Genomic DNA, 57,671 nt, shown 5'->3' with positions numbered 1-57,671 from the left:
CATACCGCGCGCCACCACCGCCGCGTGCGAGGTCTTGCCGCCGCGCGAGGTCAAGATGCCCTCGGAGGCAAAAAAGCCGTGGATGTCCTCCGGCTTGGTTTCCTCGCGGACCAAAATGACCTTGTGGCCCTGCTGCGTGCCGAGCTGCTCGGCGCGATCGGCATCGAAAACGGCGATGCCGGAGGCCGCACCAGGCGAGGCGGGCAGCCCCTGAGCCACGGGTTCGACCTTGACGCTCGGATCCAGGCGGGGAAAGAGCATCTGCTCCAGCAACTCGGGCGCGATCCGCAGCAAGGCCTGCTCCTTGGAGATCAGACCCTCGCGCTCCATCTCGACCGAGGTGCGCACCATGGCGACGGTGTTCATCTTGCCGTTGCGGGTCTGCAGACAATAGAGCTGACCGCGCTCGATGGTGAACTCGAAGTCCTGGACCTCGCGATAGTGTCCCTCCAGCTTGTCGCGCAGCCTATCGAGCTGCTCGGCCAGATCGGGCATCTCGACCTTGAGCCGGTCGATCGGCTTGGGCGTGCGGATGCCGGCCACCACGTCCTCGCCCTGGGCGTTGATCAGATACTCGCCATAGAGCCTGTTCTCGCCCGTCGCCGGGTTGCGGGTGAAACCCACGCCTGTCGCCGAATCGTCGCCTCGATTGCCGAAGACCATGGTGACCACGTTGACCGCCGTGCCATTGGCCATGTCCGGCGTGATATGGAACTGCTTGCGGTAGTCGACCGCGCGCCGGCCCGACCAGGAACCGAACACCGCCTTGATGGCGATCTCCAGTTGGCGGTAAGGATCCGAGGGGAACGGATGCCCGGTCGCCTGCTCGACCACGACGAGGAAGCGCTCGCTGACCTCCTTGAGGTCGGCGGCGGAGAGGTCGACATCCTGCTTGGCATGGGCCGCAGCCTTGATCGCCTCGAACTCCGTGTCGAACGCCTCGTCCGGCACGCCCAGCGCAACCTTGCCGAAGAGTTGGATGAAACGCCGATAGGCGTCGTAGCCGAAACGCGCATCGCCGGTGGCGGCGATCACGCCCTGCAGGGTTTCGGCATTCAGCCCCAGGTTCAGAATGGTGTCCATCATCCCGGGCATCGACATGGCGGAGCCCGAGCGCACCGAGACCAGCAAGGGGTTTTCGGGATCGCCAAAGCCCTTGCCGGTCTTCTCCTCCAGCACACGCATGTGCGCCTGAACCTCATCGATCAGACCCGCCGGCAACGCGTGGTCGCTGGCGTCCAAATACTCCAGACAGGCCTCGGTGGAAATCACGAACCCGGGAGGCACATTCAAGCCGATCTGCGTCATCTCGCACAGATTGGCACCCTTGCCGCCCAGCAGCTTCTTGTTCTTTCCATCCCCTTCATCGAAGGCGAAGACGTATTTTTTGGTGCTGTCCATGGTTCGAAGTCAGCCTCTCTCATCGTTGTGATTGACGGGAAGATCGAACATTGGCTTATTCTGGCAAACCGCAGGCCGGACCGTACCCTTGGTATTCAACCTCCTGATTGCGGCCCCTCATGGTGAGGCGTCCCTACGCGACGAACGCCATTCCAAAATCAATCATCGATACCATCGGAAGCGCTCCGCGAAGCGGGCGCAGCGATGCGCGCCAGCAGATAACGGATCATTCCACGGGCCAGTTCGTGCTCGCCCATGAAGACCCCCTGGAGACCTTCCCGCCGCAGCAGCTCGGCCTCCTCTTCGCTGTGGGTGCGCACCATGATCTCCAGGGGCGGATTGAGCAGACGGGCGATCTCGATGATCTTCCGCACCTTGACGATATCCGGAGTGGCGACGATCAATATCCCGGCGCGAGCGACATGGGCCTGGACCAGAACGAGGGGATCGGCGGCATCGCCGACGACCGACGGAACCTCGGTCGCACGCAGCTCCTCGACCAGCTGGCGGTTCTGCTCGACGACCACGTAGGGGATGCCCCGTGCATCGAGCGCCTCGGAGATCCTTCGTCCCACCCGGCCGTATCCGATCAAAACCACCTGCCCGGTCAGCTGCGACTGGTCCACCGACATGGGCAGCGCAGCGAGCGGATCGTCGCTCCGCTCCAGTCTGCGGGCCAGATGGGAGCGCTCGCTGACCCAGGACCGAACCGGCTCGATGGCGGCGAACAGCAGCGAGTTGAGCGCAATCGAGACGAGCGCCCCGGCCATGATCAGACTCTGGGCCTCGGGCATCAGGAAGCCGAGCGACACGCCGAGCCCGGCGAGGATGAAGGAGAACTCGCCGATCTGAGCGAGACTGGCCCCGACCGTGAGCGCCGTGCTGAGAGGGTAGCGAAAGGCCAGGACCAGGAGCATCGCCGCCAGGGTCTTGCCGACCATGATGATGGCGACCACTGCGGCCAGCTTGCCCGGTTCCGTGACGATCACGGCCGGATCGAACAGCATTCCGACCGAGACGAAGAAGAGCACCGAGAAGGCGTCTCTCAAGGGCAGCGACTCGCTCGCGGCGCGATGACCGAGTGGCGATTCGCGCATCATGGCCCCGGCGAAGAAGGCGCCCAACGCGAAGGACACCTCGAACAGCTCGGCCGCGCCGAAGGCGATTCCGACCGCGCAGGCGATCACCGCCAGCGTGAAGAGTTCGCGCGACCCGGTACTCGCCACCCACCACAGCAGACGCGGCAACAGACGTTTGCCCACCACCAGCATCAGGACGACGAAGGCGGCGACCTTGAGGGAAGTGAGGAGCATCTCGGACCAGACCGAGCCGCCCGCTTCGAGATGCATGTCGGCGTCCAGCAGACCGCCCAGAGCGGGCAGAAGAACCAGCACCAGCACCATGGCGAGATCCTCGACGATCAGCCAGCCGACCGCGATGCGACCGTCGAGCGAGCCCAGCACGCCGCGCGCCTCCAGCGCGCGCAGGAGCACCACGGTGCTGGCGACCGACAGCGAGAGGCCGAAGATGACCGCCGCCACGGGCGGCCAGCCCCAGAAGAGCGCGGTCGCGGCGCCCATCAGGCTGGCCACGGCGATCTGGACCAAGGCGCCGGGAAGCGCGATGCGCCGCACCGACCACAGCTCCGAGATGGAGAAATGCAGACCGACCCCGAACATCAGCAGCATGACGCCGATTTCAGCGAGCTGGTGCGACAGGTGCAGATCGCCGACGAAGCCCGGCGTGGCGGGTCCGATCAGGATGCCGGCCACCAGATAGCCGACCAGAGGGGGCATGCCAAGACGAGCGGCGACGAATCCGAGGACCAACGCGGTTCCAAATGCGGCAGCCAGGGTACTGATGAGGCTGAGATCATGCGGCATCGAAGGCCCTCGATTGAAGATTGGACCGGAGATTTGGATTCCTCTCTATCATACCGCCAGGCAAGGCTGACCGAACACGCATGCCGACCCTGCGGAACCCCGCAATCGGCGCACGGACCAAGCATTGGCTGGCACGAAGAGAGAACAAGCCGACGATGAACACCTTCAACCACATCCTCTACGTCATGGACCCGGAGTCGAACGACGCCTGGGCCATCAGGCGTGTCCGTACCTTTGCCGAGGAGAGCCAAGCCGCACTGACCTTCCTCCTCGTCCTCGATCTTGCTCCGGCATCGGCATCGGCGGCGAACGAAAGCGATCCTGAACCCCTGATCCAGGAAATCCGCCGTCAATGCGCGGCACGGACGCAAGAGGTCCTCGCCGACTCGGGCGGATCCGCAGGAATTCGCTTCGAGGTGCGCTTCGGCCGTCTCCATGTCGAGGTGATCCGCCAGGCCATGAGCGGCGGCCATGACCTGGTCGTCAAGGCATCTGAGGATCCCGATCCCAAAGGGCGCCCGCTGGGCAGCCGGGACATGCACCTGCTGCGCAAATGCCCCCAACCCGTCTGGCTCCTGAGGAAGGACGGACCCGAGCGCTACCGAACCCTGCTGGTGGCGATCGACCCGGTTCCGGCCGACGAGGATCCGGAGGGGCATGCGCTCAACCGCGAGATCCTGAGCCGAGCCAGCGCGCTGGCGCTCGCCGATCTCGCCGAGCTGCACCTGGTGCATGCCTGGGACGCGCCCGCAGCCGGCTTGCTGCGGCACTGGAATGCGAGCGCCTGGGCGCTGAACCCGATCGCCGACGAAGTGCGCTACATCGAGGACCTCCGCAGCCAGCACCAACTCCGACTGTCGGGGGTACTGGGCGATCTGCGCGAGATACTCGGCCCGGAGACCTTCGAGTATCTGGCCGTGCGCTCGCACCTCGCGCGCGGCGCGGCAGCCCAGATCATTCCGGCCCTCGCTACCGAACTGGGAGCCGACATCATCGTCATGGGCACCCTGGGACGGAGCGGCATCCCGGGACTGCTGATCGGCAACACCGCCGAAACCATCGCCAACCGCTGCGATTGCGCCCTGATGGCGATCAAGCCGCCGGGGTTCGAGCCTCCCGCCGGCCTCCTCCCCTGAAACCGGCTCGGGTCGACCTCGGACGTCCCATGCGATCGAAGGGACCAAGTATACTTCGACGCTTTGACCGGACGACCGAAACCGACCCGCCATGCTAGACAAGAACTACGATCCGCAATCGCTGGAAGCACACTGGTACCGCACCTGGGAAGAAGGGGGCCATTTCGCCCCCGCAGAGACGGGAACCGATGCCTACTGCATCATGATCCCGCCGCCGAACGTCACCGGCAGCCTGCACATGGGGCATGCTTTCCAGGACACCATCATGGACGCCCTCACCCGCTACCACCGGATGAAGGGCAAGCGCACGCTGTGGCAGGCCGGATCGGACCATGCCGGCATCGCCACCCAGATGGTCGTGGAGCGCCTGATCGACGCCGAGGGCAAGACGCGCCACGATTACGGCCGCGAGAAGTTCGTCGAGCGCATCTGGGACTGGAAGGCGGAATCCGGCGGCACCATCACCCGCCAGCTCCGACGCATGGGTTCCTCGCTCGACTGGGAACACGAGCGCTTCACCATGGACGAGGGACTCTCGGAGGCCGTGCGCGAGGTGTTCGTCCGACTCCATGAAGAAGGGCTCATCTACCGTGGCAAACGGCTGGTGAACTGGGATCCCGTTCTGCACACCGCCGTCTCCGACCTGGAGGTGCTCTCCGAGGAAGAGAGCGGCCATATGTGGGATCTGCGCTACCCGGTGGTCCAGCCGGAAGGCGCCGAACCCTTCTACATGGTCGTCTCCACCACCCGTCCCGAGACCATGCTCGGCGATTGCGCCGTGGCCGTGAACCCGGAGGATGAGCGCTACAAACACCTCATCGGCGAGTTCGTCGAGCTGCCGCTGAGCGGCCGGCGCATCCCCATCATCGCCGACGAGCACGCCGATCCCGAGTTCGGCACCGGCTGCGTCAAGATCACCCCGGCGCACGACTTCAACGACAACCAGGTCTGGCATCGTCACCGCGACGAGACGGCCATCGCCGAGCAGCCGCACGGCGGGCTCATCAACATCTTCACGCCGAACGCCGCCATCCGCGCCAACGAACCGGAAGAGGGGCAGCTCATCCCAGCCGCCTATATCGGCCTGGACCGCTACGCCGCGCGCAAGCGTATCGTCGCCGACCTGGAGGCACAGGGACTGCTCGCCAACATCAAGGATCACAAGCTCCAGCAGCCGCGCGGCGACCGCTCCGGCGCCGTGATCGAGCCCTATCTGACCGATCAGTGGTACGTGCGCGTACAGCCGCTGGCCGATCCGGCCATCGAGGCGGTCGAGAAGGGCGACATTCGCTTCGTCCCCGACAACTGGAAGAACACCTATTTCGAATGGATGCGCAACATCCAGGACTGGTGCATCAGTCGTCAGATCTGGTGGGGGCACCGCATCCCGGCCTGGTACGACAGCGAGGGCAACGTCTACGTCGGTCGCTCCGAGGATGAAGTCCGCGAGAAGCACGGCTTTGGCCCCGAGGTCGCGCTGGAACAGGATCCCGACGTGCTCGACACCTGGTTCAGCTCCGCACTCTGGCCCTTCAGCACCCTCGGCTGGCCCGAGGAGACCGAGCGTCTCAAGACCTTCTATCCGACCTCGGTCCTGGTCACCGGATTCGACATCATCTTCTTCTGGGTCGCCCGCATGATCATGATGGGCCTCAAGTTCACGGGCGAGGTCCCCTTCCGCGAGGTCTACATCCACGGCCTGGTGCGCGACGCCCACGGCGACAAGATGTCCAAGTCCAAGGGCAACGTCCTCGACCCCATCGATCTGATCGACGGCATCGCACTGGAGCCCCTGGTCGAGAAACGCATCCAGGGCATGATGCAGCCGCACCTGGCCGACAAGATCGCCCGGGCGACGCGTAGGGACTTCCCCGACGGCATCCCTGGCTTCGGCACCGACGCCGTGCGCTTCACCTTCGCCGCGCTCGCCACCAACGGCCGCGACATCAAGTTCGATCTCGGCCGCACCGAAGGCTACCGCAACTTCTGCAACAAGCTGTGGAACGCCTCGCGCTACGTGCTCATGAACACCGAGGACCAGGATTGCGGCCTAGGGTCGGAGCCGATCGAACTGAGCGCGGCCGACCGCTGGATCCGCTCGCGTCTCGACGCGACGACAGCGACCGTGACCGAATCCATCGACGCCTATCGCTTCGACCTCGCGGCTCAGGCCATCTACGATTTCACCTGGAACGAGTTCTGCGACTGGTATCTGGAACTGTCCAAGCCGGTCCTCACCGGCGACAGCGCCAGCGACGCGGCCAAGCGCGGCACCCGCCAGACACTGGTGCGAACGCTGGAGACCCTGCTGCGGTTGGCGCACCCCATCATGCCCTTCATCACCGAGGAGATCTGGCAGAAGATCAAACCGCTCGCCGGTGTCGATGGGGACACCATCATGCTCGCACCCTTCCCGACGACCGACCCCGCCGCAGCGGATCCGAAGGCCGTCGCCGAGATCGACTGGGTCAAGCAGTGCATCCTCGGCATCCGCCGCATCAAGGGCGAGATGAACATCGCACCCGGCAAGCCCCTGCCCGTCCTGGTGGCCAACGCCTCCGATCAGGACCGGGTCTGGCTGGAGACCGCGCGCCCCTATCTCGACTTCCTGGCCCGCACCGAGTCGATCAGCGTGTTGAACGATGAATCCGAGGCCCCCGAATCGGCCATCGCCCTGGTCGGCGGCATGAAGCTGCTCATCCCCATGGCCGGACTCATCGACAAGGACGCCGAACTCAAGCGGCTCGACAAGGAAATCACGCGACTGACCGACGACATCGCCCGCACCGAAAAGAAGCTGGAAAACCCCAGCTTCGTCGACAAGGCGCCCGAGGCGGTCGTGCAGAAGGAACGCACCAAACTGGCCGACCATGCGGCGGCGATCGCCAATCTGCAGGCCCAGAGGGAGAAGATCGCGGCGCTCTGAGGAACACGGCCCCTCCGCGAACGCCCGTTCGCGGAGGGAACCTCAGAGCTCGGACGGAGCGGCGGGTTTCGGTAGCACCTCCACCGTCGCCGTCCGTCCGACCACCAGGTCCGTAATCGGATCCGGGAGCTGATCCAGGCGGATGCGCACCGGAACCCGCTGAGCCAGACGCACCCAACTGAAGGTCGGATTGACGTTGGGAAGCAGATTGTCGCTGGCGGCGCGGTCCCGATCCTCGATACCGGTGGCGATGCTCTGGACATGGCCCTTCAGGACGCGACTATCCCCCATCAGCCGGACCCGAGCCGGCTGACCGACCGAGATGCGGTGCAGCTTGGTCTCCTCGAAATAGCCCTCGACCCGATAGGAATGGGCGTCGATCAGCGCCATCACCGGCGTACCGGCAGTGACATAGTTGCCGACCCGAAGCCCCAAGTCGGACAGCGCGCCGTCAACCGGCGCCTTCACCAGTGTGCGCTCCACATCCAATGCCGCCAGGTCGCGCGCGACCTGCGCCTTGGTCAGCGCGGCCTCGGCCTGAGTCTGCTGCGAATGGCTCTCCTCGCGATCCTCTCTGGACACCATCTCGCCGAGCGCTGTGGCACGTGACGCATCGCGCCTCGCCTGCTCCAGGGCCGCCTTTCGCGCCAGGATCTCGGCCGCCGCCTGACGCAAGGCGAGCACGTAGCGATCCGGGTCGATCTGGAAGAGCGGCTGGCCGGCATGGACCATCTGATCGTTGGTGACCAAAACCTTAGTCACCAGCCCCGAAACGTCGGGGGCGATCTTGACGATATCGGCGCGCACGCGCCCGTCGGGCGTCCAGGGCTCGACCTGATAGTGGATCCAGAGCCGATAGCCGGCGACCAGCGCCAGTCCTACGACCGACAGGGTCAGCAGGATTCGTCTTAACTTGATAAAGGACTGCATCGAGAACACAGAGAATCTCCGCCGTTTCACACGAACCACAAAGAGGAAAGCTGCACCACCACCGCCCAGACGATCACGAAGAGCGCCACCTCGGCCAAGGCCTGATGCCAAAAATAGCGATAGAGGCCGAGCCGGATGAGGAGCCGATTGACTCCAAAGGTCAGGACCAATGCGACGCCGCTGGTCACCAGTTCGGAGCGGAGAAAGACACCGAAGATATCGACCTCGCCGATCATGCCGCACCTCCCACGGCAAGCGGACCGCGATTGAGCGCATCGGAGTCAACCGGCGTATCGGAACGATTCAGGGCATCCGGAAAGAGGTTGCGTCTCAGACCGACCAGTGCGCCGATCCCGCGCACACCGAGCGCGCCGCCGGATGCGCTACTCTGAGCCGACCGCTCCAGCAACCGGTCGAACTGAACCAACAGCCCAGTGTCGTCGGGCGCCCGACCGTCGAGCGACAAACGCTGATAGCGCTCTCCGACGCCATCGAGCAGGCGATCCAGCGCCGCGCCAACCGACGCAGGAAGCCCGGAGCGCAGATCGCGCAAGGCCACCAGATCCAAGCCGACCCGTAAATCCTTGAGGACATCGACACCATTGAGATCGCTGTTTTTGAGACGCGCGAGCTTGGGGCTCAAGAGCCCAAGACGGTCCAGTGACCGGGAGGCGAAATCCACTGCCGTGTTTTCTTCGCGTCCATTGGCGAGACGGGACAGATGACTCCATATCTGGCGCAGCAGACGCCGGGCACTGACCTCGGCGCTCATGGAGCGCAACGAGCGGGTCACGAAGACCGCGACGAAGACGCCGAAGAACTGCGACAGACTGATATTGAGAAACCGTGCGAAATCGGCGGATGCATGGTCTTGAATCACGAGTGTGTTGACGACGTTGAGAATGGTCGAGAGCGCGGGAAAGGCCAGGCGCGGATCCGGGATCATGATCCCGATGCCAAAGAGCATCGGCGTGAGTGCCAAGGCCAGCATGGGGAAGCTGCCGATGGACGGCATCACCACGAAGATATAGAGCCCGGCCACCACCATGGAGACCACCAGATAGACGCCGAAACTGCGAATCGCGGGCACCGGATCATCCATCGCGGCGAACAGTGAGCAGGTGATGGCAGCCGTCATCGCGGACCACTTGCCGTCGTCCCACCCGGAACCGATCCAGACCAGACAGACGATCATGATCGTGATCGTCGCGGCCAGACCGGAGAGCAAGGCCAGCTCTGGATCCCGGTGCAACGGACGATCGGCGGTACTCGCAACCTCTTCGCCGAGCAGCCGAGGCAGCGGTCCGTCCGGGGCATGCAGATGGGCCAGCAGGGCATGCCCCTCGCCCAACGCCGTCACCAGATCGCGCAGACGCGAGATGAGCGCGACGCGCGTCGCCTGGTGCCAATCCCCAACGGCCGTCTCCGAGGCCAACGCATCGAGACGCTCGATCAGCGATCGGCTGGAGGCGAGCGACGCGCCCTCCTCGACCCAATCGGCCACCTCGCGAAGCATGACGGCGATTTCCGGATCGAGATCCGGAGTGGCCCGGCGCATCGCTGCGATCCGGTCGGACAGGCTCGACAGGATGGGAATCAGGAGCAGGAGCCGATCGCGCAACAGACGCACCACGGCGGTGGTCTCGCGCAGATTGGACGTATCGAATGGCAGGTGGACCAGCATGAGCTGGATCTCGCTGGCCGCACCGGCCAGCCGACCGCGATTGCGGTCGATATCCGAACCGTCGAGCCCCGATTCCAATCCTTGACGCAGCAGATCGAGTGCCCAGTCATCCGCCTCGCCGAGCCAGTTGCCGATGCGCGAGCGCAGTGCCTCACCGACCGGGCGCGGGAAAAACAGGCTGTGGACCAGGGTCGCACAGACGATGCCGAGCAGGATCTCCTGGACGCGATAGATGGCGACGTCGAAGATCTGGGTTGGCTCCGTCACCGCCGGGAAGCCGATCAAGGCAATGGTGTATCCGGCCAGCATGAGGATGTAGGCGCGCGGAGAACGGTCCAGCACCGAGATCGCCAGACAGCCACCCACCCAGAGCGACATGGCCAGCGAGAGCAGCACGGGCGCCTGTACGAATCGCGGAATGAGCAGCACGGCGCCGGCCGCCCCGAGCAGGGTGCCCAGAAATCGGTAGATGGCCTTCGAGCGCACCGCAGCGGCCAGCGGATGGCTGACGACATAAACCGTCATCATCGCCCAGTAGGGACGCGGCAAATCGATGCTCATGGCGAGATAGAGCGCAAGCATCCCCGCCAACAGAGTATTGATGGCGAACTGCAGGCTCGCCCGGTTGATCACTGGCATGGCACGTGTCAGCGATCGCTCTTGGAGGCATCCGCTCGTGCCGCCAATCCCGCTTCCAGCGCTCCCAGCACGCGCAAAGCCGCCTCCAGGTCCGCATCGCTGACCGAAGCCAACAGGGCGCCGCGCACCTGACTCAATGCCTCCTCGATGCGCGCTGCCAAAGCGTTCCCGGCCGAGGTCAGATGCAGCGTCTTGGCGCGCCGGTCGCAGGCATCGTCTCGACGCTCCACCAACCCGTGGGCGCAGAGCTGATCGAGCAAACGCACCAGAGACGGCCCCTCGATCCCAATCTCCTCGGCAAGCACGTTCTGGCGCATCCCACCGCCGCAGCGGGCGATGTGCAGCACAGGCAGCGCCTGCGCATCCGAAATCCCGCAGCCGTCGAGCCCTCGATTGGCCTCTTTGCGGTAGACCCGCGATAGCCGCACGACCTGGCTGGTGAACAACCGCTCCTGCTCTTGCCTTGATCCGCTCACAGAGTAATGTTTCGCCAAAATATAGATAGGTTGCTAAATATTAGTTAGCATACTAACAATATGTCAATCGCACCGCTTCATTGAATGCCGAACTTGGCAGGCATTGCGCCCACTCGGCGCCGGTCATCTCAAGCGCCGAACGTCCAAACCAAGCGCCCGCGCAGACACCTGAAGACCGAGCGTCACAGGTGGCGCTTACGCTATCGCGGCTCTGTGCTAGCATCCGCTTCCGATTCGAATTCTTTCGTCCCCGACGCCCGAGCGGCGTCGCCCTATCCGTTTTTCTGTTTGAGGACATTAGGTTGAACCTGCGTCTATTCGCCACAGTCTGTTGCATGGCACTCACCACCGGGCTCTTGCAGGGATGTGCCGGCACCCCGACGGCTGCGGATCAGCCGGCAGATCCAACGCTGGAGGTTGGCAATCTCCCGCAGAAGCTCATGTCCGGCGCGCAGCGCGCCGATCTGAAGTCGCTCGCGATGGGGGCCGCCCGAAGCAAGGGCTGGACCATCATCGAGTCCGACCCGGATCGACTCATCCTGCGCCGCCCTGCGGAAAACCAGAGCCTGCCGTCGAGCACGCCCGTCCCGCCGGGATCGAACCTGGAGATCACCTCCTATTTCATCGAACAACCCGGCGGAGTGAACGTCGCAACCAAGGCCGAGCTGGTCTCGCCGGTCGCCGGAGCGGCCCAACCGCTTCGAACCGACTACACCGACTATTTCCGCGATACCCTGAATCAATCGCTCGATACGCTCGCCGCCAATTGGATGGAAAACCAGAATCGACTCGCCCGCGCCGCGCCGCCGGCCTCGGGCTGGAAGGGCGCCTGGGAAGAAAGCCATCCCAAGGAAAACGCGGAAGGTGGCGCGCAAAACGCACCGCCCTCCCCTGCACCGGCGGCCACGACGGCATCCACGCAAGACAGCAACTCCGCCCCGGCGGCAGCGACGACAGCCGCGACGGTTGCCCTACCGCCTCGCACGCCCCCCGCACCCGAGCCTCGCCGCACACCATCGGGCGCGGCTCCGGTCGTGGACGCGACCGCCGCGATGGCTTCCGGGCGAACCTCGACGCCCCCCAATTACAGCTATCAACCACGCCAGAACGACATGATGACCCTGCCGCCGAGCAGTCGCGCGCCCAGCCGACTGACCATGACCGCCAATGCCGAGCAATTCGCCCGTCAGCATGGCTGTCAAGTCGATGGAGGCTCCCAGCTGATCGAGTCGCGCCAGGACGGCGAGGTCCACAAGGTCTCCTGCGTCGGTAGCGACAGCGTCCTGGTCAAGTGTCAGAACGGCGTCTGCAAGAGCCTGCTATGAGCGGCGCGGCGAAACGGTTGCATCGCCGTTGTCGCCGCCCCCGGATCGCCCGACCGACCCGGCCCCTCATCCTCTGCGCCCTGCTCGGCCTGATGCTCGGTGCCCATGTCGAACGCGCGCCGGCCCAATCCGCTCCGGGCGTCCTGCTCTTCGGCGCCGATCTCGGCGAGGCGCGCAACTTCACTGTGGAGAGCGCGACCAGTCGAGGCTGGAGCGTTCGCGCGGTCGCACCGACCCAGGCCGTCTTCGAGCAGACACTGGTGGGCGAAGAACATCAGGGCGTCCTCACGATCGAGAAGATGCTGCGTATCTTCGCTGCGTTCAGGGAAGAATCGGCCGGAGTGCGGGTGGAGCTGCACGCCCAGGAGATCGACTGGCCCGAGACCGAGGAGGAGCGAATGACGGACGTCACCGACCGCTACCGCGCCAACCTCGGGCACGCGCTCGACTCGCTGCGCGCCAACTGGGATGCTCGCAGAGACGGGACCGGAACGAGACCGGCCGAGCGCGGCGAAACGCCCGGACGGATCACCCCTATCGCGCCGACCTCAGGCGCCTCCGGCACCTGGTCCTACGCCGCCGAGCGCTATGCCATCAGCCGTGGCTGCGAACTCACGGATCGCCCGACCCAACTCCTCGCATCCGGCCCGGACTGGGAACGACACCGCGTCTTTTGCATCGGCGGCACCCAGGTCAGCGTGGACTGCCATTACGGCGACTGCACCAGTAGCCACTGAAACACGCGTCCAGTCCCGGATACGGTTTGCCCCGCGCCCTTGCGCATTCTCATTGGCGGTCTTCGCGACGGGCCTGAGAATGCATCGCATGAACACATCGATCAAATTCCTACTCGCAACCCTCCTCGCCACCAGCCTCTGGGGCTGCGGCTCGGGCGACCAGAGCGACTTCTCACCGCCCGACGAAACGACCCAGGCCATGCTGGATGTCGCCGAGCAAGGCGATCTCAATGCGCTGGATCGCCTGCTGTCGCGCCACCGCAAGCCGGACGTCCGCGACAGCTGCAACTGGACGCCCCTGATGAAGGCGGCCCTCAATGGACACATGGCCGTGGTCGAGCGGCTGATCTCGGTCGGCGCCAAGGTCGACGCCGAGGACAAGGGCGGCTACACCGCCATGATGCTGGCCGCCTCGAACAATCACGCCGAGATCGTCGATCTGCTGCTGAAGCGCGGCGCCATGGTCGACCATCAGGAATCGACCAAGGGCTGGACGGCGCTCATCTGGGCGGCCAAACAGGGCCATGCGCGCACCGTCGCGGTCCTCTTGAACCATCACGCCGACCGCACGCTCAAGGACTTCGACGGCAAAACGGCGGCCGACTGGGCCAGGGAGGAAGGCCACGCCGAGGTGCTCGAACAGCTCGAATCGGCCGGCTGAGGCCGCACCCGACGACGCGCACCGACAGGGAGGGCGGTGCGAAACGAAGCTGCATCCGCGCGCGGCTCCGGCTATTCTTGGCCCATGTCGAACCTACGCGAACGCATGGCCGAACAGGGATTCGAGTCCAACGAGGACTACGAATTCCAGCTTCGCTGCCTCATCGAAAGCCCGACCCGGGGTGTCCGCACGCTCAACATCGAGGGTGACGGAGAACGGCGCAAGACCGCCTTCGCCACGGCGCTGGCCCACGCCATCGGGGTCGCGCACGTTCTCTATCACGACTTCACCGACAAGAAGCCTCCAGTCCCGGCGGTCATCCTCCCTCCGAGCCGCGACGAGATGGGACGGGAGGAGCCGCCGATCGAGCCCCTCGACTCCATCGTCAGCGAGGCATGCGCCCAGAGCGAGGGCGACTCCACGGTTCTGATCCTCGATCAGCTCCAGGCGGCCGATTTCCGCGAACACATCCGCATCCACCGTCTGGCCACCAACGGCTACTGGGAGGTGCGCGACGGTCGCTACGAGGTCAACCCGCACCACCTGCTGCTGTTCCTGATCTCGGAGGAACCGCTCTACCACGCCTTGCAGAAGGCCAGCTTCCGCGTCTGGGTCAACCGGGTCTCAGAGCGGGAGATCGTCTACCGTCCGGAGGCGTTCGGCCTGGACGCAGACGCGCAGCCACTGTTCGATGCGCTCTCCCGGCTGTTTCGCGCACTGGGAACGACCCCGACACGCAGCGAATTCGCGCACATCCTGCGCGACCTGCAACGGCACGCGCGCACCGACGAACACCTGCGTCTCGTCCTCTACGGACGCACCGAAGGCATGGATCGCAGGCTGTTGGCGAGCGAGGCGCTCGTCGAGCCATTGAATTCGGTCATCGAAGCCGCGCGCCAGTTGCTGGTCACGGAGCATATCGAGGCGTCTTGAACCGCCGCTGTTGGGGTTCGCCCCCGCGCCCCCACCTCCCCGTGACGCCCGGTCCAATGAGGGTCGTCACGGTCAATTCGCACACGGAAATCAACTAATATCCTGGATGGAAAACGGCGTTCCCATCGGCCGGACGCCACTATCATGCCGAAAGGCACCCAAAGAGGAGGCAGACATGAGCCGGAAAGCGCGGATCGAGGAGCGATTGCAGAAGACATTCACGCCCATCCATCTGGACATCGTCGACGAGACCTACATGCACGCGGTCCCACCGGATGCCGAGTCCCATTTCAAGCTTCTGGTGGTCAGCGAAAGTTTCGAGGGCATTCCGCTGATCGCGCGCCATCGTCGAGTCAACGACGTGCTGGGCGACGAGTTCGATCTGGGACTGCATGCACTGACCATGCATACCTGGACGCCGAAGGAATGGCACGCCAAGGGCGGCGCTCCCAAATCCCCCCCCTGTCTCGGCGGATCGAAGATCGCCTGAGCCGACGGGGCACATCGAATTGAGGACGCGAAGCCGCCGCGACCCGCGACGGCTTCGCAAACGATCAGACGGGCTTGCGGGCGAAATACTCTCGAGTCAATCGAAACACCACCGGACTCAGCAGCAACAGCGCGACCAGGTTGGGGATGGCCATGAGCGCATTGAGCGTGTCGGCCACCAGCCAGACGAAGTCGAGCTGCGCCATGGCCCCGAGCGGCAACACCACGACCCAAATCACCCGAAACGGCACGATGATGCGCTCACCGAAGAGATATTCGGCGCAGCGTTCGCCGTAAACGCTCCAACCCAGCGTCGTCGTATAGGCGAAGAGCATCAGACCGATCGCAACGATATAGGCACCGAACCCAGGCAACGCCTGCTCGAAGGCGCTGGTCGAGAGCGCCGCGCCGGTCGCACCGGAGTCCCAGACGCCCGAGACCATGATCACCAGACCGGTGATGGTGCAGATGACGAGGGTGTCGATGAAGGTCCCCAACATGGCGACCGTGCCCTGCGCGACCGGATCGCTGGTCTGGGCGGCGGCATGGGCGATCGGAGCGCTTCCCAAGCCCGCCTCGTTGGAGAAGACGCCGCGCGCCACACCGAACTGGATGGCCGCCGCCACGGTCGCGCCAGCGAATCCGCCGCTCGCCGCCGTGGGCGTGAAGGCATGGGTGAAGATGAGATCGAAGGCCGGTCCGATCTGATCGAGATTGGTCGCGAGCACGAACAGTCCGCCCAGCAGATAGATGATCGCCATGAGAGGCACCAGGGCGGCCGAAACCTCGCCGATACGCTTGATGCCACCGATCAGGACCAGACCGGCGAAGACCGCCATCGCGGCGCCACTGACCCAGAAGGGAATCCCAAAGGCATCGGCGGCGGCACGCGCGACCGAATTGGCCTGGACCGTGTTGCCGATCCCGAATCCGGCGAACAGACCGAACAGGGCGAAGGCCGTCGCCATCCACAGCCATTTTTCGCCCAGACCCAGCTTGATGTAATACATGGGACCGCCGAGATGGTTGCCCTTGGCGTCCACCTCGCGATAGTGCACCGCCAGCACCGCCTCGGCGTACTTGGTGGCCATGCCGACGAGCGCGGTGCACCACATCCAGAAGAGCGCGCCCGGACCGCCGAGAAAGATGGCGGTCGCCACGCCGGCGATGTTACCCGTGCCCACCGTCGCGGACAGCGCCGTCATCAGCGCCTGATAGGACGGGATATCGCCATCGCCCTGCTTGACGCGGCCGCGCCATAGCATGCGAAAACCGTAACCGAGCTTGGCCAGCGGCATCAGACGCAGGCCCATCATGAGGAAGAAACCGACACCGAGGATCAGCACCAACATCGGTGGACCCCAGACGATGCCGTTCAAGGTATTTACCCAAGCCGTTATCAATTCCACTTCGATCCTCCAGGATTCAAGACAGCCATAACAGGGCGGATCACTATACAAGGAGCCGCAAGACTGGGGTTACCCCGACATGTCCTCATCCAAGGGGTGGGGATTGAGCCATAGAACGCCGACACCATGTCAGTTGTCATCCGATCTTGGAGCATCGGTTCGATCCGCCGCGACCGATGCTCCCCGGCCTGCCGATGGAGCGATGCGCATGGATCCAAGCCCCGAAGCCGACGCCGAAGAGCGTCTTTGGTCCCTGATCCTCGCCGCCTCGCGTCTGATGCGCTCGGGTGAACTGGCCCCGGGGATCCTGACCGGTTTCGCGCTCTGCGATGGCCCGGATCCCCTGCTCCGGCCCGTGCCCGAGGGACAGGGTGGCGCAACGATCCGCTGGTGCCCCAAAGACGGCTGGCACCTGCCCGAGACACCGACTCAGGAGCCCATGCGCTCGCTCTCCGAACTCTATCTGCCGCTGTGCGCTCCGGTCACCGAGGGATTCACGGTCGTCGCCCACCTGGGACAGAGCATCGACAGCTGTGTGGCGACCGCCAACGGGGACTCCTGCTACGTGACCGGCGACGAGAATCTGCGCCATCTGCATCGGATGCGCGCCCTCTCGGATGCCGTCCTGGTGGGAACCGAGACCGCCGCCTGCGACAATCCCAGGCTCACGACCCGCCTGGTCGCCGGGGACAATGCCGTCCGGGTCGTCCTCGACCGCTGCCGCCGACTGCCCCCCGATCTCGCAATCTTCACCGATGGAAGCGCGGAGACCTGGCTGGTGTGCGACGAGGCCCGGCTGCATGAGCCAGGCCCCGTCCCCGAACGGGGACGCCTGATCGGTGTCCCGACCCGCGCCGGTCGTCTCGACCTGGCGGCAGTGGTCGAGGTGCTCGCCGAGTTCGGCATCCGGACCCTCTTCATCGAGGGCGGCGGCATGATCGTCTCGGCCTTCGTGGCCGAGAATCTGGTGGATCGGCTGCAAGTCGCGATCGCGCCGCTCCTGATCGGCGGCGGACGACTCGGCCTCTCGCCGCCGACGAGCGACCTGCTGCGCAATGCCATCTGCCCCAGCGCTCGCCTCTATCGCATGGGCAAGGACGTCCTCTACGACATGGACATGCGCCGCCCCCGCGACGGACGCGTGGATCGCCCGCCAGCGGGGTTGCAGCGGATCGTCTGAACTCAAGCCGCCCGTTCGCCACCGAGCCCGCGAATGCCGCGCGGCAGTGCAGCGCGCTCGGCCCGCTCGAACAGCCACTGGACCGTCACCGCCAGGACGGCGGCCGGGATCGCGCCCTCCAGGATCAGCCCCATGTCGTCGAGCCGGATGCCGGTGAGGATCGGCTGTCCGTAGCCGCCGGCGCCGATCAGGGCGCCTAGGGTGGCCGCACCGACGTTGATGACGGCCGCCGTCTTGATGCCGGCCAGGATGGTCGGCAACGCCAGGGGCAGCTCGATCAGACGCAGACGCGCGCTGGCGGGCAGTCCCAGCGCCTCGGCGGACTCGATGGTGGCGGCCGGGATGCCACGGATACCCGCGTGGGTGTTGCGCACGATCGGCAGCAGGCTGTAGAGGAAGAGCGCGACCAGAGCCGGGCCCGCGCCGATCCCGAAGAAGGGGATCATGAGGACCAGCAGGGCCAGCGCCGGGATGGTCTGGGCGATGCCGACCCCGGCGAGAACGACCTGCCCCAGTCGCGGCCGGTGCGCGGCGAGCAGCCCGAGAGGAACGGCGGCCAGCACGGCGGCGAAGAGCGAGACGCCGACCAGGGTGAGATGCTCCAGGGTGCGCTGGACCAGGCGCGCCAGGAGACCCTTGGTCTCGGCCGCGTCGAGGATGCCAAGTCGCTCGCGCAGCAGCTCGCCGGCGACCTGCGACTCGGTGCGTCCCTCGATCTGGACGGCGGCGTTCATCGCAATCATGTGCCTCGCATCAATCAGGCCCAGGACGCGTTCGAGTGCCGTCACGGCCTCCGGCGACCGTTGCGCCAGATCGGCCCGGTAGAGCAGCACCGCATCGTAGCGGGTGAACCAGTCTCGATCATCGCGCAACGGTCGCAGATGGTAATAGGCGATCTCGGCGTCCGTGGTGTAGAGATCGGTCAGATCGGCCTCGCCGCTGGCGAGCGCGCGGTAGGCCAGCTCGTGCTCGATACCGCGCACGTCGCGCTGCGGCAGTCCGTAGAAGGATCGGAGCCCCGCCCAGCCGTCGGCGCGGTCCATGAACTCGTTGCCGAAACGGAATCGGAGTTCGGGATGGTCGCGCAGATCCGAGATGCGCTCGATCCCCAGGGCCTCGGCCCGCGCCTCGGGCATGCCGAGCGCATAGTTGTTTTGGAATCCGATCGAGCCGGCGAGACGGATGCCCCGCTCGGCGAGCCGCTCGCTCAGCGTTCGCCCCTGCGCGGCCTTGTCCTCTGCCAAGACCTCATGGAGCAAGGTGCCCGTATAGTCGACATAGGCGTCGATCTCGCCGCTCTCCAGGGCATTGAAGACGATCCGGGTCCCGCCGAGCGCGCGGCGGTGGCGCACCGGGAGCCCGGTCTCGGCGACCAGGCCGCGCAGCACCTCGCCGAGAATGATCCCCTCGGTGAACTTCTTGCTGCCGATGCGGATCTCGCCGTCCGACCGGCCGCAGCCCGCGAGCAGCCCCAGCACCAAGGGGAAGAGCAGCAGCCAACGCGAGCCGGACGGAAGCGTGCTCATGCCTCGGCGCCGAGTGCGGTCAGATGGCTGCGCTGGGCGCGCACGAACCGCTCGACGAAGGGCTCGGCCGGCGCGCGGATCATCTCGTCGAGGCTGCCGCTCTGGACGATCCGTCCCTCGCGCATCAGGACGATGCGCTCACCGAGGAAGGCCGCCTCGGCCAGGTCGTGGGTCACCAGAACGACCGTCTTGTCCAGGGCGGCGAAGATCCGCTTCAGATCCTCCTGAAGCTCGAAGCGGATCATGGGGTCCAGTGCGCCCAGCGGTTCGTCGAGCAGCAGTACCTCCGGGTCCAGCATCAGGGCCCGCATGAGCCCCACACGCTGGTTCTGACCGCCGGACAGCTCGGTCGGATAGCGGTCCAGCGCCGAGCGGGGGAAATGCGTCAGCTCCATGAGTGCGGTCAGACGCGTCTCGATGCGGTCGGCGTCCCATTTCAGGAAGCGGGCCATGAGGGCGACGTTCTCGCGCGCCGTCAGATGCGGAAAGAGACCGCCCTGCTGGATGACGTAGCCCATCCGCTGCCGCTGGGCCCGGATCCGCGTCCGCTCCAGCGTCTCTCCGTCGAAACGGACCTGCCCGGCATCCGGCTCGATCAGACCGATCAGGATCCGCAGCAGGGTCGACTTGCCGCAGCCGGAGGGGCCGATCAGCGCCGTCGTGCGACCGCGTGCGATCCTCAGCCGGATGGCGTCGAGTGCCAGCGAGGGGCCGTAGCGCTTGGTGATCCGGTCGAGCTCGAACATGGATATGGTTGAACCGCAAAGGCGCTAAGGGCGCGAAGGGAATGAGGGTTCCAAGAAGAGATCCTGGTGGCCGACGCGGATCGATAGCGTGCGTGATACCAGGTCTTGCCTCCGCTGGCGATGCCATGCCTCGATGCGGTCGGTCTCGGACGGTGCCTGGCGCGAGACAGCCTCGGCCCAGCCCTCGATCAGTTGGGTCATGAGGTCACGGTCGTCTCCGTCCAGCAGCCAGTCCGATCTGGATTGGTGGACCTTGAAGCCTTGTGCCTCGGCGAGCGCTTGCAGCCTCTGGGCCGCCGTGGGTCCGAGCGCCGGGCCCAGTCCCTTGTCGCGGCGCTGATCGCGATCGAAGCGGTCGAGGATCCAGCCATCCGAGGGATTCTCGGGGTGGATCTCGACACGGCCATCATAGGTCATGGCGACGAGCAGCGCGGCACCACTGCGGTGACAGGCGGCAACCAAATCTGCGAGCCAATCCTCGGACACCAGGTCCAGTAGTGCGCTTGCTGTCACCAGGGTACGCGAGTCGATGTCCGCGAGCAGCCCCTGCGTCTGGAGTCTATCGACGCGGGTGCTCAAACCGGCGAGCTGCGGTGAACTCGGGAGGGTCGCAGTCAGACGGTCGATCAGCTCGGGATCCTGGTCCACGCAAACCCAGTGCTGCCGGACCGACAGCCTCGGGCACAGATAGCGCAGGTTGGAGCCGGAACCGCAGCCGAGATCGATGATCCGTAGCAGATCATGATCGACCGCCCAGCGACGGACCTGGGACAGCACCAAAGGGGATCTGGACCTGTGATCCGCCGGCTCCCGCAGGCTGAGCCAGTCCGCCGAGAAGCGTTCTTTGGTGTCAACTTTGGACATGGATGCTCGCTGGGTCGAGTGGTGCCGGCAGTGTCCCCACATCATCCAGCACAGCGGAGAACGCCCTCACCGCCTGGCTCCAAGACGGTAACGTCAGAGCGGCACGCCAGGCCGTTTCTGCAAGACGCGCGCGTTTTTCGGGGTCGGAGAGGAGACTCCGCAATGCCTGACGCAGTGCTGCGACATCGTCCACCGGAACCAGGATACCGGCCCCGTCCGGCAGGGTCTCCGCAGCGGCACCCCCAGAGGTCAGTACCATCGGCAACCCATAGGCTACGGCCTCGGTAACGACCATGCCATAGCCCTCGAAGCGGGTCGCGAGCACCGCCAGGTCGGCGCTCTGGTAACGCTGCTCAAGAACCTGCGGGGGCAATGCCCCGGTGAACTGGACCCGGTCAGCCAGACCCAGACGCTCGCACTGATCGAGAATGCGACCGGACCAGACTGGGTCCCTGTCCAGGTCGCCAATGCAGTCGAGTCGCCACGGCAGGTCGCGGAGCCCGGCCAGGGCGGCGAGCAGGACGTCGTGCCCCTTGCGCTCGGTCAGGGTCGCCACGCAGATGAGCGACAGCGAATCCCCACTGCTGCCCTGGGCCCTGGGGCTCGGATTCACGCCGGGCTCGACCACACGCAGGCGCTCGGCTGGCACCCCGTAGCGGATCAGTCTGCCGGCGGTGAAGCGGCTGGTGACGATGGTCCCGCGCACGGCAGCCCGTGCTCGGGTCTCGCTGTCTTCGAGCTCGGCCCGCTGTGCCGGTGCAAGCCCGGTCTCATCGGCCAATGGATGATGCACCAGAGCGACGATCCGAAGCCTCCGGCATGCATCGCGAACCAGGGATGGCATGGCGCCGAGCGCCAGACCGTCGATCAGCACCAGCGCCTCGTCCGGGATCTCGGCCAATGTCTGGCGGGCATGATCCAGGGCGGTCTGCGAGGGGTTCGGAAAGCTTTCGTCGAGCCGCCGGTGCTCGATGCGCCAGCCGGCGTCGGCGAGACCGGCGGCGATCCGGCGATCGTAGACGTAGCCGCCGGTCGGCGTGTCCGGGTCACCGGGGATCAGGAACCAGAGCCTTCGGCTCATACCGCCTCTGGGAGTGGACCCTCGAAGAAGGCCCAGGCGCGATGTGACTCGGCCAGCTCGACACGCATGCCGGGCAGGGCCATGGCGGCGGTCCCGAGCTCGCCCTCGGCGATGCGTCGGGCCATGGCATCGAAGATGTGGCGGGCGAGGAACTCGGTGGTGGTGTTCTGCCCGGTCAGCTCCGGGAGCTCGTCCAGGTTCCGGTAGTCGAGCGCGTCCAGCACCTGGCGCAGCGCCTGGCCGGCGAGCCCGATGTCGACGACCAGATTGTCAGCGTCCAGGGCCTCGCGCCGGAACTCAACGTCGACCACATAGGTCGCGCCGTGGAGCCGCTGGGCCGGACCGAAGACCTCGCCCTGGAAGCTGTGGGCGATCATGATGTGATCGCGAACGCGAATACCGTACATAGAGGCCCTCGAAGGTCAGTGGTCATGGATGCCCTTCCGGGCCGAGTGACGGCTGCCGGGGGACGCGGTGAATACATCCCTGTACGCTTGACGACAGCATCCCTGCTGTCGACACCCCCGTCAGCCGTCACCCGTCCCTCTGTTGTCTCTCGGATAGCGGATACGGTGCATGAGGACGCCGGGCGGATTTTGGGCCAATCGAGCCTGGACCTCCGGAAGCTCGGAGAATGGGCTCTCCCCGCTGATCAGGCAGTCCAGGACGGGGTCCCGCAGCAGCCGGAGCGCCAGACGCATGCGGCGACGATGATCCCAGCGCGCCCGCTGGGCGTCCGAGACGCTGCCCACCTGGGACGAGATCAGACGCAGCCGGCGCTGGTGGAAAGCTTTACCGAGGGCGAGCGGAACGGTCCGGGTGCCGAACCAGCTGAGCTCGATCACCCGCGCCTCGAACCCGGCGAGTTCGAGCGCCGTGCTCAGGCCGGCCGGTGCGCCGCTCGCGTGGACGACCCGATCGGCGTCTGGGCTGGCCTCGCCGGGTTGACGAAAGACGATCCCCAGCGCGGCGGCGACCGGGGCGCGCTGCGGATCGATGTCGATCAGCTCGACCTCGCAGCCAGGGATCCGCGATGCCAGCCAGGCGCAGAGACAGCCGAGCACCCCGGCCCCGACGACCGCGATTCGGTCCCCGACCCTGGGGGTCGCATCCCAGAGACCGTTGACCGCCGTCTCCATGTTCGCGGCCAGGATCGCACGCTCTGGGGGCAGTCCCTCCGGCAGGGGATGGACCCACTCGGTGGGCACCTGATAGAGGGTCTGGTGCGGATGGAGACAGAAAACCGGCGCGCCCATCAGCGCATCTGGCCCAGCCTCGATGATGCCGACGTTGCAGTAGCCGTATTTCACCGGACCGGGGAAATCGCCGGCCTGGAAGGGCGCGCGCATCCGCTCGTACTCGCTCTCCGGGACCTCTCCGCGATAGACCAGGGATTCCGTGCCCCGGCTGATCCCGCTGTAGAGCGTCCGCACCCGGACCTGGCCCTCGTCCAGGTGCGGCAGCGTCTCGTCGCGCAGCTCGCCCTGGCCGGGCGAACGGATCCAGAAGGCGCGCGTCGATCCGCCCTCCCCCGGCATGTTCAGGAAGACCGCTCGGCCGAGGTGGCGGCCGCCACATCAAGGGATGGTTCAGGCGGTTGAATCGGATGTGTCGATCCTCCAGCGAGCCGAACCGCCTCCAGATCCAGCGAGGCCAGGAATGGGCTCGGACCCAACTCCTCCGGGATGGCCCAGAGACGCGCCCGGGTGACCCCGTATCCCAGGCGGGGATCCGCGCTCCACACCGCGATCGGCACCGCGAGCAGTGCGCCGACGAAGAAGGGCGACAGAAGCGCCATGGTCACGCCGCTGTGCAGCGTCAATGCTAGAGTCGCGGCGCACCCGAGCAGGGTCTGGGGCCAAAGCCGGTGCCAGGCCAGTGCGACCGGCACCGCATGGGCCGCCCGTCGCTGCGGCCCCCAGACCAGCTTCTTGCCGAACGCCAGTCCGGCCATGAAGACGCTGTGAGCGATCGCCAGCACCGGTGCCAGGAGGGTGCTGAAGAGGGCCTCACCCAGGGCGCCGAGGAGCACCCGCGGCGCCCCGCCGAACGACCTGCGGCGCTCGGCATCGGCCAGCACGTCGATCACCGAGGCAAGCTTGGGGGCGAAGACCATCGTCAGAATGGTGAACAGCAGCGGCACGTCATAGGCGGGGTCGAACAGTGGTGTTCCGGTATCGAGGAAGGCCCGGGAGGCGGCAATGGCCATCAGCAGCACCCAGAAGGGCGAGCCGACGAACATGAGGATCGCCAGGACCAGTTGAATCCGACTCAATGGATGCAGCCCTGGGGTGCCGAGCAGCTTGAGATACTGCAGGTTGCCTTGGCACCAGCGCAGGTCGCGACGGATGTATTCGAGCAGGGTCGTGGGATTCTCCTCGTAGCTGCCGGTCTCCTCGGGCAGCACCCGAACCTCGTAGCCGGCGCGGCGCATCAGCACGGCCTCGACCTGATCGTGGCTCAGGACCCAGCCGGACAGCGGTCCGCGACCGGGCAGGAGCGGAAGCCCGCAGTGCTCGACGAAGGGACGGACCCGCAGCAGGGCATTGTGCCCCCAGTAGGGTCCGCAATCGCCCTGCCACCAGGCGCTGCCCAATGTGTAGGAACGCATGCCGAAACGCATGCCGAACTGGAAGACGCGAGCGAAGGCGCTGCTCGAGGGCAGACCGACCACCAGGGTCTGGAGGATGCCCAGACGCGGATTGGCCCCCATGATGCGCACCATCCGCAGCAGGGTCTCCGTATCCATGAGACTGTCCGCGTCCAGCACCAGGGCCAGGTCGTAATCCTCGCCGCGCCGGGCCATGAACTCGGCGATGTTGCCCGCCTTGAAGCCTGGGTTGTCGAGCCGGCGGCGATACTCGACCGAAAGCGTCTCCCCCCAGCGCGCACGGAAGGCGGCCATGCCCCGATCCTCGGCCGCGATGCATTCCTCCCAGGTCGAGTCGCTCAGCAGATGTACGTCGAAGCGGTCCACGACGCCGCGCTCGACCAGACCGGCGACCATGCGGTCGAGATTGCGGAAGACCGTCGCCGCATCCTCGTTGCGGATGCAGCTCAGAATGGCGACGCGCTGGTCCAGCGGGGCGTTCGCTCCTAGATCGAGCGGAAAGACCCGGGCCAGGGGATCCTGATACAGCCGCATCAGCGCCAATCCGATGACGGCATTCCAGAAGCCGATCAGGGTCCAGGGAAGCGTGAAGCCGAAGCAGATGAGCAGCACCCAATCCCAGGCATCGAGACCGCCCGGGCTCAGGGTTCGGGCCATCGATAGCATCAGAAGGGACATGGTCGCCAGCACCGCAGCGACGAACAGCCAACGGCGGCGACGCACATTCGGGGCGTCATCGCCGCATGGCGGGGACGGATTCCGGGACGCTGGAATCGATGGGTCTTGGGATGCAGAACTCACGGCAGTGTCTTCGGCGGCATCGGCGTCGGTAGCATCGAAACTGATGCTCCCCGAGTCCGAATACAAGCTGCGACAGAGTGCGGAGACTCGATGGCCCCGCTGCAACCCCAAACATCCGTGGCTGCCGGGACGCGCTGGCGACGTTGCCGCGCAACGGTTTTGGGCGGCGGATGCCTGCCCCCAGCCTGGACCTGAGCCTTTAGCATGGCCGACGACATAGAGCGCAGCTCGCGACTGGGGAAACTCTCTCTCCGCTCGCCTGTCTTCCCGAATCAGCGCATCCTTTACCTCACCACCCGCGCATCTTAAGCTCGCCAACCCTATTTCGAGGATCCGGCGCCCCTATGAAACTCCTGCTCGATTTCTTCCCCATTCTGCTCTTCTTCATCGCCTATAAGCTGGCGGGCATCTACGTAGCCACCGGGGTCGCGATCAGCGCCTCCGCCGTTCAGGTCGGCTGGTCCTGGTGGCGGCATCGACGAGTCGAGAAGATGCATCTGGCGACGCTGGGTCTCCTGGTCGTCTTCGGCGGACTCACCATCGCGCTCCGGGATCCCATTTTCGTGATGTGGAAGCCGACCCTGGTCAACTGGTTGTTCGCGGCCACCTTCCTGGGAAGTCAATTCGTCGGCGAACGCCCCCTGATCCAGCGCATGATGGGGCATGCCGTCGACATCCCGGCGCCCATCTGGACGCGTCTGAATCTGCTCTGGACCCTGTTCTTCGTCTTCCTCGGCGCCGCCAACCTCTTCGTGGTCTACATCGGCAGCGGATTCTTCGATGCCCAGCAGGCGCTGATCGGCGCCAGCGGTCAGGACAGCGTCGATCTCACCGCATGTGCGGCCAGCTATAGCGGCCACCTGCTCGACCTCTGCAACGACGCTCAGGCGCGCGAGGAGACCTGGGTGAACTTCAAACTCTTCGGTATGATGGGATTGACGATCCTCTTCGTGATCGCCCAGGCGTTCTACCTGACCCGCCATGTGAAAGAAGAACCCCAAACACTGGAGACCGATTGACGTGCTTTACGCCATCATCGCTGTCGACAATCCGGACAGCCTGGACGCCCGCAAGGCGGCACGCCCAGCCCATCTCGAACGCCTACAGACATTGCAAAACGAAGGCAGACTGGTTCTGGCCGGGCCGCACCCGGCCATCGATAGCTCGGACCCTGGCGAGGCTGGATTCACGGGCTCGCTCGTCGTTGCGGAATTTTCCGATCTCGGCGTGGCCGAATCCTGGGCCGCCGCCGATCCCTATGTCGAGGCCGGCGTCTACCGGACGGTCTCGGTCAAGCCCTTCCGGCAAGTCTTTCCTTGATGCACCGGCCTTGCGCCGGAGCATCCGTCTTCCCATCTTCGATAAGGATGATCCCTTTATGAAATCTGCTCGTATTTCACTGGTGGCATTCGCATTGCTCGCCTCCGGAGCCTGCTACGCCGACGACGCCAAGGACACCGATTCCCCGGATACCCTGATCGCGACCGTCAACGGCACGCCCTACACGCTCGACGTCTTCCGCCTCTTCTACATGGAGCGTCTGCAGGGTAGCCGAGGCGAAAACTCGCCCGCCTTGCAGCAGCAGGTCTTCGACGAATTCATGGGACTGATCGTCGCCTCCCAGGAGGGCGAGAAGCTCAAGCTCGAAGACGACCGCAACGTGGTCGCCGCACTCAAGCTCGAGCGCATGAAGGTCATGTCCAACGCCGCATTGTCGAAGATGGCCGAGGAGCTGGAGCCCACCGAGGAGCAGCTGAAGGCCGCCTACGATCAGGTCAAGGAGCAGGCCGCCCGCACCGAGTACAAGGCGCGCCACATTCTGGTCAAGGACGAGGACGAAGCCAAGAAGATCATCAAACAGCTCGACAAGGGCGGCGATTTCGAGGAGCTGGCGAAGAAGAATTCGCTCGGCCCCACCGCCAAGAACGGCGGCGAACTGGGTTGGTTCGATCCGAGCCAGATGGTCGCGCCCTTCGCCGAGGCAATCGCCGCGATGAAGCCGGGCAGCTACTCGAAGGAGCCGGTGCACACCCAGTTCGGCTGGCACGTCATCAACCTGCAGGAGACCCGCAAGGCCGAGCCTCCGACCTTCGAGGAGGCCAAGCCGCGTCTGATCGCCGCAGTCAAGCGCCAGATGATCGCCGAAAAGCTCACCAAGATGCGTGACAGCGCCATGGTTGAGCTCAACGAGGACGTCGTGAAGCTCAAGCCGAATCCAGAGGCGGCCGAGGGAGAGTCGAAGGACAAGTAAGCCGCGACTCAGCGCGGAGGCCGTTGCCAACGGCCTCTCGCCGCGACTGGGGGCGGATTGCCGCCCCACCTCGATCCCGACCTCTCGACCAGCCACCTCCAGAACACCGCCGTCAGTGCGCCAGCAAGAAGACCTCTCGGTCGTTGAGCGGCTGAACCGGCCTCGCATTGCCCCCGACCAACTCGGCCAATCTCCGCAACTGATCCTTGGTGACGTCCAGCGGTTCGTAGAGAACGAACCAGATAACCGGCTCCTCGCAGGGCGGCGTCGAGGCGGACCCCGTATAGTGGAAATAGCCGCGCCTGCTGGGCAGTAGGAACAGCGGATTGATTCCGACCTGGCGATAGTTGACCCGCTCGCCCGGCTGACTGGGCAGATGATCCAGCACGCGCGTCAGGATCCGATTCTCGCGCCCGCTCGAACGCAGCGGAACGGCCACCACCACCATCGCCCCCTGCCGATTGCGATGCACGAGCTGAATCTCGGCCTCGGGCCGCATTCCCTTGAATCGATGCTCGCCCGGCACATGGAAGGTGAACGCTTCCAGATCGTAGACATCGCCCCGCACCAGCAAGGCGCTCCCTGGCGGCGAAATCACATGAATCCCGTTGCCGCTGTTGTAGGCTTCGAGCGGTTGCGAATGGTATTGGAAGACCAGAGGAACATAGGGCACGCGACGAGCGCGCTCGATATCGATCGGAGACTGGAGACGCCCGTTCCGACAGGTTGCAAAGGAGGCGTCCAGATCGCCCCAGCGCTCCGGCCCCCGGGATCCGGAATAAGCCCAGTCAGAAGGAGGGGACGCCGGAGCCTTCGCACCACTCGCCTCACCCACCCCGATCGCTGCGGCCAGGGTCGTCAGGGCGAGCAGGAAACGCGCGCCAGGCCGCGCAGCGCGCGTGTGCAGATCGATGCAGGGCATCGCATCAATCCCCGCGCCGCTTGAGCTCGGCAATGGGCACCAGATGCACATCCTTCGCCTCGTCGGCGAAATAGGGACGCTCACCGCCACGGCCCTGAGCATCGGCCAGTTCCTTCTCGCGCATGGCGATCATGCCGAGACAGTCGCGGACCTGCTGAATCGTCCCGTCCGACAGCGGGTGGCGCATCCCGGGCGGCGGCGTCACGTCCCTGACGATGGCCGACAGGGTCTTGCGCATGGCGATCAGGATCTCTTGCTCTTTGGTCAGCTCGCTCATCATGGGTCCTCTCGGAGTGCTGGCGGCAGAACCGCCGATGGCCTGAACGCAAAGACGCGCGGTGCGTCTGGAGTCGTGAAGCAGCCTTCCCGGATCGGATCAGTCGATGAGCGCGGCGAGCCCGGCCTCGTCCAGCACCTCGACCCCCAGTGCGCGGGCCTTGTCCAACTTGGACCCTGCCTCCTCGCCCGCAAGCAGGTAGTCGGTCTGTTTCGAGACGCTGCCCGTCACCTTGGCGCCGAGCGTCTGCAGCTGCGCCTTGATCTCGTCACGTGGACGACTCAGGGTTCCGGTGATGACGATGGTCTTTCCGGCCAGGGGCTGGGCGATCGGCTCGGAGGATGGCTCGCTGGTCGAGGGCCAGTGGATTCCGGCCTCAAGCAGATGCTCGATCGCCTCCCGATTGTGGCCCTGGGCGAAGAACCCGGCAATATGGGCCGCAACCACCGGCCCCACGCCGTCCACCAGACGACGGCTGTTGAGATAGAGATCCTCGGGCTCGGCCGCGCGCAACCCGGCCAGATCGCCGAAGCGTTCGGCCAGCGCCTCCGCCCGCCCGCGCGTCAGACCGCGAACGCCGAGCCCGGCGAGCCAGTCGGCCAGATCGCCCGAGGCTTCGAGATCCGGATGCTCGGCCAGATAGGCATGGAGCGCCTTGGCCGTCTCGGGACCGACACCTTTGACGCCACGGATCTGGACGAAATCCTCCACGCGCGCCTGCATCAGTGACTCGATGCCGTCGAAACGCCCGGCCAGCGCCTGGGCCGTCGAAACGCCGACCTCGCGGATACCGAGCGCATGGATGAAGCGGGCGAAGCTGGTCTCCTTGCTGTGCTCGAGCGCGGCCAGCAGGTTCGCGGCCGATTTCTCGCCCATGCGTTCCAGATGCACCAGGCGATCCTGGGTCAGATGATAGAGATCCGCTGGCTCGCGAATCCAATCGAGATCGACCAGTTGTTCGATCAGCTTGTCGCCCAGCCCCTCGATATCCATGGCGCGACGGGAGGCGAAATGCTTCAGCGATTCCTTGCGCTGCGCCTGACAGAAGAGACCGCCCGTGCAGCGCGCGACGGCCTCGCCCTCGGGACGGATCACGTCCGATCCGCAGACGGGACACTGGCTCGGCAGCTCGACCTCGCGGACATCCGCTGGACGTCGCTCGACGACGACCCGCACCACCTCGGGGATCACGTCCCCGGCGCGCCGCACGATGACGGTATCGCCGATCCGCACGTCCTTGCGTGCCACCTCGTCCATGTTGTGCAGGGTTGCGTTCGAGACCGTCACCCCGCCAACCTGAACCGGGCGCAGTCGCGCGACCGGGGTCACGGCGCCGGTCCGCCCGACCTGGAATTCAACGGACTCGACCCGGGTCATCTCTTCCTGGGCCGGAAACTTGCGGGCAATGGCCCAGCGGGGATGGTGATTGGTGGCACCGAGCCGGATCTGATCGGCCAAGGAATCCAGCTTGAAGACGACCCCGTCGATATCGAAATCGAGCCGATCGCGACGACGGCTCAGATCCTCGAAATAGTCCCGGCAGCCATCCAGTCCGGAGACCAGACGCAACTCGCGCGAAATGGGAATTCCCCAGCCGGCCAGACGCCCGAGCATCTCGGACTGACGCGCGTCGGCTGGTACCGAGAGCTCGCCCCATCCGTAACAGCAGAAGGTCAACGGACGCTTGGCGGCCACGCGCGGATCGAGCTGGCGCAGGCTGCCGGCGGCGGCGTTGCGGGGGTTGGCGAAGGGGCGCTCGCCGCGCTCCAGGATCTCCGCGTTCAGACGCGCGAAGCCGGCGCGGGTCATGTAGACCTCGCCGCGCACCTCGAGGATCTCGGGACGATCCTCGCCGATCAGCGACAGCGGAATGCTGGGGATGGTTCGAGCCGTATGGGTGACGTCCTCCCCCCGGGTCCCGTCACCCCGCGTCGCGGCCAGAACCAGGACGCCCCGCTCGTAACGCAGACTGATGGCGAGACCATCGAGCTTCGGCTCGGCGACATAGAGAGGCGCGTCGCCACCGCTCAACCCACTCAGGACACGGCGATGGAAATCCGCCAGCTCCTCGTCGCTCATGGCGTTGTCGAGCGAGATCATGGGGATCGCGTGACGGACCTCGCGGAACTCCGGGCGCGGCGCCGCTCCGACCCTTTGGGTCGGCGAATCGGGCGTCACCAAATCCGGATGCTCGGACTCCAGCCCCTTGAGTTCGCGGACCAGCCGGTCGTACTCGGCGTCCGGAACCTCCGGGTCGTCGAGCACGTAATAGCGATGATTGTGATAGAGGATTCGCGCGCGCAGCGATTCGGCGCGCAAACGCTCCTCCCTAGACGCGGTCACCGTAACGCGACCTTCGACCAGCGCACCTCATTGGCGAGCACCGCCTGGCGCATCTCTTCTTCCTTGCTGACCGTCAGCGGACGCCGGCTGTTGTCGAGCACGTCGCCATTGAGCGCGAGGGCCAGCTTGCGTGCGGTGGCGATCATTTCGTCGAGAATGGTCATATCCTCCGGATTCCCTTCGAGCTGGGCGAAGAGCATCAGCCCAGGCGTCGAGAATGACTCCATCTCATCGAAGGGGAAGGTGCCCGGTTTCACCATGTTGGCCATGCTGAAATAGATACGGGTCTGATCGTCAAACTCGTCGAGACAATGGAAGATGTCCATGTCGCCGGGATAGAGACCGCAACGCTCGGCCACTTCAAGCATTTCCGTTCCCTTGAAAGGATAACGTCGCGCGCTGACGCTCAATTGAATCAGCAGAGGCTCCAGCGCCTCGCCCTCGTCCGCCGACTCCTCGACCGGTTCCGAATCGGAGTCCGGCGGAGACGCGACCTGTCGGGCCGGCCCGTCGCGGTCAGAGTCATCGCGCTCAGGCTCATCGCGGTCTTCCTCGAACATGGTCGACCCCGGATCCTTGGCGGAACGCGGCGTCAGATAGGACCAATCGCTGTCCTGCGAGTCGTCATCCTCGTCGTCGTAGACACCGATCTTGGGATCCCGCTTAACGGCCTTGCCCGAACGCACACCATATGGCGCATCCCCGGCGGCGCTGGCCGCAACCTCCATCTCGTCTTCGTATTCGTCGCCTTCCTGCTCCCGCTTCTCACGATGACGCTCCCACAGATAGAGCAGCAGGATCAGTACGGCTCCGACGACGATTAGGATCAAACGAATAGTACTGGCGTCCATTCTAATTCTGATTGCTAGATGGGTTTAGAAAGGGTCGGGCGAGTATATCAACGCTCGCCATGGCTGTATTGCCCCGAGACGGGACTCGGCGCAGTCACCTCAGGACGCCGCCGCCAGACGAACCGCCTCATCCACGTCGACCGCCACCAGCCGCGACACACCCGGCTCGTGCATCGTCACGCCGATCAGATGATCGGCAATCTCCATGGTCACCTTGTTGTGACTGATGAAGATGAACTGAACACGATTCGACATGGAGCGCACCATGTCGCAGAAACGACCGACGTTGGCATCATCCAGAGGCGCGTCGACCTCGTCCAGCATGCAGAAGGGCGCCGGATTGAGTTCGAAGATGGCAAACACCAACGCGACCGCCGTCAGTGCCTTCTCGCCGCCGGACAACAGATGGATGCTCGAATTGCGTTTGCCGGGCGGACGCGCCATGACCGTCACGCCGGTCTCCAGCAGATCCTCGCCGGTGAGTTCCATATAGGCATGACCGCCGCCGAAGAGACGCGGGAAGAGCTGCTGGAAACCCTGATTGACCTGGTCATAGGTCTCCTTGAACCGATTGCGGGTCTCGCGATCGATCTTGCGGATGGCCTGTTCCAGGGTCTCCAGTGAGCGCGCGATGTCCTCATGCTGCGCGTCCAGATAGACCTTGCGCTGCGACTGCTCCTTGAACTCGTCGATCGCCGCCAGGTTGATCGCGCCCAGACGCTGAATGCGCGCCCCGACCCGGCTCAGCTCTTCCTGCCAACTCGGCTCGGTCGCGCTCGGATCGAGCGACTCCAGCACGGCTGCGGGGACCGTGCCCGACTCGGCCAGCTGTTCCTCAAGAGTCCGCCGGCGCACCAAACGCTCCTGGCGCTCCAGCCGCAGGTCGTCCAATCCGCTCCGGTCCGATTGCACCTGCTGCTCGGTACGCTGACGCTCCTGCTCCAGACCGCGCACCTCGGCATCCAACGCCTCGCGACGGTTGCGCGCCTCGCTCAAGGACGCCTCGACCTCGACACGGAGCGCGAGCTGTTCGTCGAGACGCTCGCGTTGCTCCGCCAACGGCTCCACGCCCTCCTCCAGCGCCATCACCAAGGTTTCGCGCCGCTCATGGAGCTGGATCTGCTGCTCACGGGCGCGCTCCAGGCTCTCGCTGGTCGCCAAACGGGCCGCGCGGTTGGACTCCACCTTGACCAGAAGTCCCTGAGCGCGTTCGCGACAGGCGCGCTCGCGCTCGCGCGCCTCGCCGACACCCAGACGCAACCGCTCGCGCTCGGCCGACATGGACTCGCGCCGCTCGGCCAGGGCATCGACCTCGGCGAGCAGATCGTGCAGACGCTCGCGCGCCTCCTCCATCTCGGCGATCGACTCCGCCTCCTGCGAGCGCAGTTCCTCGCGCTCCAGTTCGAGCGCGCGCTGACGCTCAAGCAGATGCTCGCGCCGGGTCTGAATGTTGCTGATCTCGGAGCGGACGACCGAGCGCTCGCGCTCGCCCGCCGTCAGATCGCGCCCAACAGCGTCGAGGACCTGCTCCAGCTCCAAGCGTGCGGTACGCAGTCGCTGCTCCTCGTCCAAGAGCGCGGCCTCGCGTTCCCGCAGGGACTCGATTTCGACACGCAGCGCCTTGATGGCCTCGGCGCGCTCCAGCACGCCTCCAGTCGGCGCCGACGCCGGTGTCGCCAGCCAGTTCACGCCGACCTGAACGCCCTCACGCGTAATCCAGCGCTCTCCGGGACCCAGCGCCGAGCGGCCAGCCAGGGCCTCGGCCAGCGACTCGGCAACGCGCGCACCTTGCAGCAGATCGGCGAGCGGCCAGGCGGAGCCCGTCCGCGCGGCCAAGGCATCGGAGTCGCCGATATCGCCCGCGCCGGATCCCGCGACACCCGTATCGAACAGCATCAGGCCCGGAACCAAAGCGTCCGGGGATTCGATATGGGACTCGAGACCCGTGGTACCGACCGCGCGCAGCGCGTCGCCGAGCAGCGTCTCGACCGCATGCTCCCAGCCTGGCTCGACCTCCAGCTGATCGACCAGACGCGGCGCATCGGCCAGCCCCCGACGCTCCAGCCAGGCGGCGCAATCGCCCTCGGGGTCGGCGAGCGCCGCATCCTGAAGCGCCGACTGGGAGGCGAGCCGCCCCTTGGATTCCTGAAGCTCGGTGCGCAGTCCGGCAAGCTCGTCGGTCAGACCGCGCAGACGTTCGTCGAGTCCGGCAAGTTCGGCGCCATAACGCTGTCGATCGTCCGACAGGGACTCGATCCGTTCGGTCAGCCCGGACTCGCGTTCGGCCAGATCCTCGATACGCTCGGTCAAGGGCGCGACATCGAGACGCGCAAGCTCCTCCTCGACACGGCGCACACGCTCATAATCGCGCCCGATGGATTGTTCCAGAGCGTTGATCCGCGCCCGTTCAACCTGGGCCTGCTCGGCGGGCTTGGCGGCGGCCTGATTGAATCCGTCCCACTCGGCCTCCCAGACCTTGAGCCGGTCCTCCAGCGTCATGAGTTCGCCGGCAGCCTCGCCCAGCTCGGACTGGGCCGTCTCCAGCTCCGGCGCGTGTTGAGCCAGTTCCGCATCGATCTCGGACAAACGACGCTGATCGCGCTCCAAATGCCGATCGGCCTCGTAGAGCTCCTGCTCCAAGCGGACCAGCTCCGCCTCGCGACGGCCGCGTTCCTCGTTGGCGAACTGGATCGCCTGCTCGGCGCGGGCGATCTCGGTCCCAACCGCATAGAAACGCGCCTGGATCTCGTTGAACACCTCGGACGCCGTGGTGTGATCGGCGCGCCGCGCCTCGATATCGGCTTCAAGGCGGCGCTGGTGGGCCAATCCAGCCTCGGTCGCCACCTCGGCCTCGCCGAGACGGCGATCCATGCTCTGGATCTCGCCATCCAGGATGCGCCAGCGCAACGCCTTGAGCTCCTGCTCCAGACGCCGCTCGTCCGCCTTGAGCTGGGTGTATTTCTCGGCGGTCGCCGCCTGACGCTCCAGGTGCTGGAGCTGCTTGCCGACCTCCTCGCGCAGATCGTTCAGACGATCGAGGTTCTCGCGCGTATGGCGCATCCGGGTCTCGGTCTCGCGGCGGCGCTCCTTGTATTTGGAGATACCGGCCGCCTCCTCCAGGAAGAGACGCAGATCCTCGGGGCGGGCCTCGATGATGCGGGAGATCATCCCCTGCTCGATGATGGCATAGGAGCGCGGCCCCAGACCGGTGCCGAGGAAGAGATCCTGGATGTCGCGCCGACGGCAGCGCGCGCCATTGAGGAAATAGGACGATTGGCCGTCGCGCGTCACCTGGCGCTTGACCGAGATCTGGTTGAAGGCCGCGTACTCGCCCCCGGCGGAGCCATCGCTGTTGTCGAAGACCATCTCGATGCTGGCGACACCGACCGGCTTGCGCCCGGTGCTGCCGTTGAAGATGACGTCGGCCATGGACTCGCCGCGCAGCATCTTGGCCGAGCTCTCGCCCATAACCCAGCGCACGGCGTCGATGACGTTCGATTTGCCGCAGCCATTGGGGCCGACCACCCCGATCAGGTTGCTCGGAAATGACACGGAGGTCGGATCCACGAAGGATTTGAACCCGGCCAGCTTGATCTTTTCAAGCCTCATGAGTTAAGCGAACACATTACTTGAACAGCCACCAGACCTTCTCGTTAGCGGAAAAAACGGGCTTATAGTGACGGACCGCGCTCGCCTTCGTAACCCTTTTGATCTGATTGTCGAGCAGCAACGCCCGACCCTGGACCTCGGCCAATAGGACGGCGTGTCCGACATTCAGGTTGAGGTCCATCACGGCGACCAGATTCAGCTCATCGTTATCGAAACCCAGCGCACGCAAACTCATGAACTTGACGATCGCATAATCCTCGCAGTCCCCAGCCTTGTCGAAGAACTCAGCCGGGGTCTCCCAATAGTCATCCACTCCCCAATTGACGGGATCCGTGATATAGCGCCAGTTATTGGCGAATCGATTGACCTCCTCGACCTGGGTCAAGCGATCGCGCCCCTTGAGCCGATCGATCAGCGCCTTCCACTCGGTATAGGGACAATTCCCGCGACCTCGCGACCGGCAACGCTCGTCCTTTCGCTCTTCCTCCCGATAGCGTTTGAGCAGGGTGTTCCACTTGGGAATGGGGCGCAGATCGGTGAATTTCTTGCCGGTGCGACCGAACACATGACCGGTCGCCAAACCCGAATCCGCGCGCACCGGACACATCGGTCCGAGCGCAAGCAGCATCAGGGAAAGGAACAGACAGAGCAGACGACGGGACCAGGGGCTGGGGTACGAGTGAATCGCCATTGCGGTGGATTGGACACTCGGCTCATGCTAGAAACAATGGCATGATTCGCTCATGGGAAAGGTCGGCTGACATCTCTGGCGGGACGGTGTCGCCATGATAGCGCCAAACCAGGGCCGAACGGCAATTCGGGATGACGCGCACGCCCCAGTCGCTATCCAGGAGTTGGAACAGTGAAGAAACAGATCTACGCCGTCGCAACCCTCATCGCGACCATGCTCGTCGCATTCTACGGCATCCTGCTGCTCGACTCCTCAGAGCGCGATCGCGACATCCAAAACCTTCAATCGCAGATGAGCCTCGTCGTCGACAGCCGGGCCGAGGCCCTGAACGACTGGCTCCAAGCCCAGTACGCGGTGCTCGGAGCGCTGGCCGACAACGCCTCCCTTCAGCTCTATGTGACCGTGATCGGCATGAGCGGTGCGGACCAGCCGCTGGAGGAAGACCCGGCCGAACGCGATTATCTGCGCAACCTATTGAACGCCAAGGCCGAGCAATTCGGGTTTCTCCCGGAGCGCATCGCCGCCAAGCTCCCGGCCAACACCAGACCGCTGGCCACGGCCGGACTCGCCCTGCTGGACCCGACGGGAGGCGTCATCGCCTCTTCCGACGGCATGCCGCCGATCGAAGGCCGCCTCAAGAGCTTTCTGGACGATACGCCTCTGACCGAGCGCGGCTTGCTGGACCTCTTCCCAGGTCGAGGGACCCACCCGACACTGGGCTTTCTCGCACCCGTCTTCGGAGAAAACGAGGAAGGAAAGACCCAGGTCATCGCCCGCGTTCTCGGATTGCGCCAGGTGGACGACCGCTTCTTCGGGGCGATGAAGCAGCCGGGCCTGACCGCCAAAACGGCCGAATCCTACCTGATACGACGCGACGGCAATCGCATCCAGTATCTGACGCCGCTGCGCGACGGCAGCGACCCGCTGTCGAAAACCCTGGCCATCAACTCCGAACGACTGGTGGATGTCGCCGCCTTGAGCGAACCGGGCCGTTTCCACGAGGGACTGGACTATGCGGCCAACGCCTGCTTCGCCGTGAGCCGCCAGATCCTCGGCACGCCCTGGACGCTGGTGCACAAGATCGATCGCAGCGAGGCATTGGCCAAGAGCAAGGCCGACCGAACCACACTGGTCAGCGTCCTGAGCCTCGTCCTGGTGCTGTTCGGCGCAGGACTGGTCGTGGCCTGGCGCTACTCCACCTCCCTGCGCGCCGAGGAGGCGACCCGCGAGGCCGAACGCTTGGCGCAACGCTACAAGGACTCCTCCGAGCGCTTCGAGTCCATCTCGCGCTTCCTCGATATCGTGACGGACGCCCAGCCCCATGCCATCTTCGTAACCACAGGCGACAATACGCTGTCCTTCGGCAACGAGCGCATCGCCGAAATCAGCGAGGTTCCGAAGCGGGAACTTGGGGGCCGCAGCCTGATCGGCCTGTTAGGACAGGAGCGGGGCAGCGCCTACAACGCCATCAACCAGCATGTGCTGGCGACGGGCTGTCCAATACGCGAAACCTCCCGCTTCCCGGATGAAAATGGCCAAGAACAGGTCTGGCGCTCCTTCCACTGCCTGCTGGAGACACAGGATGGCGAGCAGCCGCAGGTGCTGACCACGATCGAGGATCTGACCGATCTGATGCGCGAACGGGCACGCCGGGAACGCAACACCCGACAACTGATCGAAACGCTGGTGGGACTGGTCGACGAACGGGATCCGGACTCGGCCCATCAGTCACGCTACGCCGCCCAGGTCGCACGCAGAATCGCCGAAGAGATGGGGCTCGAACGCCCCCTGATCGAAACCGCCGACCAGGCGGCACGACTCGCCAATATCGGCAAGGTCCGAATCCCGCGCGCACTGCTCACCAAGGACGAGTCGCTCACCGAAGACGAAATGCGCGTCATCAGACAATCGCTGGACGAGGGACCGAATCTGCTGAAGGGGATCGAGTTCGACGGACCTGTGGTCGAAACGCTACGCCAGATCAACGAGCGAATCGATGGCGCCGGCAGACCCTGCGGACTGAAAGAGGACGCGATCCTCCCGACGGCGCAGGCAGTGGCCGTCGCGAACTGCTTCGTCGCGCTCCTGAGCCCGCGCGCCTTTCGTGACCCCAAGTCGTTCGATGAAGCGGAGGCCATCCTCATGGAGGAGATCGATCGTCGTTTCGACCGACGCGCCGTCTTCAGCCTGCTCAACTACCTCAACAACAAGGGCGGCAAAGAGACCTGGGCCGAGATGACGCGACTTCACGGAACCCCAAGGCCATCGAGTCCGCACGACACCTGAGTCAACGAATCCACATGCTAGGACTGTTCAGAAAGCGCAGAGGCTCAACCCCACCCACGACAGCACCGAGCACGCCGCCGGGGATATGCATCTACGCCGTCGGCGACATCCATGGACGCTACGATCTGCTGCTCGCACTGCAGGACAAGATCCTGGCGGACGCCGCCGAACGGCAGGAAAGACACAAGATCGCGATCTATCTGGGAGACTATATCGATCGCGGACCGGACAGCCGCAAGGTCGTGGCACACCTGCACGCGAATCCCTTGCCCGACTTCACGTCCATCCATCTGATGGGCAACCACGAGCAATCGATGCTCGGCTTCATTCGCGCTCCCGACCACCACGCCAACTGGCTGCAGTTCGGCGGACTGGCGACCCTGACATCCTACGGCGTCGGCTCCAGCGCGCTCGGGTTGGAAACGGAGCTGAGACAGATGGCGCGAGAACTAGAGATGCAGATCCCCGAGCCTGAGCGCGTTTTTCTGGAACGATTGGAGGCCTATCGCGTATTCGGGGACTATCTTTTCGTCCACGCAGGTATCCGCCCAGAACGTCCGTTGGAATCTCAGGAGATGGCGGATCTCTTCTGGATCCGGGAGGATTTCCTGCGCTACACCAAACCACACAGCCACGTCGTCGTACATGGCCATCACGTCACCGAGGAACCGGTCGTCAAAGACAACCGCATCGGCATCGACACAGGTGCATTCGCCACTGGATGCCTAACCTGTCTCATGCTGGATGGCGAAGAGCGTCGCTTCATCGATACCCGAGAGCCAGAGACAATCGACTGAGGGCACAAAGAAAAAGCCCGTCAGATTCAAAATCCGACGGGCTTTTTAATATGGCGGAGAGAGAGGGATTCGAACCCTCGATAGGTGATTAACCTATACTCCCTTAGCAGGGGAGCGCCTTCAGCCACTCGGCCATCTCTCCAAAATCATGCATCGCATGTGATCGCGTTACCAGTTAAGTAACTGATCGATACTTAGCGTATTGGCATTCAGACGATGTCTGGAAAACCAGATAACGCGACCACTTCCGATCAAGGCTGGCCATGATATCAGGTCCAGCCCCGCATTTCTAGTCAGTCAAGCTGACCGGCGTGACTTTCGACGCTAGCACCTTCGCCAGCCTCAGCCTGCTCCCTTTTGATCCGCTCGTAAATCTCTTCACGGTGAACGGCCACATCACGGGGCGCATTGACGCCGATCCGCACTTGATTGCCTTTGACGCCCAGAACGGTCACGGTCACTTCGTCACCGACCATCAGCGTTTCGCCAACCCGGCGAGTCAATATCAACATTTTACTTTCTCCCTACGTTCCCTTATCCGCAACGATGATTCCCCGCCCCGGCTTTCCGACCTCTTCGGTACCGCTCGGAGGGTTAAACCACCCCCAGACCAAGAATGAGAGAATACTCACCTTGGAATTCTATCAACAGCCGCTATGGGATCTCCATAGCAGCTGCGGCTTGACAGTTTCAGTTAGTTTGGACGGCAGCAACGAATACAAGAAGGTTTGCACCCGTTCCGACCGGTGGCTACACCATGTTTGTGACCAGTATCACGCCGTGCTCGCCTGATCCAGGCCGAATGCCTCGTGCAGCGTGCGCACACCGAGTTCCAGATACTTTTCATCGACCACGACCGAAATCTTGATCTCGGACGTTGAAATCATACGAATATTGATGCCTTCCTGGGCCAGCGCCGAGAACATGCGGCTCGCGATGCCCGCGTGGCTGCGCATCCCGACCCCAACCAGCGAAATCTTGACGATGTGGAGATCGCCCAGCACCTGACGCGCGCCAAGCTGCTTGGCCGACGCCTCCAGGATTTCCAGCGCGCGCGCATAGTCGTTGCGGTGGACGGTGAAGGTGAAATCCGTCAGCGCCTCCTGCGCGGCGATGTTCTGGATGATCATGTCCACTTCGATATTGGCGTCGGCGATCGGCCCCAGGATCTGGTGCGCCACACCCGGCTGATCCGGCACGCCAAGCACCGTCAACTTGGCTTCGTCGCGACTGAACGCGATTCCAGCAATCTTGGCGTCTTCCACGGCATCTTCCTCGAAGGTAATCAATGTGCCCTCTCCCTCGCCGAAGCTGGAGAGAACGCGCAGAGGGACTTTGTACTTTCCGGCGAACTCGACCGAGCGGATCTGCAGCACCTTCGATCCCAGGCTCGCCATTTCGAGCATTTCCTCGAAGGTGATCCGGGCGAGCTTGCGCGCCTTGGGCTCGACCCGAGGATCGGTCGTATAGACGCCATCCACATCGGTGTAGATCTGGCACTCGTCGGCCTTGAGCGCCGCAGCGATCGCGACTGCCGAGGTATCGGATCCACCACGGCCCAAGGTCGTGATGTCGCCAAGCTCGTCGATACCCTGGAAGCCAGCGACCACGACCACACGCCCAGCGTCCAAATCCGCCTTGACCCGTGCAGCATCAATATCACGAATGCGCGCCTTGTTATGTGCGCTATCCGTCAAGATGTGTACTTGGGCGCCCGTATAGGAGCGCGCCGGACAGCCCCGGGCCGACAGCGCCATGCTCAGGAGCGCGATGGTGACCTGCTCGCCGGTCGACATGAGCACGTCGAGCTCCCGTGGCTCGGGACGCTCCTGAATCTGTCGCGCGAGTCCGATCAGGCGATCGGTTTCGCCGGACATGGCGGACAACACCACCACGACCTGATTCCCCTGATCGCGCCAGCGCTTGACGCGCTCGGCCACGGCCAGGATCCGCTCGGCGCTGCCGACGGAGGTTCCGCCGTATTTCTGGACGATCAGCGCCATCGACCGCCCCTACCCTGCAGGTCGCCTTGCATCTTTCTCAAACACCCAGACGAAAACGTACACCCAAAAAGTGCACCATTGAAGGAAGACGAGCGGGCCGAGGACCCGCTCGACTCATTGAATTCGGCCATGCCGTCAGGTTAAGAGAGACGTCCTCTCACCCAACCGTCGACAGACGCGAGCGCACCCGGAATGCCAGCCGGATCATTGCCGCCGGCCTGAGCCATGTCAGGACGCCCGCCGCCCTTGCCACCGACCTGGGTCGCGATCTCGCGAATCAGATCGCCGGCCTTGAAGCGGTCGGTCAGATCCTTGGTGACGCCGGCGACCAGGCTGACCTTGCCGTCCGCCTCGGTCGCAAGCAGGATGACCGCAGAGCCCAACTTGTCCTTGAGCTGATCCAGAATGGTCCGAAGGTTTTTCGGATCGGCGCCGTCGAGACGGGCGGCCAACACCTTGACGCCCTCGATGTCCTGCGCCTGGGCGGCCAGATCCTGACCGGCCGAGCTTGCAAGCTTGCCCTTGAGCTGCTCCAACTCCTTTTCGAGACGGCGCGCGCGCTCGACCAGCTGGACCACGCGCTCGTCGACATCCTCGCGTCCGCCCTTGAGCAGACCCGCCAGACGCAGCAAACGCTCCTCGTCCGCCTCGACCCAGTCGAGCGCCGCTGCGCCCGTGATGGCCTCGATGCGGCGAACGCCGGCGGCGATGCCGGTCTCGTTGACGATCTTGACCAGACCGATGTCACCAACCGCCTTGACATGGGTGCCACCGCACAGCTCGGTGGAGAAATCGCCCATGCGCAACACGCGCACCTGATCGGTGTATTTCTCGCCGAAGAGCGCCATGGCACCGGACGCCTTGGCGTCCTCCAGACTCATGATGCGAGTCTCGACCAGATGGTTGGCACGCACCTCGCGATTGACCATGCGCTCAATCGTCAGCAACTGCTCGCGCGAGACCGGTTCGAAGTGCGAGAAGTCGAAGCGCAGACGCTCGGGACCGACCAGCGAACCCTTCTGCTGGACGTGCTCGCCGAGCACCTGACGCAGGGCCGCATGCAGCAGGTGCGTGGCCGAGTGGTTCAGAGCGGTTTCGAGCCGACGCCCGGCATCGACGCGCGCATCGACCCGGTCACCGACCGTCAGCGATCCTTCGAGCACGCGCCCGACGTGAATCATGACGCCGCCGCCCTTCTTCTGGGTGTCGGTCACCTCGAAGCGGGCGGTCTCGGTGGTCAGCCAGCCACGGTCGCCGACCTGGCCGCCGGACTCGCCGTAGAAGGGCGTGATGTCCAGAATGACCAGCCCCTCCTCGCCGGATTCGAGCGCATCGCAAGAGGTGCCGTCGCGATAGAGCGCGACGACCGTGCCCTCCTCCTGCAACCGCTCGTAACCGCAGAAATCGGTCTCGCCCTGGACTTGGATCTCCTGGGTCTGAGCCGCGCCGAACTGGCTCGCCGCACGGGCGCGCTCCTTCTGCTGCGCCATCGCCTGCTCGAAGCCCTCCATGTCCAGCGTCAGGCCACGTTCGCGAGCGATGTCCGCAGTCAGGTCGGTCGGGAAGCCGTAGGTGTCGTAGAGCTTGAACACGGTTTCGCCAGGGATGCGATCACTGGACAGCCCGGCGATCGCCTCGTCCAGGATGCGCATGCCGTGATCGAGGGTCTCGGCGAAGCGCTCCTCTTCAAGCTTGATCAGGTGCTCGACATGGGCCTGAGCGGTCTTGAGCTCCGGATAGGCATCGCCCATCTCGGCGACCAGCGGCGCGAGCAAACGATGGAAGAAGGGCTCGCTGCAGCCGAGCCGATAGCCGTGACGGATCGCCCGACGCATGATGCGGCGCAGGACGTAGCCGCGCCCCTCGTTGCTCGGCGTCACGCCGTCGATGATGAGGAAGGCGGTCGAGCGGATGTGGTCGGCGATGACGCGCAACGATTTGTCGGCGCGATCGGCGCACCCGGTGACCTCGGCCGCCGCATCGATCAGGTGGCGAAAGAGATCGATCTCGTAGTTGCTGTGCACGCCCTGCATCACGGCCGCGAGACGCTCCAGCCCCATGCCGGTGTCGACCGAGGGACGCGGCAGGGGCGTCAGAGTGCCCTCGGCGTCGCGGTTGAACTGCATGAAGACCAGATTCCAGATCTCGACGTAACGGTCGCCGTCCTCGTCGGGCGAACCCGGGGGACCGCCCGGGATCTCGGGACCGTGGTCGTAGAAGATCTCGGAGCAGGGACCACAGGGTCCCGTGTCGCCCATCGACCAGAAGTTGTCCTTGGCGCCACAGCGCGAGAAGCGAGCGGCATCGACGCCGACCTCCTTCAGCCAGATGTCGGCGGCCTCGTCGTCGTCCTCGAAGACGGTGATCCAGAGACGCTCGGGCGGCAGCGACAGCACCTGGGTCAGATACTCCCAGGCGAAACCGATGGCCTCACGCTTGAAGTAATCGCCGAAGCTGAAGTTGCCCAGCATCTCGAAGAAGGTGTGATGGCGCGCCGTGTAGCCGACGTTCTCCAGGTCGTTATGCTTACCGCCGGCGCGCACGCAGCGCTGGGACGAGACGGCCCGGTTATAGTCGCGCCGCTCGCGCCCGAGGAAGAGTTCCTTGAACTGCACCATCCCCGCATTGGTGAACAGCAGGGTCGGATCGTTGGCCGGAACCAAAGGACTGGAGGCAACCCGCGCGTGTTGACGTTGCGCGAAATAGTCGAGGAAGCTCGCTCGAAGCTCTGCACTGGTGATCATGGAGAAATCTCGAAAGGACCGCTCGTCGAAAGGGCCCGGTCAGTCATTCCAGCGCAACAGACGCCGGATGGATTCGGTGGGAAACCCGCGCTGCGCGAGAAAACGCGCCCGTCGGGCAAAATCGGCGCGGTCCTCGGGCGGCTCGGCGCCGAAGCGCCGGTCGCAGACTGCAGCCAGACGCGCCTCCCAGGTCTCGGTCGAGACCTGAAGGCAGCGGTCGATCAATTCATCGGCCACACCCTTGTGGCGCAGCTCGCTGCGGATGCGCAGGGGGCCGAAGCCCTTCTCGATCCGCTCCTCGACATAGCGTTCGGTAAGACGCAACTCGTCGATCGCACCCTCGCGTTCGAGCGGGATCAGCGCCTCGCGAATCACCGAGTTCTCGAAGCCGCGAACGGCGAGCTTCTGCTCCAGTTCGAGGCGAGAGTGCTCGCGCCCGGCCAGCAGACGCAGTGCCTGCTGCCGCGCGGCGACGATCGGATCCGCCGCTGTCGAATGTCTGGCCTGGGCGCTCAGAATCACTCCTCCGGGAGCGTCTCGGGGCTCTCTTCAGCGGTCTCGGCAACCACCTTGGGCAACAGCTTCTCGCGGATCTTGGCCTCGATGTCCTGGGCGATCTCGGGATGTTCGAGCAAGAAGCCACGGGCATTGTCCTTGCCCTGACCGACGCGGTTGCCCTCGTAGCTGTACCAGGCGCCCGACTTCTCGATGAATCCCTCCTTGACGCCCAGATCGATGATCTCACCCTCGCGAGAAATCCCCTGACCGTAGAGGATATCGAACTCGGCCTGCCTGAAGGGCGGGGCCACCTTGTTCTTGACCACCTTGACCTTGGTCTCGTTCCCGACGACCTCATCGCCCTTCTTGATACTTCCGGTGCGACGGATGTCCAGACGCACCGAGGCGTAGAACTTGAGCGCGTTACCACCGGTGGTGGTCTCGGGCGACCCGAACATGACGCCGATCTTCATACGGATCTGGTTGATGAAGATAACGCAGCAATTGGAGCGCTTGATGTTGGCCGTCAGCTTGCGCAGCGCCTGGGACATGAGCCGCGCCTGCAATCCGACGTGCGAATCGCCCATCTCGCCTTCGATCTCGGCCTTGGGCGTCAGCGCGGCGACCGAATCGATCACGACGATGTCGACCGCATTGGAGCGCACCAGCATGTCGGTGATCTCGAGCGCCTGCTCGCCGGTATCCGGCTGCGAGACCAACAGATCGTTCATGTTGACGCCGAGCTTCTCGGCATAGACCGGATCGAGCGCGTGTTCGGCATCGACGAAGGCCGCCGTGCCGCCGAGACGCTGGGACTCGGCAACGATGTGCAGCGTCAGGGTCGTCTTGCCCGAGGACTCCGGGCCATAGATCTCGATCACGCGCCCCTTGGGAACGCCGCCGATACCCAGCGCGAGATCCAGCCCGAGCGAGCCGGTGGAGATGGCCTCCACGTTGCGCACGGCGCCGGCGTCACCCATCCGCATGACCGAGCCCTTGCCGAACTGCTTCTCGATCTGGCCCAGGGCCGCAGCCAACGCCTTTTTGCGGTTCTCGTCCATTCGATCTCCGTTAAACTCAGTTCGCTTGTGCCCGGTATTGCCTTGCTTCTTGGATCGCACTCTAGATAACCGTGGCGCGCGCTCGACGCCCATGAAAACGGTGAATTATGGCATAGCTGAAGCGTGTGCGTCATATCCCGCGACGATCGAAAAAAACCAGGGCGCAAAGAGCCAGCGCTCACCCATTCGGCGCCAGCAGATCGAAGAGCCGCTGCAGGGCGACGCGCACCGTCTCCCGCCGCACCGCCTCGCGATCCCCTCCGAATCGACAGCAATCGGCCAACACCGCACTACCGGGAACACCCCAGGCGATCCAGACGGTACCGACCGGCTTCTCCTGCGTGCCACCGCCAGGCCCGGCGATGCCGCTCACGGCCAAGGCGACCTGGGCGCGACTCCGATCCAGCGCCCCGGCGACCATCTCCCTCACCACCGCCTCGCTGACCGCACCATGCCGCGCAAGGGTCTCCTCGCGCACACCCAGCATCTCCTGCTTGGCGGCGTTGCTGTAGGTGACGAATCCGCGATCGAACCAGGCGCTGCTGCCGGCGACATCCGTGACGCACTTGGCGATCCAGCCACCCGTGCAGGACTCGGCGCAGGCCAGCATCAGAGCGCGCGCGCTCAGGCGCTCGCCGATACGGGCAGCAATCGTCTCGAACCCAAGGTCGGTGCTCTGTTCTATCATCGGGCGCGAGTGTCGCCGAACTCGGAGGTCGAGACAATCCCGTGCGTGGAAATCGCCCGGATCGACCGCACATCCGGCGACGATGGTCTCGATTCCGCCATCCGGCGACAAACCGAAGGAGCCCCGATAACCGATGAGCGATTTAGAGATTCGGTGCGAGCACAAGCCCTCTCCCGCCAAGCTGGAGGTCATGGGCGTGGACGACTGGCCGATCTGGAAGAAGGAGGTCTCGACCTTTCCCTGGCAGTACAGCCAAACCGAGACCTGTTACGTGGTTCGAGGACGTTTCAGCGTCACCCCCGAGGGCGGCGAGCCTGCGAGCTTCGGGCGCGGGGACCTCGTCACCTTCCCCGCCGGACTCTCCTGCACCTGGGAGATCCAAGAACCGGTCGAAAAGCACTATCGACTCGATTGATCCCCGCCGACCGCAAGCCCCTATCGCCCGACAACGAAAACGACGACGAGAGAGGATCATATGCGCACCCTACCCTGGCTCACCCTGTTCCTGATGCTGCTGCAGTCGCCCGCCCAGGCGAGCGACATGACGATCGCCGACACGGTCTTCAAGCTGCCATTGGCCGAGGACGTCACCATGGACGACGCGGTCGATTCCATGCTGCTTCGCGCCAACGCGCTCAATTTCAAGCTGGTCGCCCGACTGCCGCTGTCCAAGGAGCTGGACGCCATGGGCGTTCCCAGCAAGCATATTGAGATCTTCCAGTTCTGCGACGCCCGAATCGCGGCCCAAATGCTCAAGGCGAACCTGGACTTCTCGGCCTATCTGCCCTGTCGCATCACACTCATCGAGGATCAGGACGGGAAGCCCTGGCTGGTCACGCTCGATTTGGATCAGGTGATCGGCATGGCCGACCTGCCGCCCGATCTCAAGGAACTGGCCACCAAGGTGCGCGACACCATGAAGGAGATCATGCAAGCGGGCGCCAACGGGGACCTCTGAGCCATGAACGATCTCAGCCTCTCGCGGGCCGCGCGGCTAGCGGGCATCACCCGGTCCGAACTCCAATACCGCATCCGCAGGGGCGAGATCCAAACCTTCGAGGGATCGATCGCGATCGAGGATCTGCTCAGAGCCTTTCCCTCGATCCGTCTCGACGACGACTCGGCGCTGGAACGTGTCGAGCGCATCAAGCGCGAGGCCCTGCCCAAGCGCGAGGAGACGGAGACGAGACTTCCGGACGCACAGGTCCTGGTCGCGCGCCTGCACGGTCTGAGCGAGGGTCTCGCGAACCGCATCGCCGAGCTGGACGCGGCGAAGGCGCTGCTCGACGAGACCGGCGAGCGCCTGACCGGGCTTGCCGACCTCTCGTCGAGCGATCTACCAGACGCCCTGAACGCCACGCGCGACTGGTTCGCGGAGCGTCGACGCCAACTCGACGCACACGACGCCTCCAGCAATCGGACCACATTCTTCGTCAACGACACCTTTCTGCGCATCATGGCCGCCAACGTCAAACTCATCCCGAGCGGACACGACTTCTTCGTCGAGGGCAACGAATCCATCCTCGACGCCTCGGTGCGTGCCGGACTCAAAATGAACTACGGCTGTTCCAGCGGCAACTGTGGCGACTGCAAGGCCCGTGTCGTCAGCGGCGAGACCTGGCGGATGCGCAATCACGACTATCTGTTGAGCGAGCGCGAAAAGTCGATGGGCTACATTCTCACCTGCTCGCACACCGCCGTAACCGATTTGGTGATCGAAGCCGCCGAGGCCACCAAAGTGACGGATCTGCCGCATCAATGCATTCGCGCCAGCGTGCGCACCATCGATCGACGCTCGCCGACCCTCATGTCGCTTCAGCTGCGGACACCGCGCACCCAGACCCTGCGCTTTATGGCCGGGCAGCGGGTGCGGCTGACCCTGGCCAACGGCCAGAGCCGCGAATTGCCGATCGCGAGCTGTCCGTGCAACGGACGCAACCTCTGGTTCCTGATCCGGCGCGGGACGGACGCCTTCTCGACGGCCATCTTCGATACATTGAAACAGGGGCAGAGCCTGGAGATCGAGGGCCCGCACGGCACCTTCATCCTCACCGAGGACACCACCGACCCTGCCGTCTTCATCGCATTCGACGAGGGGATCGCTCCGATCAAGAGCCTGATCGAGCACGCCATCTCGATCGACATGATCGAGTCATATGCACTCTATTGGGAGACGCGCCAGCCGGAGGGACATCACGAATCGGGCTGGTGTCGCGCCCTGCGCGACGCGCTGGGCAACTTCGCATTCATACCGAGCACCGGCGATGCGCCGGAGCTGATCGCAGACCGAATCGCACAGGGGCGGATAGATCCCGACCGTCACCGCTTCTACATCGCCGGCCCGACCGAGATGGTCGGACGGATGGTCTCAGGATTGACTGAGAGGGGAATACCGGAGGAGAGAATCGCCTCCGAACGCCTAGAAGACTGATCGTCCTCAGGCAGCTTGCGGTCTGGCGGCTTCGGGCGGCAAAAACACGGTACCTTTGCCGAAACGGTTGACGGCCAGATCACGCACCCAGGACGGGGCGTCCGCATAGAGCCGGATATAGATGTAGCCAAGATCGCCGCGCACCATGGACGCGACCCAGCGCTCCAGTTCCTGTTGTTTATTGTCCATCGCTGCACACTCCACTCGGACCCTAATACATTCCCCGATGCCATAAGCGCGGGCTCGGGATCAATTGGGTATCCACTGCTTCACCCACTGCGGCAACCACGCCATTTATTACCTAGATTCCTTTCCTTCATCCTGAGTATGCACGAAACGCCGCCAATTCAACAGACCGTGAATCGAAAGAAATCCTCAGGATTCCTGCCTTTGGAGCAACAACATGTAGTTCACCCCGAGCCAGCGGCTGTAACTGAAACGTCGTGTCAATGGATTGATCCGCACACCTGTCTCATGAAGCAGGTCGAATTGGTCGCCTAGGTATTCCCGCACCGTCTGCGGAGGAACCAGCTTGCGGTAATGGTGCGTCCCACGCGGCAGCCAGCGCAGAATGTATTCGGCCCCGAGGATGGCGATCACATAGGCGGCAAGGGTGCGATTGATGCTGGCGACGAACATCGTGCCGCCCGGCTCGACCAGCCGACCGCAGTCGGCCAGAAAATCGGGCAGGCGGTCGACGTGCTCGACCACCTCCATATTGAGCACCACATCGAAGCGCAATCCCTCGTCGACCAGCCGGTCGACACTCGCCACGCGGTAGTCGATCGATAGGCCGCCGGACTGCGCATGCAGTCGCGCCACGGCGATATTCTTCTCGGTCACGTCGACTCCGGTCACCTCGGCCCCCAGACGCGCCATCGACTCGCTCAGGATGCCACCACCACAGCCGACGTCGAGCACGCGCACCCCATCGAGCGGGCGCTCCTGTGCCGGATCGCGCCCCAGATCGGTGGCGAGCCGCTCGCGGATATAGGCCACCCGAAAGGCATTGAGCCGATGCAGCGGCCAGAAGGGACCTTCGACATCCCACCAGCGGTGCGCGAGACGTTCGTAATAGGCCACCTCATCGGGATCGACGCTGGGCGCGCTCACGTGGGTCGAGGTCATAAGACGGGCTCCTTTGCGAGAATGTGAGACCAGGACGCGCCCTCGAACCGCAGGAGTTCAAAGCACATCGGTCAGGACAAAAGACGGCGGCAAAGCGCGCAATCCGGCGCGCACTCGCGAGTCGGATCGCGGATCTCGCCCCGAATCCAAGGCTCAGGATTCGGGTGCGACCGCTGCCAGATACTCGCGCGACTGCATCTCGATCAGACGACTGATCAGGCGCTCATGCGCAAAATCCTTCAGCCCGCCGCCATAGAGCTGGGCGACCGGCGCAGCAGCCGACATAATCAGCTTGACTCGCTGGTCATAGAACTCATCGACCAGATGCAGGAAGCGCCGTGACGCGTCATCCTGCTTCTGCCCGAGCAGCGGCACGCCGGACAGCAGCACCGTATGGTACTCACGGGCGATCTCGATATAGTCCGACGCCGAGCGCATGGTCCCGCACAGGGCCTCGAAATCGAACCAGGCCACATCCATACCCAGACCGTGCACCGGGAAGGACCGCCCATTCACCTGGAAATCGCTGGCCCCCACTTCGTGCCCGCCGGTCAGTCGATGGAAATATTCGGCGAGATGACGCTCCCCATCCTCCGTATCGAGGAAGAAAACGCCCTCTTCGGCCAGGGCGCGCAACCGGTAGTCCGTTCCGCCATCCAGCTCGAACACCCGGGTATGCTCCTTGAGCAGATCGATGGCCGGCAGAAACAACTGCCGCTGCAGGCCATTGCGGTAGAGATCGTCCGGTGCCGTGTTCGCCGTCGTCACCAGCGTCACGCCACGCGAGAAGAGCGCCTTCAGCAGGCCGTGCAACAGCATCGCATCGGTGATATCGGTCACCAGGAATTCGTCGAGACAGAGCACCCGCGCCTCGGCCCTAAGCCGATCGGCCACCACCTCCAGCGGATCCGGCTGCTTGGGCAGACGCGACATGATGTCGTGGACCTCGCGCATGAAGTGATGGAAATGGACCCGGCGCTTTCCGGCCAGCTCCAGATCCTCCATAAACCAGTCCATCAAATAGGTCTTGCCGCGCCCCACGCCACCCCAGAAATAGACCCCCCGAACCGGCGCCACGGGGCCGGAGAGGCGGTTGCGGATCTGCCCCAGCAACCCGCGACGCGGCTCGACGGGTGGCTCGCGGAGGAGCGTGCAATGCAATGATAGAAGCAGGTCGGCGGCCTGCTGCTGGACGCTGTCGAGTGGCTTGAACGGCTTTTTACAGATGCTGTCGGTCATGGGTGGAATCGGGTTTGCCAACGTCAGCGCCCGTCCCGATGGGATGCGGGACCGCACGCTGAAAGGTGAAAGGGAAAAGGACCGCGCGGGAGAATGAATCGCGTCAGAACCGTGCCAGATAGGCCGCGATGCGCTCGACGCCCTCGGCCAGACGATCCAGCTCACGCGTATAGGCGAAGCGGACGTAGCGACCGGCCTTGTGATCGCCGAAATCCTGTCCGGGCGTCACCGCCACACCGACCTCTTCGAGCAGACCGCTGGCGAAGGCCATGGAGTCCATCTCGACGCGCTCCGGCAGTTCGGCATAGAGATAGAAAGCGCCGTCGGGGCGGTTCGGGATCTGGAAGCCGAGCTCACGCAGCCTGGGCAGCAGGAAATCGCGCCGCGCCTCGAAGGCACGTCGGCGCTCCTCCAGAATATCCAGGGTCTCGGGCTCGAAGGCCGCCAACGCCGCGTGCTGGGCCGGGGTATTGGCGGCGATGAAGAGATTCTGGGCCAATCGATCCATGACGCCGATCGCCTCCGCCGGACCCGCAACCCAGCCGAGACGCCATCCGGTCATGCCGAAATACTTCGAGAAGCTGTTGATGACATAGAGGTCCTCCCGCCCCAGGGCCAGGGCGGTCACATCCGGCACCTGATATACGAGCCCCTGATAGATCTCGTCGACGATGAGGGCCGCCCCGCGCTCCCGGCACAGCGTATAGAGATCGGCGAGTGCCGGGGCGTCCAGAACGGATCCGGTCGGATTGGCCGGCGAGGCGACCACCAGGGCGCGCGTTCCGGGCAACCAGACCTCCTCGGCACGCTCGGTGGTCAATTGGAAATCGCTGTCGGCGCCGACCGGCACGCACTGTGGCTCGGCACCGAGCAGACGCAGGACCTGGCGATAGCAGGGATAGGAGGGATCGCCGAGCAGCACCCGGTCGCCCGGCTCTAGGAGCGCCGAGAACACCAGCTGCAACGCGCCGGACGCCCCTGGAGCGACCAGGATGCGCTCGGCCCCGACGGAAACGCCATAGCGCCTGGCGTAATGCTCGGCGATCGCCTGACGCAGTTTGCCGAGACCCGCCGCCGGGGTGTAATGGGTCAGCCCCTCCGACAACGCGCGCTGCCCCGCCGCCTGGATGGGCTCTGGCGTGGCGAAATCCGGCTCGCCGATCTCCAGATGGACGATGGAACGACCGAGGGCCTCCAGCTCGCGCGCCCGTCCGAGCAGACGCATCACGTGGAAAGGTTCGACCGCAAGGGCTCGCGCAGCGAGGGCGCGCCCGGTCGATGGTGTGTCGCGACCGATACTCATGATGCCGCCCAGACCTCGCGATGCAAACGATCCAGACGCGCCAAATCGACCCAGGGGGGGTCGCCCAGTTCCCCGACCAGTGCACGCGCCGGGCTCTCGGGATCACCAAGCGCATCGACCACCAGGGGCGCCGCACCAAAATCCTGCCCGATCGTATAGTCGTTCACCGTCACCAGCAGGGCTCGGATTCCTGCCGCCAGGGCGGACTGGGCACCGTTGTCGGAGTCCTCGATGGCAACAGCGTCCTCCGGCCCGAGCCCCAACTCGGACAGCGCCAACACGAAAATGTCCGGCGCGGGCTTCTTATTGCGTACCTGATCGCCTGCGGCGATCACCTCGAACCAGGACGAAAGACCGGGCTCACCGGCATGATCGAGCAGCTCGACGACATTCTCGGGGGTCGTGGTGGTCGCCACCGCGAGACGGATTCCGGCATCGCGCGCCTCGCGCAGCAGGCGCATGACACCGACCCTCAAAGGGATGCGTCCCTCACGCAGCATCGAGAGATAGCGGCGCGTCTTGGCCGCGTGCAGATCGGCGACGAAGGTCTCGGCAGACGCAGAGGCATCCAGCGAAATCCCGGCCCGCTCCATGTAGTAACGGATCCGCTCCTTGCCGCCAGCGACGGCCAGAAGCTCGCCATAGAGCGCCGGATCCCAGTGCCAATCCAGCCCGACCTCGGCGAAGGCGGCATTGAAGGCCACCCGATGGCCATCGCCCTCGGTGTCAGCGAGCGTGCCATCCACATCGAAGATCAATGCCTTGAATCCCAACATACAGCGACTCCACCTTGCTCTCACATGAACCTGCGCCGGCTCGAAGGGCAAAGATTACCCCACCGACGCGGGCCGCGCACCGCCACGAGCCCCTGTATCAAGTTGCTCAGGAGACGCCGATCTGATACTAAAGCAGGTTTTCGCGGCGCGGATCCGAGGAGAGGAGCGATGGACCGATCCGGTCCGCAAGACATCTCTACGACTCGAGCCTTCGGGAGAGCACAATGGCCGAAGCAATAACACAAGAAAACGAGACGTTTACCTTCGAACCCTACAACGCAGGGAGCGACGAAGAGTACATGAACCCCGAGCAGGAGGAACATTTTCGCGAAATTCTCCTCGCTTGGAAAAGGTCCCTGATGGAAGAGGTCGATCGTACCGTTCATCACATGCAGGACGAGGCGACCAACTTCCCAGACCCCAACGATCGCGCCACGCAGGAGTCCGAGTTCAGCCTCGAACTGCGTACACGCGATCGCGAGCGCAAGCTGATCAAGAAGATCGATGAGGCACTCGGTCGTCTCGACGATCACGACTACGGCTTCTGCGAGGCATGCGGCGTCGAGATCGGCATCCGTCGACTAGAGGCCCGCCCCACCGCAACCCTCTGCATCGATTGCAAGACGCTCGACGAGATCCGCGAGAAGCAGCGCGGCTGAGGAGCCTTGTCCTTCCGATCGAAGCATGACGGAAGACACCCCGGACACCCCATCCTACCGAGGGCGCTTCGCGCCCTCGCCCACCGGAGCCCTGCATTTCGGCTCCCTGATCGCAGCCCTCGCCAGCTATGCCGACGCACGCGCCCACCAGGGCGCCTGGATCCTGCGCATGGAGGATCTGGATCGTCCCCGTGAGCGACCTGGGGCCGCCGAACGTATCTTGGAGACGCTACGCGCGTTCGGCTTCGCTTGGGACGAGCCGATCCTCTATCAGAGCGCGCGCACCTCGGCCTATGAGGAGGCGCTTGCCCGACTCACCCAGCTCGGTCTCGCCTATCCCTGCGGCTGCACCCGATCCGAGATCGCCGCCACCGCCACGCTCGGCGCGGAAGGTCCCGTCTATCCCGGCACCTGCCGCGAAGGTCTCGCCCAAGGACGCGCCCAGAGAAGCATCCGGCTGAATACGCACGGGACGCAGATCCATTTCGAGGATCGGATCCAAGGACCGCAGAGCCAGTCGATCGAGGAGAGCATCGGCGACTTCGTGCTGCATCGGGCCGACGGCATCCACGCCTATCAGCTCGCCGTCGTGGTCGACGACGCCCACCAGAACATCACCCACGTGGTTCGCGGTGCCGACCTGCTGCTCTCGACGCCGCGCCAGATCCTGCTGCAACGTCTTCTCGGCTTCTCCCGGCCCACCTACGCCCACGTCCCGCTGATCCTCGACGAGCAGGGACGCAAGCTCAGCAAATCGTATGCAGCCGCGCCGGTCGATCCCAGCGACCCACTACCGGCACTGAACCTGGCCTGGAGACTGCTCGGTCAACCGTCCCTACCCGAGCACGGCAGCCCGGAAGCATTCTGGGATCTGGCGATCCCCCGGTGGCGCCTAGAAGACATCCCGTCCAGAGAGGCCATAACCATCACATAAATCGCGCGCCGACTCATGCGCTGAGAGGCGTGTGGCTAGCGGGACGTCAGCGGATAGACCCAACCAGCGATGCGCCCTCCTGCCGGGTTGCGGATCGCTCCAGGCTGGACATCCATGAGGGTGAAACGCCCACCCACAGCGAACAGGCGAATCCGACGCGCATAGGCCGTCGGATCGCGCCACGGGCGGTTGTCGTAGTTCTCCTCAGCGAGCGCGACCCAGCCTTGGTCGAGATCCACTTCCACCACCACGGCCACATGCCCGAAACGCCACGCGGCGTCCTCCAGGTCGGGCGCGTAGATCACCAGGTCACCGCGCTGCGGGGCACGCTTGGCGGATCCATTGAGCGAACGACCGAGCGGAATCGGGGTGCGATCAGGAAGCCCCTGCCCTTCCTTGAGACTGAAGATGTCCGTAGCCGTCGGAACATCCCCGAAGGTCAGCCCAAGGTTTTGGATCCACCAGCGCCGCGCGTACTCGACGCATTGATAGGTCACGCCCGCGTATTCGAACAGCTGCGGATCGGGCGACGTTTTCCCGACGCGGATCTCTCCCGATTCGAGATCGACGTAGCTGAAATCCAGACGAAGACAGGTCGAGACGCAGTTTGAGCGCGCCTCGACCCCACCCGAGACACCGAGCCGCAATCCAAACGGCGTCACGCAGGGTCCGTCGCACGCCCGCCGAGCGGCGCGGAGCTGCGACAGGCGTTCCAGTGGCCCGACATTTGAGGGCCGAACCATGAGGTCCGCACCGTCCGTATGCGGAAGGTGCTGGGCTGCCGGGTCCATTGATGAGAGTGCTTCGGCAAAGGACGGTCTAGAGATGAGGCAGAACAGGCCAACAAGGGCAGCGAACAACATGCACCAGCAGGAACGGTCGAAAGCAAGAACGGGATGGATCATGTTGTTCGGTGCATGTGGACAGCGGCGATCATCATCGCTACCCCAGCAACCGATGAATGAGCTGTCACCGCTGCCGAAAGGTCAAGTAGCAGTCAAACTGCGGAAACCTGCCGCTCGGCTTGTTTCAACGGGTGACGCAAGCACCCCAAGAGTTGACGCCCGTCTCATTGGTGCGAGCGACTTCTGCACGCGGATTGCGGTCGGTTTAGCTTGGGGCTTCAGTGTCGGGATAGCGCGGGGATGCGGCCACTCAGGATCCTAATAGCACTCAGCTCAGGACTCCGGTAACGCCTGAGTTCGGCGGCGTTTGAGGCGACGCGCACTTTGCGGCACCAAAGGGTGTGGCGGGTCAAACCTCCGCTGCAACGATCCGTTGGGCGCACTTTCGCCGCGCTTCAAGAACCGCGCTTTTCGGCGATGTTCAGGCCTTTATACAGGGACTGGTGGATGTATACGGCGCCCGTAGCAGGAAGTAGCAAATCTGGATCTTCGCAGCGAAACCGCGCTACACCCGCATCACGCAGACGGACACCAATGATTGACGCATCGAACAGCCTTTGCATCAATTCTCTGGCGCCATATTTTTCAACCAGTTTGGGTGCGTTCTCAGTCAATGCAGCAGCAAATTCATCAATAGAATCGAAGCGATGTTGCGTTTGCCTCAGAGCCTCAAGGAGAGCATCAAATTCGGAGAAGACGCGTCGATATTCTTGCTTGAGATCGTCCACCTTCCAGGCGCTATAGAGTTCTTCGGCCTCTCGGATCGTGTCTTTCGCGATCTCGGTTTCTCCCAAGGGAGTGCGCTTTTGGCACAGTTGCAAGAATTGAATAATCTCTCTCGGCCGAAGAAATGTTCGCTTCACCAAGTAGTTAAAAGGCGCAATACTTCCTCGCATATCGCCTTCTTCGAAGATGTCATCGATGGTCAACCCGTCAGGCAAGCGGGCGTTGACCAAATCTCTCAGAAGATCAACGCTCCAACTAATTTCTTCTTCTACAGCGCGATGCTTGTCTTTGTCGTCAAATCGGAGCCCTTGATAGATGTCTGACCTGAGGAACGTAACAACATGAATTCCTGTGCCATCTCTGTGCGAATATCTGTCGTTGATCTCTTTTGTTGCCTTCATCAAGCCGACTAGGAGGCTCTGTGACACCTCGGAACCATCCCATGAGTCATCCAACCGATCGGCGGCTACAAGTACGCCAACCCGGCCACATACTTTTTCGACCGCATCAACAAGCAAATCAATGACTTGAGGCGTAAGAGGCATCTCCTGCTTGGAGCGTTCGAAGCCAACCCCAAATCCGAACGCCTCGAGGTTGAACGCCTCTAACCCTTTCAGCAATCGCTTCGCCGTAGCAGTGGGCGTCGGCGCATCATTACCAAAATTCTTAGCTACAAAGCTGCGAATTTGTTCAAGACCTTTTCGCGCATCCTCATCCAGCATTTCAGCTGGTGCTTCTAGTGCTGCGGCAGCTGCGTCTACTGCAATAGTGAACTTCCAAGCATTTGAATGCGCCTGTTCGGGTAGCAGGCCTCGCTCTTCATACTGACGCAGCGCTCCCCAAGCGTACTGATCTGGAGTCATTAGACTTACTCGACAGGCGGGACCATAACGGTCGGCCGCCAATCTCGGGAGCTGCGTGAATATTGATGATTTTCCCGATCCCTTTCGCCCAATGAAATGCGCGCTACGAAAGCTTAACGCCTCGCCTACTTGGGGTGTATCGATGAAGTAATCAGCCAGGCGGCGGTCCGATTCGGCGTCTATAGGCGGTTTTCTTATTCCATGTATCATTCAGTTCACGGGCTCAGGTACCAAGTAATCTATACTTA

Annotated in this window: 51 protein-coding genes and 1 tRNA gene (1 of these 52 running past the window's edge); 18 read left to right on the top strand and 34 right to left on the bottom strand. The window is 64.3% G+C overall.

What is annotated here, in order from left to right:
• A protein-coding gene (gene ppdK, locus ACFSJC_RS00260; RefSeq protein WP_386021511.1) for a pyruvate, phosphate dikinase crosses the window boundary here: on the bottom strand, positions 1-1,401 show its 5' portion. The gene continues 1,368 nt to the left of window position 1, outside the view; 1,401 of the gene's 2,769 nt are visible here — the first part of the coding sequence; the start codon lies at positions 1,399-1,401; its stop codon lies off the left edge, out of view.
• A gap of 158 nt (positions 1,402-1,559) precedes the next feature.
• Positions 1,560-3,284 carry a cation:proton antiporter gene (locus tag ACFSJC_RS00255; RefSeq protein WP_386021508.1) on the bottom strand — a complete coding sequence of 575 codons (1,725 nt, stop codon included), beginning with the start codon at positions 3,282-3,284 and terminating at the stop codon, positions 1,560-1,562.
• Positions 3,285-3,364: 80 nt separating this feature from the next.
• Between ACFSJC_RS00255 and ACFSJC_RS00250 the strand changes: the two genes are divergently transcribed.
• Positions 3,365-4,420: a universal stress protein gene (locus ACFSJC_RS00250; RefSeq protein ID WP_386021506.1), complete on the top strand. Its 1,056-nt coding sequence runs from the start codon at positions 3,365-3,367 to the stop codon at positions 4,418-4,420.
• A gap of 91 nt (positions 4,421-4,511) precedes the next feature.
• Positions 4,512-7,346, top strand: coding sequence for a valine--tRNA ligase (locus tag ACFSJC_RS00245; protein WP_386021503.1), 2,835 nt, complete (start codon positions 4,512-4,514; stop codon positions 7,344-7,346).
• A gap of 42 nt (positions 7,347-7,388) precedes the next feature.
• Here ACFSJC_RS00245 and ACFSJC_RS00240 read toward each other — a convergent pair whose 3' ends face one another.
• The 4 genes from ACFSJC_RS00240 to ACFSJC_RS00225 are packed head-to-tail and all read right to left on the bottom strand — an operon-like array spanning position 7,389 to position 11,075.
• Positions 7,389-8,276, bottom strand: a complete 888-nt coding sequence (locus ACFSJC_RS00240) for an efflux RND transporter periplasmic adaptor subunit (protein WP_386021500.1) — start codon at positions 8,274-8,276, stop codon at positions 7,389-7,391.
• A 26-nt stretch (positions 8,277-8,302) separates the two neighbouring features.
• Positions 8,303-8,512 carry a DUF1656 domain-containing protein gene (locus tag ACFSJC_RS00235; RefSeq protein WP_386021497.1) on the bottom strand — a complete coding sequence of 70 codons (210 nt, stop codon included), beginning with the start codon at positions 8,510-8,512 and terminating at the stop codon, positions 8,303-8,305.
• The gene (locus ACFSJC_RS00230; RefSeq protein ID WP_386021495.1) at positions 8,509-10,599 is read right to left on the bottom strand and encodes an FUSC family protein; all 2,091 of its coding nucleotides are present in this window, start codon (positions 10,597-10,599) and stop codon (positions 8,509-8,511) included. The genes ACFSJC_RS00235 and ACFSJC_RS00230 overlap by 4 nt, the downstream gene beginning before the upstream one ends.
• 8 nt (positions 10,600-10,607) lie before the next feature.
• Positions 10,608-11,075, bottom strand: coding sequence for a MarR family winged helix-turn-helix transcriptional regulator (locus ACFSJC_RS00225; RefSeq protein ID WP_386021492.1), 468 nt, complete (start codon positions 11,073-11,075; stop codon positions 10,608-10,610).
• 335 nt (positions 11,076-11,410) lie between these two features.
• Between ACFSJC_RS00225 and ACFSJC_RS00220 the strand changes: the two genes are divergently transcribed.
• From ACFSJC_RS00220 to ACFSJC_RS00200, 5 genes are all read left to right on the top strand, one after another.
• Positions 11,411-12,400, top strand: a complete 990-nt coding sequence (locus ACFSJC_RS00220; protein ID WP_386021489.1) for a hypothetical protein — start codon at positions 11,411-11,413, stop codon at positions 12,398-12,400.
• A complete protein-coding gene (locus tag ACFSJC_RS00215; RefSeq protein ID WP_386021487.1) occupies positions 12,397-13,137 on the top strand; it encodes a hypothetical protein in 741 nt (246 codons plus the stop codon). Before ACFSJC_RS00220 ends, ACFSJC_RS00215 begins: the two co-directional genes overlap by 4 nt.
• 88 nt (positions 13,138-13,225) lie before the next feature.
• Entirely contained in the window at positions 13,226-13,798 is a 573-nt protein-coding gene (locus tag ACFSJC_RS00210) for an ankyrin repeat domain-containing protein (protein ID WP_386021485.1), read from the top strand.
• An 84-nt stretch (positions 13,799-13,882) separates the two neighbouring features.
• Positions 13,883-14,731, top strand: a complete 849-nt coding sequence (locus ACFSJC_RS00205) for a hypothetical protein (protein WP_386021482.1) — start codon at positions 13,883-13,885, stop codon at positions 14,729-14,731.
• Between the two features lie 175 nt (positions 14,732-14,906).
• Entirely contained in the window at positions 14,907-15,221 is a 315-nt protein-coding gene (locus tag ACFSJC_RS00200; protein ID WP_386021479.1) for a BolA family protein, read from the top strand.
• A 64-nt stretch (positions 15,222-15,285) separates the two neighbouring features.
• Here the strand turns inward: ACFSJC_RS00200 and ACFSJC_RS00195 are convergent, their stop codons facing one another.
• The gene (locus tag ACFSJC_RS00195; RefSeq protein WP_386021476.1) at positions 15,286-16,629 is read right to left on the bottom strand and encodes an alanine/glycine:cation symporter family protein; all 1,344 of its coding nucleotides are present in this window, start codon (positions 16,627-16,629) and stop codon (positions 15,286-15,288) included.
• A gap of 208 nt (positions 16,630-16,837) precedes the next feature.
• On the opposite strand from ACFSJC_RS00195, the gene ACFSJC_RS00190 reads away from it, so the two are divergent.
• Entirely contained in the window at positions 16,838-17,809 is a 972-nt protein-coding gene (locus ACFSJC_RS00190) for a RibD family protein (RefSeq protein ID WP_386021473.1), read from the top strand.
• A 2-nt stretch (positions 17,810-17,811) separates the two neighbouring features.
• Here the strand turns inward: ACFSJC_RS00190 and ACFSJC_RS00185 are convergent, their stop codons facing one another.
• From ACFSJC_RS00185 to mdoH, 7 genes are all read right to left on the bottom strand, one after another.
• Positions 17,812-19,335, bottom strand: a complete 1,524-nt coding sequence (locus ACFSJC_RS00185) for an ABC transporter permease/substrate-binding protein (RefSeq protein WP_386021470.1) — start codon at positions 19,333-19,335, stop codon at positions 17,812-17,814.
• Positions 19,332-20,081 (bottom strand): ATP-binding cassette domain-containing protein, encoded by a 750-nt coding sequence (locus tag ACFSJC_RS00180; protein WP_386021467.1) that lies wholly within the window; start codon positions 20,079-20,081, stop codon positions 19,332-19,334. The genes ACFSJC_RS00185 and ACFSJC_RS00180 overlap by 4 nt, the downstream gene beginning before the upstream one ends.
• A gap of 24 nt (positions 20,082-20,105) precedes the next feature.
• The gene (locus ACFSJC_RS00175; protein ID WP_386021464.1) at positions 20,106-20,945 is read right to left on the bottom strand and encodes a methyltransferase domain-containing protein; all 840 of its coding nucleotides are present in this window, start codon (positions 20,943-20,945) and stop codon (positions 20,106-20,108) included.
• Positions 20,932-22,026, bottom strand: coding sequence for a glycosyltransferase family 4 protein (locus tag ACFSJC_RS00170; protein WP_386021461.1), 1,095 nt, complete (start codon positions 22,024-22,026; stop codon positions 20,932-20,934). Before ACFSJC_RS00170 ends, ACFSJC_RS00175 begins: the two co-directional genes overlap by 14 nt.
• A complete protein-coding gene (locus ACFSJC_RS00165) occupies positions 22,023-22,433 on the bottom strand; it encodes a 6-pyruvoyl trahydropterin synthase family protein (protein ID WP_386021458.1) in 411 nt (136 codons plus the stop codon). Before ACFSJC_RS00165 ends, ACFSJC_RS00170 begins: the two co-directional genes overlap by 4 nt.
• Before the next feature lie 120 nt (positions 22,434-22,553).
• Positions 22,554-23,564: a zinc-dependent alcohol dehydrogenase gene (locus ACFSJC_RS00160; protein ID WP_386021455.1), complete on the bottom strand. Its 1,011-nt coding sequence runs from the start codon at positions 23,562-23,564 to the stop codon at positions 22,554-22,556.
• A 2-nt stretch (positions 23,565-23,566) separates the two neighbouring features.
• On the bottom strand, positions 23,567-25,504 hold the full coding sequence (mdoH, locus tag ACFSJC_RS00155; RefSeq protein ID WP_386021452.1) for a glucans biosynthesis glucosyltransferase MdoH: 1,938 nt from the start codon (positions 25,502-25,504) through the stop codon (positions 23,567-23,569).
• Positions 25,505-25,782: 278 nt separating this feature from the next.
• On the opposite strand from mdoH, the gene ACFSJC_RS00150 reads away from it, so the two are divergent.
• Genes ACFSJC_RS00150 through ACFSJC_RS00140 form a run of 3 tightly spaced genes read left to right on the top strand, consistent with a single transcriptional unit; the run spans position 25,783 to position 27,689 of the window.
• Positions 25,783-26,457 carry a septation protein A gene (locus tag ACFSJC_RS00150; protein ID WP_386021450.1) on the top strand — a complete coding sequence of 225 codons (675 nt, stop codon included), beginning with the start codon at positions 25,783-25,785 and terminating at the stop codon, positions 26,455-26,457.
• Position 26,458: 1 nt separating this feature from the next.
• On the top strand, positions 26,459-26,758 hold the full coding sequence (locus tag ACFSJC_RS00145; RefSeq protein WP_386021447.1) for a YciI family protein: 300 nt from the start codon (positions 26,459-26,461) through the stop codon (positions 26,756-26,758).
• 58 nt (positions 26,759-26,816) lie between these two features.
• On the top strand, positions 26,817-27,689 hold the full coding sequence (locus ACFSJC_RS00140; protein ID WP_386021445.1) for a peptidylprolyl isomerase: 873 nt from the start codon (positions 26,817-26,819) through the stop codon (positions 27,687-27,689).
• Between the two features lie 112 nt (positions 27,690-27,801).
• On the opposite strand, the gene ACFSJC_RS00135 is transcribed toward ACFSJC_RS00140, so the two are convergent.
• The 6 genes from ACFSJC_RS00135 to ACFSJC_RS00110 all read right to left on the bottom strand — a co-directional run bounded on the left by ACFSJC_RS00135 (position 27,802) and on the right by ACFSJC_RS00110 (position 36,382).
• On the bottom strand, positions 27,802-28,611 hold the full coding sequence (locus ACFSJC_RS00135) for a carbonic anhydrase (protein ID WP_386021442.1): 810 nt from the start codon (positions 28,609-28,611) through the stop codon (positions 27,802-27,804).
• Positions 28,612-28,615: 4 nt separating this feature from the next.
• Positions 28,616-28,888, bottom strand: coding sequence for a segregation and condensation protein A (locus ACFSJC_RS00130; RefSeq protein ID WP_386021783.1), 273 nt, complete (start codon positions 28,886-28,888; stop codon positions 28,616-28,618).
• 99 nt (positions 28,889-28,987) lie between these two features.
• Positions 28,988-31,231 (bottom strand): NAD-dependent DNA ligase LigA, encoded by a 2,244-nt coding sequence (gene ligA / locus ACFSJC_RS00125; protein ID WP_386021439.1) that lies wholly within the window; start codon positions 31,229-31,231, stop codon positions 28,988-28,990.
• Positions 31,228-32,082, bottom strand: a complete 855-nt coding sequence (zipA, locus tag ACFSJC_RS00120) for a cell division protein ZipA (RefSeq protein WP_386021436.1) — start codon at positions 32,080-32,082, stop codon at positions 31,228-31,230. Before zipA ends, ligA begins: the two co-directional genes overlap by 4 nt.
• Before the next feature lie 99 nt (positions 32,083-32,181).
• Positions 32,182-35,691, bottom strand: a complete 3,510-nt coding sequence (smc, locus tag ACFSJC_RS00115) for a chromosome segregation protein SMC (protein WP_386021433.1) — start codon at positions 35,689-35,691, stop codon at positions 32,182-32,184.
• A 16-nt stretch (positions 35,692-35,707) separates the two neighbouring features.
• Positions 35,708-36,382: a transglutaminase-like cysteine peptidase gene (locus ACFSJC_RS00110; protein WP_386021430.1), complete on the bottom strand. Its 675-nt coding sequence runs from the start codon at positions 36,380-36,382 to the stop codon at positions 35,708-35,710.
• A 171-nt stretch (positions 36,383-36,553) separates the two neighbouring features.
• Between ACFSJC_RS00110 and ACFSJC_RS00105 the strand changes: the two genes are divergently transcribed.
• Both ACFSJC_RS00105 and ACFSJC_RS00100 read left to right on the top strand, forming a co-directional pair.
• Entirely contained in the window at positions 36,554-38,668 is a 2,115-nt protein-coding gene (locus ACFSJC_RS00105; protein ID WP_386021427.1) for an HD domain-containing phosphohydrolase, read from the top strand.
• A gap of 14 nt (positions 38,669-38,682) precedes the next feature.
• Positions 38,683-39,465: a metallophosphoesterase family protein gene (locus ACFSJC_RS00100; protein WP_386021424.1), complete on the top strand. Its 783-nt coding sequence runs from the start codon at positions 38,683-38,685 to the stop codon at positions 39,463-39,465.
• Positions 39,466-39,516: 51 nt separating this feature from the next.
• Here the strand turns inward: ACFSJC_RS00100 and ACFSJC_RS00095 are convergent.
• The 7 genes from ACFSJC_RS00095 to pncC form a co-directional block, all read right to left on the bottom strand.
• A tRNA-Ser gene (locus tag ACFSJC_RS00095) sits at positions 39,517-39,607 on the bottom strand.
• 151 nt (positions 39,608-39,758) lie between these two features.
• Entirely contained in the window at positions 39,759-39,977 is a 219-nt protein-coding gene (gene csrA, locus ACFSJC_RS00090) for a carbon storage regulator CsrA (protein WP_007041325.1), read from the bottom strand.
• Positions 39,978-40,238: 261 nt separating this feature from the next.
• Positions 40,239-41,468, bottom strand: a complete 1,230-nt coding sequence (locus ACFSJC_RS00085) for an aspartate kinase (protein WP_386021421.1) — start codon at positions 41,466-41,468, stop codon at positions 40,239-40,241.
• Positions 41,469-41,608: 140 nt separating this feature from the next.
• Positions 41,609-44,212 carry an alanine--tRNA ligase gene (alaS, locus tag ACFSJC_RS00080; RefSeq protein ID WP_386021418.1) on the bottom strand — a complete coding sequence of 868 codons (2,604 nt, stop codon included), beginning with the start codon at positions 44,210-44,212 and terminating at the stop codon, positions 41,609-41,611.
• A 39-nt stretch (positions 44,213-44,251) separates the two neighbouring features.
• Positions 44,252-44,734 (bottom strand): regulatory protein RecX, encoded by a 483-nt coding sequence (locus ACFSJC_RS00075; protein WP_386021415.1) that lies wholly within the window; start codon positions 44,732-44,734, stop codon positions 44,252-44,254.
• Positions 44,731-45,771, bottom strand: coding sequence for a recombinase RecA (recA, locus tag ACFSJC_RS00070; protein ID WP_386021412.1), 1,041 nt, complete (start codon positions 45,769-45,771; stop codon positions 44,731-44,733). The genes ACFSJC_RS00075 and recA overlap by 4 nt, the downstream gene beginning before the upstream one ends.
• 178 nt (positions 45,772-45,949) lie before the next feature.
• Entirely contained in the window at positions 45,950-46,459 is a 510-nt protein-coding gene (gene pncC / locus ACFSJC_RS00065; protein ID WP_386021409.1) for a nicotinamide-nucleotide amidase, read from the bottom strand.
• Positions 46,460-46,592: 133 nt separating this feature from the next.
• Between pncC and ACFSJC_RS00060 the strand changes: the two genes are divergently transcribed.
• From ACFSJC_RS00060 to ACFSJC_RS00050, 3 genes are read left to right on the top strand one after another with little or no spacing between them, the layout of a single operon-like run.
• Positions 46,593-46,874 carry a cupin domain-containing protein gene (locus ACFSJC_RS00060; RefSeq protein WP_386021406.1) on the top strand — a complete coding sequence of 94 codons (282 nt, stop codon included), beginning with the start codon at positions 46,593-46,595 and terminating at the stop codon, positions 46,872-46,874.
• A 60-nt stretch (positions 46,875-46,934) separates the two neighbouring features.
• Positions 46,935-47,417, top strand: a complete 483-nt coding sequence (locus ACFSJC_RS00055; protein WP_386021403.1) for a DUF302 domain-containing protein — start codon at positions 46,935-46,937, stop codon at positions 47,415-47,417.
• A gap of 3 nt (positions 47,418-47,420) precedes the next feature.
• Positions 47,421-48,890: a 2Fe-2S iron-sulfur cluster-binding protein gene (locus tag ACFSJC_RS00050; RefSeq protein WP_386021400.1), complete on the top strand. Its 1,470-nt coding sequence runs from the start codon at positions 47,421-47,423 to the stop codon at positions 48,888-48,890.
• Between the two features lie 6 nt (positions 48,891-48,896).
• Here ACFSJC_RS00050 and ACFSJC_RS00045 read toward each other — a convergent pair whose 3' ends face one another.
• From ACFSJC_RS00045 to ACFSJC_RS00025, 5 genes are all read right to left on the bottom strand, one after another.
• Entirely contained in the window at positions 48,897-49,079 is a 183-nt protein-coding gene (locus ACFSJC_RS00045) for a hypothetical protein (protein WP_007041334.1), read from the bottom strand.
• 186 nt (positions 49,080-49,265) lie between these two features.
• The gene (gene ubiG / locus ACFSJC_RS00040) at positions 49,266-50,018 is read right to left on the bottom strand and encodes a bifunctional 2-polyprenyl-6-hydroxyphenol methylase/3-demethylubiquinol 3-O-methyltransferase UbiG (protein ID WP_386021396.1); all 753 of its coding nucleotides are present in this window, start codon (positions 50,016-50,018) and stop codon (positions 49,266-49,268) included.
• A gap of 153 nt (positions 50,019-50,171) precedes the next feature.
• The gene (gene zapE / locus ACFSJC_RS00035) at positions 50,172-51,257 is read right to left on the bottom strand and encodes a cell division protein ZapE (protein ID WP_386021393.1); all 1,086 of its coding nucleotides are present in this window, start codon (positions 51,255-51,257) and stop codon (positions 50,172-50,174) included.
• A 103-nt stretch (positions 51,258-51,360) separates the two neighbouring features.
• A complete protein-coding gene (locus ACFSJC_RS00030; RefSeq protein ID WP_386021390.1) occupies positions 51,361-52,560 on the bottom strand; it encodes a pyridoxal phosphate-dependent aminotransferase in 1,200 nt (399 codons plus the stop codon).
• Positions 52,557-53,336 carry an HAD-IA family hydrolase gene (locus ACFSJC_RS00025; protein WP_386021387.1) on the bottom strand — a complete coding sequence of 260 codons (780 nt, stop codon included), beginning with the start codon at positions 53,334-53,336 and terminating at the stop codon, positions 52,557-52,559. The genes ACFSJC_RS00030 and ACFSJC_RS00025 overlap by 4 nt, the downstream gene beginning before the upstream one ends.
• Positions 53,337-53,560: 224 nt before the next feature.
• Between ACFSJC_RS00025 and dksA the strand changes: the two genes are divergently transcribed.
• Together dksA and gluQRS are read left to right on the top strand one after the other, a co-directional pair.
• Positions 53,561-53,995 carry an RNA polymerase-binding protein DksA gene (gene dksA, locus ACFSJC_RS00020; protein ID WP_386021384.1) on the top strand — a complete coding sequence of 145 codons (435 nt, stop codon included), beginning with the start codon at positions 53,561-53,563 and terminating at the stop codon, positions 53,993-53,995.
• 25 nt (positions 53,996-54,020) lie between these two features.
• On the top strand, positions 54,021-54,929 hold the full coding sequence (gluQRS, locus tag ACFSJC_RS00015) for a tRNA glutamyl-Q(34) synthetase GluQRS (RefSeq protein WP_386021381.1): 909 nt from the start codon (positions 54,021-54,023) through the stop codon (positions 54,927-54,929).
• A gap of 35 nt (positions 54,930-54,964) precedes the next feature.
• On the opposite strand, the gene ACFSJC_RS00010 is transcribed toward gluQRS, so the two are convergent.
• Entirely contained in the window at positions 54,965-55,720 is a 756-nt protein-coding gene (locus ACFSJC_RS00010; RefSeq protein WP_386021378.1) for a CHAP domain-containing protein, read from the bottom strand.
• 509 nt (positions 55,721-56,229) lie between these two features.
• The gene (locus ACFSJC_RS00005) at positions 56,230-57,633 is read right to left on the bottom strand and encodes a P-loop ATPase, Sll1717 family (protein WP_386021375.1); all 1,404 of its coding nucleotides are present in this window, start codon (positions 57,631-57,633) and stop codon (positions 56,230-56,232) included.
• Positions 57,634-57,671: the final 38 nt, after the last annotated feature.

The sequence above is a fragment of the Thiorhodococcus fuscus genome, from assembly GCF_042682685.1.
GTDB classification, from domain to species: Bacteria; Pseudomonadota; Gammaproteobacteria; order Chromatiales; family Chromatiaceae; genus Imhoffiella; species Imhoffiella fuscus.
The sequence above is the reverse complement of the archived record's forward strand: the minus strand, read 5'-3'. Positions and strand labels throughout refer to the sequence as shown.

Bases quoted from the DNA above. Each gene is read 5' to 3' on its own strand.
- ACFSJC_RS00170 (WP_386021461.1), bottom strand. From the start codon at position 22,026: ATGAGCCGAAGGCTCTGGTTCCTGATCCCCGGTGACCCGGACACGCCG.
- ACFSJC_RS00205 (WP_386021482.1), top strand. From the start codon at position 13,883: ATGTCGAACCTACGCGAACGCATGGCCGAACAGGGATTCGAGTCCAAC.
- alaS (WP_386021418.1), bottom strand. From the start codon at position 44,212: ATGATCACCAGTGCAGAGCTTCGAGCGAGCTTCCTCGACTATTTCGCG.
- ACFSJC_RS00200 (WP_386021479.1), top strand. From the start codon at position 14,907: ATGAGCCGGAAAGCGCGGATCGAGGAGCGATTGCAGAAGACATTCACG.
- csrA (WP_007041325.1), bottom strand. From the start codon at position 39,977: ATGTTGATATTGACTCGCCGGGTTGGCGAAACGCTGATGGTCGGTGAC.
- ACFSJC_RS00180 (WP_386021467.1), bottom strand. From the start codon at position 20,081: ATGTTCGAGCTCGACCGGATCACCAAGCGCTACGGCCCCTCGCTGGCA.
- ubiG (WP_386021396.1), bottom strand. From the start codon at position 50,018: ATGACCTCGACCCACGTGAGCGCGCCCAGCGTCGATCCCGATGAGGTG.
- ACFSJC_RS00050 (WP_386021400.1), top strand. From the start codon at position 47,421: ATGAACGATCTCAGCCTCTCGCGGGCCGCGCGGCTAGCGGGCATCACC.
- ACFSJC_RS00100 (WP_386021424.1), top strand. From the start codon at position 38,683: ATGCTAGGACTGTTCAGAAAGCGCAGAGGCTCAACCCCACCCACGACA.
- ACFSJC_RS00030 (WP_386021390.1), bottom strand. From the start codon at position 52,560: ATGAGTATCGGTCGCGACACACCATCGACCGGGCGCGCCCTCGCTGCG.
- ACFSJC_RS00185 (WP_386021470.1), bottom strand. From the start codon at position 19,335: ATGAGCACGCTTCCGTCCGGCTCGCGTTGGCTGCTGCTCTTCCCCTTG.
- ACFSJC_RS00240 (WP_386021500.1), bottom strand. From the start codon at position 8,276: ATGCAGTCCTTTATCAAGTTAAGACGAATCCTGCTGACCCTGTCGGTC.
- ACFSJC_RS00255 (WP_386021508.1), bottom strand. From the start codon at position 3,284: ATGCCGCATGATCTCAGCCTCATCAGTACCCTGGCTGCCGCATTTGGA.
- ACFSJC_RS00140 (WP_386021445.1), top strand. From the start codon at position 26,817: ATGAAATCTGCTCGTATTTCACTGGTGGCATTCGCATTGCTCGCCTCC.
- ACFSJC_RS00215 (WP_386021487.1), top strand. From the start codon at position 12,397: ATGAGCGGCGCGGCGAAACGGTTGCATCGCCGTTGTCGCCGCCCCCGG.
- ACFSJC_RS00135 (WP_386021442.1), bottom strand. From the start codon at position 28,611: ATGCCCTGCATCGATCTGCACACGCGCGCTGCGCGGCCTGGCGCGCGT.
- ACFSJC_RS00130 (WP_386021783.1), bottom strand. From the start codon at position 28,888: ATGAGCGAGCTGACCAAAGAGCAAGAGATCCTGATCGCCATGCGCAAG.
- ACFSJC_RS00025 (WP_386021387.1), bottom strand. From the start codon at position 53,336: ATGTTGGGATTCAAGGCATTGATCTTCGATGTGGATGGCACGCTCGCT.
- smc (WP_386021433.1), bottom strand. From the start codon at position 35,691: ATGAGGCTTGAAAAGATCAAGCTGGCCGGGTTCAAATCCTTCGTGGAT.
- ACFSJC_RS00060 (WP_386021406.1), top strand. From the start codon at position 46,593: ATGAGCGATTTAGAGATTCGGTGCGAGCACAAGCCCTCTCCCGCCAAG.
- ACFSJC_RS00160 (WP_386021455.1), bottom strand. From the start codon at position 23,564: ATGCCGGGGGAGGGCGGATCGACGCGCGCCTTCTGGATCCGTTCGCCC.
- ACFSJC_RS00210 (WP_386021485.1), top strand. From the start codon at position 13,226: ATGAACACATCGATCAAATTCCTACTCGCAACCCTCCTCGCCACCAGC.
- zapE (WP_386021393.1), bottom strand. From the start codon at position 51,257: ATGACCGACAGCATCTGTAAAAAGCCGTTCAAGCCACTCGACAGCGTC.
- ACFSJC_RS00190 (WP_386021473.1), top strand. From the start codon at position 16,838: ATGGATCCAAGCCCCGAAGCCGACGCCGAAGAGCGTCTTTGGTCCCTG.
- ACFSJC_RS00165 (WP_386021458.1), bottom strand. From the start codon at position 22,433: ATGTACGGTATTCGCGTTCGCGATCACATCATGATCGCCCACAGCTTC.
- ACFSJC_RS00220 (WP_386021489.1), top strand. From the start codon at position 11,411: ATGGCACTCACCACCGGGCTCTTGCAGGGATGTGCCGGCACCCCGACG.
- ACFSJC_RS00175 (WP_386021464.1), bottom strand. From the start codon at position 20,945: ATGTCCAAAGTTGACACCAAAGAACGCTTCTCGGCGGACTGGCTCAGC.
- zipA (WP_386021436.1), bottom strand. From the start codon at position 32,082: ATGGACGCCAGTACTATTCGTTTGATCCTAATCGTCGTCGGAGCCGTA.
- ACFSJC_RS00230 (WP_386021495.1), bottom strand. From the start codon at position 10,599: ATGCCAGTGATCAACCGGGCGAGCCTGCAGTTCGCCATCAATACTCTG.
- ACFSJC_RS00010 (WP_386021378.1), bottom strand. From the start codon at position 55,720: ATGGACCCGGCAGCCCAGCACCTTCCGCATACGGACGGTGCGGACCTC.
- recA (WP_386021412.1), bottom strand. From the start codon at position 45,771: ATGGACGAGAACCGCAAAAAGGCGTTGGCTGCGGCCCTGGGCCAGATC.
- ACFSJC_RS00245 (WP_386021503.1), top strand. From the start codon at position 4,512: ATGCTAGACAAGAACTACGATCCGCAATCGCTGGAAGCACACTGGTAC.
- ACFSJC_RS00045 (WP_007041334.1), bottom strand. From the start codon at position 49,079: ATGGACAATAAACAACAGGAACTGGAGCGCTGGGTCGCGTCCATGGTG.
- ACFSJC_RS00250 (WP_386021506.1), top strand. From the start codon at position 3,365: ATGCCGACCCTGCGGAACCCCGCAATCGGCGCACGGACCAAGCATTGG.
- ACFSJC_RS00005 (WP_386021375.1), bottom strand. From the start codon at position 57,633: ATGATACATGGAATAAGAAAACCGCCTATAGACGCCGAATCGGACCGC.
- gluQRS (WP_386021381.1), top strand. From the start codon at position 54,021: ATGACGGAAGACACCCCGGACACCCCATCCTACCGAGGGCGCTTCGCG.
- ACFSJC_RS00235 (WP_386021497.1), bottom strand. From the start codon at position 8,512: ATGATCGGCGAGGTCGATATCTTCGGTGTCTTTCTCCGCTCCGAACTG.
- dksA (WP_386021384.1), top strand. From the start codon at position 53,561: ATGGCCGAAGCAATAACACAAGAAAACGAGACGTTTACCTTCGAACCC.
- ACFSJC_RS00055 (WP_386021403.1), top strand. From the start codon at position 46,935: ATGCGCACCCTACCCTGGCTCACCCTGTTCCTGATGCTGCTGCAGTCG.
- pncC (WP_386021409.1), bottom strand. From the start codon at position 46,459: ATGATAGAACAGAGCACCGACCTTGGGTTCGAGACGATTGCTGCCCGT.
- ACFSJC_RS00150 (WP_386021450.1), top strand. From the start codon at position 25,783: ATGAAACTCCTGCTCGATTTCTTCCCCATTCTGCTCTTCTTCATCGCC.
- ACFSJC_RS00085 (WP_386021421.1), bottom strand. From the start codon at position 41,468: ATGGCGCTGATCGTCCAGAAATACGGCGGAACCTCCGTCGGCAGCGCC.
- ACFSJC_RS00110 (WP_386021430.1), bottom strand. From the start codon at position 36,382: ATGGCGATTCACTCGTACCCCAGCCCCTGGTCCCGTCGTCTGCTCTGT.